Genomic DNA, 56,214 nt, shown 5'->3' on the forward strand with positions numbered 1-56,214 from the left:
CGTCCCCTAGGGGACTCGAACCCCTGTTACCGCCGTGAAAGGGCGGTGTCCTAGGCCACTAGACGAAGGGGACACGCTACCCGGAACACATGGTGTGTGTTTCGGTGTCCAGATCCTCATCCGAAGAATTCGGTTCTGGTTTCACTCGACCCCGCCCTAAAGCAGTGCCGTTTAAAATTGGAGCGGGAAACGAGACTCGAACTCGCGACCCCGACCTTGGCAAGGTCGTGCTCTACCAACTGAGCTATTCCCGCAAATGGCGTCCCCTAGGGGACTCGAACCCCTGTTACCGCCGTGAAAGGGCGGTGTCCTAGGCCACTAGACGAAGGGGACACGCTACCCGGAACACATGGTGTGTGTTTCGGTGTCCAGATCCTCATCCGAAGACTTGGTTCTGGTTTCACTCGACCCCGCCCGAAAGCAGTGCCGTTTAAAATTGGAGCGGGAAACGAGACTCGAACTCGCGACCCCGACCTTGGCAAGGTCGTGCTCTACCAACTGAGCTATTCCCGCATTGGCGTCCCCTAGGGGACTCGAACCCCTGTTACCGCCGTGAAAGGGCGGTGTCCTAGGCCACTAGACGAAGGGGACACGCTACAACATTCACTACCTTCAACGTTTCGCGCTTTGCTTTCCGTTGAAAGTGGCGCGCATTCTATGGATGCTTTGGGAGGCCGTCAACCCCCAGATATAATTTTATTTAAATCAATGACTTCGGAGTGGTTTTAGGCTCACTTCGAGCTTTTCTGCCGTCCGCGCTTTGACGCCTATATTCTGGCACTCGACAAGACGCTATAGTCCCCCGCAGCCGGTGATGGCAATTTGAACCTGGGGCTCACCCTGGTGGTTCTATACCTATATAAGCAGCACAACTCATGCCCGGCTCGTCGAGCGGCGCTATGCGTCTAAATGCCAAGCCACTACACTCGCACGCGAATCCTATAACGAGGTTTTAACGGTGACACCACTCATGATCACCCTGCTGGTAATAGCCGGGATCGCACTATTGATCGCCATTGGCTACATGAACCATGTGGTGGAAAACAACAAACTGGAAAAGGCCCGCACCAAAGTCGAACTCAATGATCGCCTGCGTCGCTGCGGCGAGATCACCGAAACCTTCCCCGGCCAGTTCATGACACCGGCCCTCAAGCTGCTGCTGACACGACTGGAACTCAACGTTGTGCAGCGCATGCTCAACCTCGACAAGACAGACACCGCCCTCAAGGCACGTCAGGCCGAGCTCAATACCTTGATCGGTCAGGGCGAATCGATTCCGGTGAACAATCCACCGTCGCCGATCCAGACCGAAGCCAAGGCCAAGGATGTTCGCTTCCTGCTGGAGGCCATGCACGGCCAGGTCACCCGTGCCGCCCACGATGGCTTCCTGCAACCCAATGAAGCCAAGCGCTGGATCAAGGAGATCCGCCATATCCTGGTGCTGCTGCATATCGAGTTCTTCAACAACCTGGGGCAATACGCCCTGCAACAGAACCAGCCGGGCCAGGCCCGCCTGGCCTTCGAGCGCGGCGTGCAATACCTGCGCAAGCAACCGGACCCGGCGGTCTACAAGGAACAGCTGGAATACCTGGACAAACTCCTGGCCCGTGCCAACGCCATGGTGCTATCGACCCTGGAGCCCGCGCCAGACGAGGACAACGAGCTGACCCAAGGCCTGAAGACCGTGGAAGCCGACGCCGACTGGAAGAAGAAAGCCATCTACGACTGATATGAAAAACCCCTGCCTGGTGCATCCAGCGCCAGGCAGGGGTTCGATGCAACAGCGCCCTCTTCGCCGCTACAAGCGGAAATGCCCCACCATCCCCTTCAACTCCACACCCAACTGCGCCAGCTCGATGCTCGACGCAGCATTGCCTTGCATGGCCAGGGAAGACTGATCGGCACTGGCACGAATGCTGGTGACACTGCGATTGATCTCTTCAGCCACCGAACTCTGCTGTTCGGCGGCAGCGGCAATCTGCTGGTTCATCTGCTGAATCAACGACACCGCCGCGGCAATACTGCCCAGGGCACTTTCAGTCTGCAGGGCATCGCTGACCGCCAGCTTCACCAGCTCGCCGCTGCTCTGGATCTGCTGCACGGAAGAATCGGCAGCCGCATGCAATGCCGTCACCAGACGCGCGATCTCCTCGGTGGACTGCTGGGTACGTTTGGCCAAGGCCCGCACTTCATCGGCCACCACCGCAAAGCCCCTGCCCTGCTCCCCCGCCCTTGCCGCCTCGATGGCGGCATTGAGGGCCAGCAGGTTGGTCTGCTCGGCAACGCTCTTGATGACATCCAGCACGCTGCCGATGTTGTCGATCTCTGCGCTCAGGCTCTCGATGCCGCTGCTGGCCCGGGTCGCGGAATCCGCCAACTGCTCGATGCGCTGCATGCTCTGGCGCACGACCTGCTGGCCACTCTCCACCTTGTCATCCGCCGCCTGGGCGGCCTGGGCCGCTTGCTCGGCATTGCGCGCCACATCGTGCACCGTGGCGGTCATCTGATTCATGGCGGTGGCCACCTGCTCGGTTTCTTCCTTCTGGGTACTGACTTCAAGGTTGGTCTGCTCGGTCACCGAGGACAGTGACTGCGCCGAACTGGCCAGTTGTTCGATCCCGGCCTGCAGGCCACTGACGATACCGCTCAGGCCACTGCCCATCTGCTGCATCGCCTGCATCAACTGGCCGATCTCGTCACGCCGGGTGACCACCACCGTGGCACTCAGGTCCCCCGCCGCGATCTGCTGGGCCACATGCATCACACTGCGTAGCGGACGAACGATCAGGCGAGTGATGCTCAAGGCCGCCAGCAGCCCCACCAGCAATGCCAAGGCCGAGGAGCCGATGATCAGCAGGGTGTTTTTCTCCAGCTCCCCCTGCATCGACAGATCTTCAGCGCCATAAGCCTGGTCGACCCGTGCCATCACCTGGGCGGCGCGCTCATGCAACGTCTGATAGACCTGTTGCTCCCGAGCCAACAGGCCGGTGTATTCGTTGAGTTTTTCGCTGAAGTTGCCGATGTGCCCAGCGACCTCGTTGAGCACCGTCTGGTAGCCCGCATCCTTGACTGCGCTCTTCAACTGCTCGGCTTGAGCCAGGGCCTGCTCGGCCTGCTCGATATTGCCCTGCTCGGCACTGCCTTGCTCATCCCCCTTGCGATTCTGGTCCAGGCGCACCCGAGCTTCGTTCATGGCTTGCAGCATCAGGCGCGAAACCTGGCTGATCTGATTGGCCTGTTCGATGAACTCCGCGCCCTCCTTGCCCAGGGAATCCTTGAGCGTATAGGCGCCGTCATCCGCCAGACCGGCCTGCAGCACATCAAGGTTGTTGGCCACACTGGACACCGACCAACTGGCCATTTCCAGGGCCAGGTCCTTGGCCTGGGTCAGCTCGACGAATTCATCGAAGGCCTTGCGGTAGTCCGCCAGCGCCAGTTCGACCTCCCCCATCACTGACTGGTTGGCGGTCGACTGCCCCTTGAGCTGCTGGGCCAGGAGCAACAATGCATCCAGGCTTTCATGCAGGCTGTCCACCGTCTTGCTGTCGCCGTGCAAGGCATAGTCCTGCTCCAGCAATCGCACCTTGAGCACGCCACTGTTGAGCTGGGACATCTGCTTGAGGCCATCGAAACGCTGGCTGACGGTTTGCAGGGACCAAACACCGATGCCGGCCACCAGGGCCGTCAAGAGCAACACCAGGGCAAAACCGATACCCAGTTTCTTTGCCATGCCCAGGTTGGCAAAACGTCCACTCGCGGCCGAAGTCATGGTGCGCAGTCCCCTTACTATCCCCAATGGCAATAAGGCCATTTTGTCTTTGCGAAGGGTCGCAACGGCGTGCACCGGCGCACAAGTCTCTGACGTCGGAATAATGGCAAAAAGCTACGCCGAGGTCGTTTTCAGGATACTGGAGGTCGATTCCATCGGGCCCCGGCGGGCTGTCGCACCAAGGCCCGAGCCTGCATTCAGATGGCCGTGGCGCCGCCGTCGACAGTCAAGGCGTGTCCAGTGGTGAAAGCGGCACCATCACTGCACAGATAGAGCACCGCACTGGCAATCTCCTCGACTTTGCCGATACGCCCCACCGGGTGCATCGCCGCGGCAAATTCGGCCTTCTTCGGGTCAGCCTCATAGGCCCGGCGGAACATGTCGGTGTCGATCACTGCCGGGCAGACGGCATTCACCCGAATCTTCTTTTTGGCGTACTCGATGGCCGCTGACTTGGTCAGGCCGATCACGGCATGCTTGGACGCCGCATAGATGCTCATCTTCGGAGCGGCGCCCAGGCCAGCCACCGAAGCGGTGTTGACGATCGCGCCGCCGCCCTGGGCAAGCAGCAGCGGCAGCTGGTATTTCATGCACAACCAGACCCCTTTGACGTTGACCCCCATGATGGCGTCGAACTCATCCAGGGAGCCTTCCGCCAAGCGCCCCTTCTCGATCTCGATCCCGGCATTGTTGAAGGCATAGTCCAGACGGCCATAAGCCTCGATTGTCCGGGCCATGAGGTTCTGCACATCCGCCTCCCGGGTGACGTTGCAAGACACGAACAGCGCCTCGCCTCCAGCCGCCTGGATAAGCGCCACCGTCTCTTCGCCTCCGAGCACATCCAGATCCGCCACCACCACTTTCAAACCTTCTGCGGCGAATGCCTGGGCAGTCGCCCGGCCGATACCGTTGGCCGCGCCGGTCACCAGGGCCACCTGGCCGGAAAACGTCATGCTCATTGCAAAGATCCTCGATCAAGTACGGGTCAGCTACCCAATCCAATCTAGCCACAGCCGGCCATGGTCGCGTCAGCACTATCAAAAGGCCGGTTGAGGTCTTATGCCTGCTGGTGATGAACGCCCCCCTCTCTACATCACTACACTGGATTGGCTCCCATTCGCTGGACTGGCAAACCTTGCGACAACGTCCTTGAGGGTCTATCAACTATAGCTTCATTCACCCCTTGAGTGCCTGTCATGACCACCCTGACCAATCGCCAGTTCCTGCTCGCCAAACGTCCCGTCGGGGCAGCCACCCGCGAGACCTTTACCTACCAGCAGGTCGCCGTCGGCGAACCGGCAGCGGGGCAGATTCTGGTGAAGAACCAATACCTGTCCCTGGACCCGGCGATGCGCGGCTGGATGAATGAAGGCAAGTCCTATATCCCGCCGGTGGCGATTGGCGAGGTCATGCGCGCCCTTGGGGTGGGCCAGGTGATTGCCTCGAACAACCCGGGATTCGCAGTCGGCGATTACGTCAATGGTGCCCTGGGTGTGCAGGACTATTTCCTGGGCGAGCCCCGGGGCTTCTACAAGGTCGACCCCAAGCTGGCCCCTCTGCCGCGCTACCTTTCAGCCCTGGGCATGACCGGTATGACGGCCTATTTCGCCCTGCTGGATGTCGGCGCGCCCAAGGCCGGTGACACCGTGGTACTGTCCGGTGCGGCAGGCGCGGTGGGCAGCATCGCCGGGCAGATCGCCAAGATCAAAGGCTGCCGGGTGGTGGGCATCGCCGGCGGCCAGGACAAGTGCAAATTCCTCATCGACGAACTGGGTTTTGACGGCGCCATCGACTACAAGAGCGAAGACGTGCACGCCGGGCTCAAGCGTGAGTGCCCCAAAGGCGTCGATGTGTATTTCGACAACGTTGGCGGCGACATTCTCGATGCCGTGCTCAGCCGCCTGAACCTCAAGGCCCGGGTGGTGATCTGTGGCGCCATCAGCCAGTACAACAACAAGGAAGCGATCAAGGGACCGGCCAACTACCTGTCGCTGCTGGTCAACCGTGCGCGCATGGAGGGGTTCGTGGTGATGGACTACGCCTCGCAGTTCGCCGCCGCCGGACAGGAAATGGCCGGCTGGATGGCCAAGGGGCAACTCAAGAGCAAGGAGGATATTGTCGAAGGCCTGGAGACCTTTCCGGAAACGCTGACCAAGCTGTTCAGCGGTGAGAACTTCGGCAAGCTGGTACTGAAGGTCTGACCTGCAGGAGCCGGCAAGCCGGCTCCTGCAAGAGGAGGCGTGTTACAGGGCCAGTTCGGCCACTACGTCGGCCAGGGCCTTGGCCGGATCGGCCGCCTGGCTGATGGGACGACCAATCACCAGGTAATCGGAGCCTGCGTCCAGAGCCTGACGCGGGGTGAGAATCCGCCGCTGGTCGTCCTGGGCGCTGCCCGCCGGACGAATCCCCGGGGTCACCAGTTGCAGGGTCGGATGGGCGCTCTTCAGTGCCTGGGCTTCCAGGGCCGAGCACACCAGGCCGTCCATGCCGGCCTTCTGCGCCAGGGCGGCCAGGCGCAGGACCTGTTCCTGGGGCTCGATGTCCAGGCCGATACCGGCCAGGTCTTCACGCTCCATGCTGGTGAGCACGGTGACGCCGATCAACAGCGGTTTGGGACCTGTGCGCTGATCCAGCACCTCGCGGCAGGCAGCCATCATGCGCAGGCCGCCGGAGCAATGCACGTTGACCATCCACACGCCCATTTCCGCAGCAGCCTTGACCGCCATGGCGGTGGTGTTGGGAATGTCGTGGAACTTCAGGTCCAGGAACACTTCGAAACCCTTGTCACGCAAGGTCCCGACAATCTCGGCGGCACAGCTGGTGAACAGTTCCTTGCCGACTTTGACCCGGCACAGTTTCGGGTCCAGTTGATCGGCCAGTTTCAGTGCGGCGTCACGGGTGGGGAAATCCAGGGCGACGATGATAGGAGTCTGGCAGGCGGACATGAAGGGGCTCTCAGGCAAGTCGAAATCGGCGCGAATTGTAGCGCAAGCCGCGGCGGTCCGGGACCCGATGAAAGGTAAAACATCCTCAACGGTGGTCGCGAATGCCGATCCGGCCGACAAATCCCCCGGGAGGCGCGGACTTTGTATCAAGCCGGATACACTGACGACACGTCAGCAACAACCCCCGACGCTACCCTCCCCAGCCGCAATACCCTCGAACAGCACTTCCAGCCCTCGGGCCGGACGCCTATGCTGAAGCCACAACCCCGCCGTCACCTTCTAGTGGCGGCAAGCCTACCTGGCAGATGAACGCCCCATGCACAACACTCCAGCCCCTCTCAACGACTCCAAAGCTGCAGTCAATGCCGATGACAAGCGCTGGAACACCCGGGCCCTGATCGTCGACGACGACGTACCGATCCGCGAACTGCTGATCGACTACCTGGCGCGCTTCAACATCCATGCCAGTGGCGTCACCGACGGAACAGCAATGCGCCAGGCCCTGCTGGCCGAACACTTTGATGTGGTGGTACTGGATCTGATGCTGCCCGGGGAGGACGGCCTGTCCCTGTGCCGCTGGCTGCGCACCGAATCGGATATTCCGATCCTCATGCTCACCGCCCGCTGCGAACCCACCGACCGCATCATCGGCCTGGAACTGGGGGCTGACGACTACATGGCCAAGCCCTTCGAACCCCGAGAGCTGGTGGCGCGAATCCAGACCATCCTGCGTCGGGTCCGTGATGATCGCAGCGAACAGCGAGCCAATATCCGCTTCGACAGCTGGCGCCTGAACAGCGTCCTGCGCCAGCTGATCTCGGCCGATGGGCTGGTGGTGCCGCTGTCCAATGCCGAGTTCCGCCTGCTGTGGGTATTCATCGAGCGCCCGCGCCGGGTGTTGAGCCGCGAACAACTGCTGGACGCCGCCCGCGGACGCTCCATCGAAGCCTTTGATCGCAGCATCGACCTGCTGGTCTCGCGTCTGCGGCAGAAGCTCGGGGATGATCCGAAATCGCCGCAGTTGATCAAGACCGTGCGCGGAGAGGGCTACCTGTTCGACGCCCGAGATATCGGCTGATGCGTGGGCGTTTCGATACGCTGTTCGGCCGCCTGTTCGGCGTCCTGCTGATCGCGATCGTACTCGCCCACCTGCTGGCGTTCTTCTGGTTTCACCATTACGGGCCGCCGCCCCCACCGCCGCCGCCCCCTGAGTCGGCGACGCTCGGCAATGGCCAGCCTCCAGCTCAGCCGCAGCATTTCCCGAGACGCCCGCCACGGCCCTGGTTCGGTGGCCCGCTGGTGCCCCTGACTTTCCAGTTCATTTCCTTGATCATCGCCGCCTGGTACGGTGCCAAGCTGCTATCGCGCCCCATCCAGCGCCTCAGCGATGCCGCGGAACGCCTGAGTGAAAACCTCGACAGCCCGCCCCTGGAAGAAGTCGGCCCCCGGGAAGCGCGACAAGCGGCCAGCGCCTTCAACCAGATGCAAAAACGCATACAGGAACAGGTTCAGCAACGGGGGCGCATGCTCGGCGCCGTGTCCCATGACCTGCGCACGCCACTGTCACGCCTCAAGCTGCGCCTGGAACAGATCGAGGACAGCAAGCTGCAAGGGCAAATGCGCCAGGACCTGGACGACATGATCAAGATGCTCGATGCCACCCTCAGCTATCTGCATGAACAGCGCACCAGCGAGGCGGCGCAATGGATGGATGTGCAGGCACTGGTGGAGTCGCTGTGCGAGAACGCCCAGGACCAGGGCGCCGACGTCCAGGCCCAAGGCCATTGCGCGCCCCTGCTGGTACAGCCGATGGCCCTGCAGTCCTGCCTCAACAACCTGCTGGACAACGCCTTGCGCTATGCCGGGCAGGCCACCCTGACCCTGGAAGACAACCGTGAGCAGTTGCTGATCCGGGTCATCGATCACGGGCCGGGGATTGCCGCCGACAAGCGTGAGGCCGTGTTCGAGCCCTTCTTCCGCCTCGAAGGCTCGCGCAACCGCAACTCCGGCGGCGTTGGCCTGGGCATGACCATTGCCCGCGAGGCGGCGGAGCGCATGGGGGGACAATTGCTGCTGGACGAAACCCCGGGCGGCGGCCTGACTGCAGTATTGCACCTGCCCCGCCCCTGAGCGCCTTGTGTAGCGACGGGTACAAAACTCAAGTACCCAGGACAGCGACGCCCAAACCCAGCAGGCCAACATCGCCAAAGCCCTGGGCAAGATGATCGCCAACCTCAGCAAGCAGCATCAGTTGACCCCCGACAGCAGCGTCAACGTCGCCGTCTGTTGGCCCCTTGCGCTCCCTCGGGTAGCGGCAATCCGCACGTCAGCGCGGTTCCTGGGCCCGGGCCTGGCTGGCACTCCAGTCCAGCAGCAGGCTGTAGGCCACCGCCAGCAGAGTCGGCCCGATAAACAGGCCGATAAAGCCAAAGGCAATCAGGCCGCCGAACACGCCCAGCAGCACGATCACCAGGGGCAGATTGCCACCGCGACTGATCAGATACGGCTTGAGCACGTTGTCGACGCCGCTGATGATGAAGGTGCCCCAGATTCCCAGGAACACCGCCATGCCGTATTCGCCCTTCCAGGCCAGCCAGGCCGTAGCCGGAATCCATACCAGGGGCGGCCCCATGGGAATCAGGCTGAGCAGGAAGGTGACGATACCCAGCACCAGCGCCCCGGGAACGCCGGCAATCAGGAAGCCGATCAGCGCCAGCACGCCTTGGGCCGCGGCGGTGCCTATGACTCCGTTGACCACCCGCTGCACAGTGCCGGCCACCAGTTCGATGTAATACCCGGCCCGGTCGCCGATCAGGCGCTCCAGCAGCTTGTGCACGAACAGCGCCAGGCGCGGACCGTCGCGGTAGAAGAAAAACACGAAGACAATACTCAGGGTCAGCTCAAGAATGCCCCCGCCAATCTGCGCACTGCGGGCCAGCAACCAGTTGCCCACCTGCCCCAGGTACGGCTTGACCGCCAGCATCAGGGCCGCGCCCTGCTGGTCGATGCTGTCCCACAGTGCCACCAAGCGCTCTCCGACCAATGGCAAGCCACCGAGCCAGGCGGGAGCCTCGGGCAGCCCGTCCACCTGCACGTCCTTGATAAAGGCCGTGGCATCGCGCACATGATCCGCCAGGTTGAGGCCCAGCCAGACCAGGGGCGCCGCCACCAGGACCATCCAACCCAGGGTCAGCAACGCTGCGGCCAGGGATTCGCGGCCATTGAGCCAACGGGTCAGCAATCGCATCAGAGGCCAGCTGGCAAAGGCCAGCACCGCGCCCCAGAACAGCGCCGACCAGAAAGGCGCCATCACCCAGAAGCTGGCACCGAACAACACCAGGAGCAGGATCTGCACCAGCAGGCGATCGTTATTGGGCATGAAATGTCTCGCGCAAGAAGAATCAGAGAAGAGTAGGCGAACCCGCGAATGCGGGCCGCCTGAAACAGCTTAACGCAGCCGCTCGACGTGCAAGCCGCTCACTTCGGTGTTGCCGGTCTCCATGCGCGTGGCCAACACGCCCTGGCTGATCAGGGCCTGGCGCCAGGCTTCAGCCTGCTTGCCGGACAGGCTGATCCGCATCGTGGTGTCCAGATTCAAGCCCCGAGAGAGCAGATTGAGCCAGACGGGCTGGGGGTCCGTCAGTTTTGGCAGATCCAGTTTTCCCGTGTCCTTCAGTTGCCGTAGCAAGGTCGCCGAGGTGGGCAGCAGGTCGCCCAGAGGCGCTGCAGCATCAAACTGTTCCACATGGAGGTAGGCCCGGCGATTACCCCGGGTGATGCTATACAAGGCCACCAGGGTGTTCTCCTGGGGCTCCGCCAGGCGCAACAGCAGATAGGCCTGCTGCTCATCGGCGCCGTACAGCTTGGCGTTGCCGAACACTTGATTGGCCCACAGGCTGCTCTCGCCGCAATCCCTGGCCTGGCACCAGAACAACAGCTCGGCCCCCTGCTTCTGCAGGGCCTCCCGGGCCAGGGTGAAGGCCTCGTTGGAGGTGCGCTCGGCGGGTAATTGGTAGGTAATGGCGGTGAGTTTGCCCCTGGCATTGACCTGTCCGTCAAAACGCAGCTGGCCGCTGATCCTGCGGACCGACCCCAAGGGGTAGACGCGCTCCTGCTCCACTTCGGGGCGGTAGTCGACGATTTGTGCGTCGGTCAGACGGGGAACCAAAGGCAGGTCATGACTGCCCGGCAGATCGGCGGCAAGCGCCAGCGAGCTTAACAAGGCCAAGCTCAAAGCACTGATTGAACGCATGAACACTCTCATCGGATAAGCATGGCCTGGGCGCCTTTGATGACGCTGGCGTCATCATTGCGCTGCGGAACCTGCAAGCCGCGCTGGACCGCAGGCCGCACCTCCAGGACCGCCATCCAGCGCTGCAGGGCCGGCAATCCCTGTACCGAGACACCGGACCATTCATGACCGCGCACCCAGGGGAAGGTGGCGATGTCGGCAATGCTGTAGTCCCCGGCCAGGTATTCGACCTGCTGCAGACGAGTATCGAGCACCTCGTACAGGCGCCGGGTTTCATGCTGGTAGCGGTCGATGGCGCCCTGGAGCTTTTCCGGGAAATAACGGAAGAATACGTTGGCCTGGCCCTGCATGGGCCCCACCCCGCCCATCTGGAACATCAGCCATTGCATGACGATGGAGCGGCCCTTGGGGTCGGCGGGCAGCAACTGGCCACTGCGCTCGGCCAGGTACACGAGGATCGCGCCGGATTCGAACACGGGGAAATCACCATTGTCGCGGTCGACGATGGCTGGAATACGCCCATTGGGATTGATCTTCAGAAACGCTGGCGCCTTTTGCTCCCGCTTGTCGAAACTCAGGGCGTGCACGGTATAGGGCAGGCCGAGCTCTTCGAGCAGGATGGAAACCTTGTGGCCATTGGGGGTCGCAGCGGTGTACAGATCTATCATGGTTGTCTCCCATTTCAACCCGCCCAGCCTCGACAGTTGACCCCGTCAAGTCAAGGAACGGCGAAAAACCGATTGAAACAGTCTGCGACAAAGCTGGCACCGGTCTCATCGTTGAGATGCAGATGGTGGCCGCCTGGCAGCTGCTCACGGCTAAAGGGTAGACGCTGCAACAGCGCTTCATGCCTGGCCAACATGCCATCGGCCGCTACCACCAATTGAGTTGGACAACTGACACGCTGGACGAAGGACATGGCCTGCTCCTCGGTCAGCCGCAGCGGCGAGGCTAGGGTCAGGCGACTGTCACTGCGCCAAGTGTAGCCACCGGCAACCGGCATCAGGCCACGCTGGGCCAACAGTTCGGCAGCCTCGCGACTGACCGCGACCAATCCCTTCATCCGTGCTTCGATGGCCCGCTCCAGGGTGCTGTAGACCGGTTTGCTCTTGTCCTGCAGGTTGATTTGCGCCTGCAGGGCCATGCCCAGGCGTTCGGCGGCGTCCTCGCCCTTGGCGGTCGGTGGAATGACCCCGTCGATCAAGGCCAGATGGCTGACCCGCTCCGGCAGCGCGGCCGCCAGCACCAGGGATACGATCGCCCCCAGGGAATGGCCCATCAGGGCGAAACGCTTCCAGCCCAGCTGTTCAGCGACTTGCAGCACATCGTACACGTAGTCCCACAAGGCATAGCCGGCCCCCAGGGGGCGATGCCCGGAATGACCATGGCCGGCCAGGTCCAGGGCAACGATACGCAGACCTTTGAGCTTGGGCGCCAGCCGGGCAAAGCTGTTGGCGTTGTCCAGCCAGCCGTGCAGGGCGATGACCGGTAAACCGTCCTCGGGCCCGAACAGATGAGCCGCCAGTTCGATGTGGGGCAGACTCAGGCGCACTTCCTCGACGGTATGGCTCATGCACAACTCCGTTGCTGGCGATCGTCCCAGCGGCTGAACAGCTCCTTGAGCAAGGCCGCCGTGGCAGTGGGCCGCTCAAGAGGAAACATGTGGCCGCCGGGCATGGTCAGCGACTCCCCATGGGGCATGCGCCCCACTGCACTGGTGTGATGACGCATCACCACCCGGCTCTGCTGCCCCCGCACCACCGCCAGGGGCACCTTTAGCTGGCGGGCGCTGCCAGGGCTGGTGTGGGGCACGCCGCGATAGATGCTGATCTCGGTAGCCGGATCGAAGCGCAACCGCAGGCGGTCGCCCACTTGCTGCAGGCCATGCTGCAAATAAGCGTCCAGACAGTCCGGATCGAACGCGCGAAACAGGGTCTTGCGCGAAAAGTAGCTGCGGGCCGCTTCGATATCGGCAAATTCCTCACGACGTCCCAGGGTGCGCCCGGCGGGAGTCAAGCGGTCGATGAAACCAAACCGCTTGGCGGCGCGGATCACCCATTGATCGGCCCGGGTCAGCACCGGGGAATCGAGCATGACCACGCCCCGATACAGTTCCGGACAACGCAAGGCCGCATGCAAGTGCAACACCCCGCCCAATGAATGGCCGACGCCCCATACCGGCTGGGCCTGCTGTTGCAGGTGGTGAATCAATTCGTCCACCAGGCTGCGCCAGTTATCGTCCACCGGAAAACGCGGGTCATGGGCGTGCTGCTGCAAATGGCTGACCTGGAACTCAGGCGCCAGGGCAGCGAACAACTTGCCGTAAGTCCCGGAGGGAAACCCATTGGCGTGAGCGAAAAACACCTGTTGCGACATACCGACTCATCCATCCACCAAACCAACAACGATTGTCCGCAAGGCCCCGTACCAGGGCAATGACCGTAACGGACAGGAATGCTGACACCCGGGCTCAGCCTATGACCCGTTGCCTCAAGCCACCGGCGGTTTCTGTCCCAGCGGCACCACGGCCATGGTCAGGCGCGAGACGCAACTGGCCTTGCCTTCATCACTGCTCAAGCGGATGTCCCAGACATGGGTAGTGCGCCCGATATGAATGGCCCTGGCTACCGCTGTCACCCGACCGCTGCGCAAGCCCCGCAGGTGGTTGGCGTTGATCTCCAGGCCCACGCAATAGAACTGGCTGGCATCGATGCACAGATAGCTGGCCATGGAGCCGACACTTTCCGCCAGCACCACCGACGCGCCGCCATGCAACAGGCCATAGGGCTGGTGGGTGCGATGGTCGATGACCATGCTCGCCGTCAACGACTCCTCATCGTAGGACTCGAAGCGAATATCCAGCACTTCGCCGATGGTGTTCTTCTGGATTGCGTTCAGTTGTTCGATGTTCGGAGTGGTACGCCACAGACTCATCGCCGCTTCCTTCTCTCGGGTTGTTCTTGTCGATCAATCCTGCCACAGCACGGCTTCGCCACGCTCGCTCCAGGTTTGAAAACTGGCGCCATAGGTGGCTTCGATCACATTGCGCTTGATCTTCAGGGTCGGGGTCAGAAAGCCGTTCTCCACGGCCCAGTTGTCCTTGACCACCACTAGCCGATGCAAACGCTCGTGTTTGTCCAGACTGCCGTTGACCTGAACCAGGAGACTTTCCAGGCTGCTGTGCAGCCCTTCCCGGGAGCTGCCGCCAGCAGCCTGCAAGCCGGCCGCCGAAAGCACACACAACCCCAGGGGCGCGCTCAAGCCATCGCCCACCACACACACCTGCTCGATATGGGCATGCACCGCCAGGCGATTCTCGATGGGGGCCGGGGCCACATACTTGCCCTTGCTGGTCTTGAAGATTTCCTTGAGCCGGCCAGTCAGGCGCAAATTGCCGGCAGCATCCTGCTCCCCCTTGTCCCCCGTGCGCAAAAAACCATCCTCGGTGATGGTTTCCGCCGTTTTCTGCGGGTCCTTGTAGTACCCCAGCATGGTGGCCCCGCTGCGCACCTGGACCTCCCCCGCCTCATCGATACGCACTTCGACCTCCGGACAGGGCCGGCCGATCCAGCCCGGAACATGCTCCCCGGACCGCCCGATATGGGAATAACCGCAGCTTTCGGTCATGCCGTAGACCTCCAGCACGTCCAGGCCCAGGCGGCGATACCAATGCAACAGGGTCTGAGGTACCGGCGCCGCGCCCGACAAGGCCACGCGCAATGCGTCGAGCCCCAATCCGGCCAGCACCTTGTGACCGACGCGCCTGCCGATAAAAGGCAGGCCCAAAAGAAAATCCAGACGCTTGGCCGGCACCTTGCTGTACACCCCCATCTGGAACTTGGTCCAGATCCGCGGCACGCCAAACAGTGCAGTGGGCCGGGCCCGCTGCAGGTCAACCAGGAAAGTGTCGAGGCTTTCGGCAAAGAACACGGTCTGCCCGGTGTAGATCGCCGCCATCTCGACGAACATGCGTTCGGCCACATGACACAACGGCAGGTAGGACAGCAACCGATCCTCGGGGCCCAGGCCGAAAAGCCCGACGCCGTGGCTGGCGGCAAAGCCCAGGTTGCCGAAACTGTGCATCACGCCCTTGGGCAGGCCGGTGGTGCCAGAGGTGTAGATGATGGTGGCCAGTTGATCCGCAGGCGGGCAAGGACTATCCGCCAGGGGCTGGCTACGCTGCACCTGTTCCCAGTCGAAATCGAAATGCCCCTCGGGACCCAGCGGCAGACGGATGGTGGGCAACCCGGGTTTCAATCCCAGGGCCATGCCCGGCCAGTCATCGAGCTTGCCGATGAAGGCCAGGGCCGACTCGGAATGCTCCAGCACCTGGGCCACCGAATCGGCTGTGAGGTTGGGATACAGCGGCACCGACACATGCCCGGCCATCCAGATCGCCAGGTCGCTGATGATCCAGTGCGCAGAGTTCTTGCCAATGATTGCAATGTGGCTGCCAGGAGCCAGCTGCCGTTCCCGCAGCCACTGGGCGGCACGACGGGCCTGCTGGCCGACGTCGAACCAGCTCAACGCCTGCACCTGCCCTCCGGCGCTGGGCTGCACCAGGAAACGTTGCTGGGGATGACGAGCTTCGCGCTCGTAGAACACTTGCAGCGGCAAACGAAAAGCAGCAGCCATGACTCGCTCCTTTGTTTTTATTCTGTTCGCGACACCAACCAAGCACTTGCTTGGCTGACTATTCCACGCACAAAGGAGCGCTGCAAGTTAAGAAATGTAGCGGATCACGACCCGATACCGAGCGGGGGCAAAAGGTCATGACGGCCAGGGGATTCCCTGGCCGCCGCCAGCATCAAGGGTGCTTGACGCCGTTGAGGGTCATCAGCCCCGCCAGAGGCCAGTCGCCTTCCAGCTCCGCCAGGCTGGCGGTGTTCATGGGCTGGGGATCACGCAGATGGCCATGCTGCAACAGGCCGATCAGGCTACCCACCAGGGGTTGATGGCTGACCAGCAGCAGATTGTCCGCACCGTCCAGTTGCTGCAGCACCTGCAGCGGATTGGCCTCCGGCGTCAGCCAGGACACGGTGCGGATCTCTGCTTCGAACCCCAGGGCCTCGCGTACCAGCTGGGCCGTTTGCTGGGCTCGTACATAAGGGCTGGCGATGATTGCGCTGATGGGCTGGCCAATCAGTTGCGCGGCGCTGCCCAGCACTTCCTCACGGCCGTGGGCGGTGAGATTGCGTTGGGCATCGGTGGGCGCGTGGGATTCGGCCTGGCCATGGCGCAGGACCCACAGTTTCACAGCTTGGGCTCCTCATCGCGCACCGGATGGGGCGCTGGCGGCACGCTATGGGGAGCCTCCCCTTCAGGTGCTCGTGGGGTTGGCCAATCCGAGAACGGCCAGGGCTTCTGTTCGGTATGGAAGCTGCCGAAACGGCCGATCTGAGCCAGGAACTGACTCAGGCTGTCACCGAAGTTCATCAGGCCGGCATTGGGTGCGCCGTAGATCAACCGATAAACAAGCTGCACCAGGACCAGGGCGCCAAGGAGGAACTGCGCTACCTGCCACACCATCACGAACACCAGCATCCACAGCACGCGCAGGAGGATGGATTCGTATTTGGCTTCGGAATTCGTATCGTTCATGTCTGGCTCCTGTGCTACTCAGTTGAATCCGCTGGTGGAGATAAAATCGACGTCGGTTTTCGGCTCGCCGCGCATCAAGAGCTCGATCACCTGATTCAGCGTACGCCCTTCGAACAGGATCGCGTGCAGCCCGGCTACCAGCGGCATGTAGACCCCCAACTCCTGAGCCTTGACCTTGAGCACCTTGAGGGTATTGACGCCCTCCGCCACTTCGCCAAGACGCGTCACCGCCTCTTCCAGGCTCAGGCCCTGGCCCAGGGCAAAGCCCACCTGATAGTTGCGGCTCTTGGGCGAGGAACAGGTGACGATCAAGTCACCGACACCCGCCAGACCGAGAAAGGTCATGGGGTTGGCACCCTGGCTCACGGCAAAGCGGGTCATTTCCGCCAGCGCGCGAGTAATCAGCATGCTCTTGGTGTTTTCCCCCATGCCCAGGGCCACCGCCATGCCGGCGATGATCGCGTAGACGTTCTTCAGCGCTCCGCCCAGCTCCACGCCAAAACGATCGGCACTGGCATAGACGCGGAACGTCCGGCCATGCAACACCGCCTGGACCCGCTGGCACAGTTCTTCGTCTTCGCTGGCGACCACGGTGGCGGTCAGGGCGTGCTCGGCCACTTCGCGGGCCAGATTAGGCCCAGAGAGCACGCCGATCCGCGCTTGCGGGGCGATATCCTCGAGGATCTCGCTCATCAGCTTGAAGGTCTGGGCCTCAATGCCCTTGGTCAGGCTGACCAGCATCTTGCCGCTCAACAGTTGTGCGTGGGGGGCCAGTACCGAGCGCAGGGCGCTGGAAGGCAAGGCGACAAAGCACAGGTCACTGTCATTCAGGGTGGCCAGCAGATCGGTGACCGGCTCCACCGCCGGATGAATCTTGATGCCCTTGAGATAGCGCGGATTCTCGCGATTGACCCGAATGGCCTCGGCCTGTTCGGGGTCTCGCATCCACTGCCGCACCGGGTGACCGTTCTCGGCCAGCAGATTGGCCACGGCGGTACCAAAACTTCCGCCTCCCAGGACCGCAATAGGGCGCTGTTGTGTCATATGCAATCCGTTTATCCATAGCAGTGGCGATGGCGGCATTATACGGGGCGGTTTTCCCACCACCAGCCCCAGCGGCCATTCAGACGATCTGTCGGGAACGGGTGGACTCATTCGGGGAATGTCGGGCTTATCGACTGGAAAACTCGACTTTCTCGGTTAACATGCGCGCCATCTTTCAAGATTCAAGGCTGTGCCGTGTCCATTGGCCCCTCACCTCTTCGTCTGTCACTGCTGCTGGGCATGTTGTTCGGCTATCCAGCGCTGGCCGACGATTTGTTCATGGATGGCAGCGCCCTGCCCGAGGTCCTCACCGCCACGCGCCTTAAGCAATCCCCAGCCGCAGTGCCCGGCAGCATGACGGTGCTCGACAATGAACTGATCAAGGCCAGCGGCGCTCGGGACATCAGCGAACTGCTGCGCCTGGTGCCGGGGATGATGGTCGGCGCCATCAGCGGCAATCAGGCCACGGTCAACTACCACGGCACCAACGCCAGCGAAGCCCGGCGCATGCAGGTACTGATCGATGGGCGCTCGGTGTATCGCGCGGGCCTGGCCACGGTGGACTGGAGCGATATTCCGGTAGCCATGGAAGACATCGAGCGCATCGAAGTGTTTCGCGGCCCCAACACCGTCAGCTACGGCGCCAACGCGCTGATGGCGGTGGTCAACATCATTACCCGCTCACCCGCCAACAGCCACGGCACGCGCTTCAAGGTGACCAGGGGCCAGCGCGGCATCAACGACTGGTACGCCAGCCAGGGCACTGGCTGGGAAAGCGGCGACCTGCGGCTTTCGTTGTCGGGGCAGGAAGACGATGGCTTCGACAGCCGCCTCGACGGTTCGGACTACCGCGACAGCAGGCGCTTGAATCGTGTCAGTCTGTCGGTGAGCCAGATGCTCAATGAACAGCAGAGCATCGATTGGCAATTGAACGCCAAGGAAGGGACTAATCAGCGGCCTTATACCTACAAGCCGGTGTTCTATGGCGTGTCCCAACAGGGCAACAACTCCGATGTGGTGGCCAAGGACTACGCCGGGTCACTGCGCTGGAACCTGGAACTCAATCCGCAGCACAGCCTTTATGTCCAGGGCTCGGCCCAGCACTGGGATCGCCAGCAGACTTGGCGCGCCTGTGACGCGGCGATTTCCTTCAGCCCCGAGCTGACTCGCCTGTGGCAAATCAATCCGAATTACGCCGAGCGCCTGGCGCGCGGCATCAAAGGTTTCAGCGATGCCGGTACCCCGCCCCCGGGATCTCCCGCCGAGCAGGCCATAGCCCAGCAGGTCCTCACCCAGTGGAGCGCCGGCGGCAAGCAAACCGTCTGCGGCAATATCGACCAGAGCGCCCGGGAGACCCGCTACGACCTGGAGTTGCAGGACACCCTGAGCCTCAGCGATAACCTGCGGCTGGTCAGCGGCATGAACTATCGTTACGACCGGGCCGACTCCGAAACCTACTTCAACGGCACCCTCGACGACACCACCTGGCGCCTGTTCGGCCAGTTGGAGTGGCGGGCCAGCGAACACTGGCTGATCCAGGGCGGGGCTATGTACGAAGACACCCAGCTGACCGGCAACTCGCTGACGCCACGGATCGCCGTCAACTACCTGATCAACCCGCGCCACGGGCTGCGCGCGGTGTATTCGGAAGCCATCCGCTCTGCGGACATGTTCGAGAACAACGTCAACTGGAGCTACCGGGTCACCGGCCTGAGCGCTCCGGTCTATGGCCAGAACAGCGCCCAGTACTTCGTCAGGACCCGTGGCCCCGGCAATCTTGACCAAGAGCACATGCGCTCTCGGGAGCTGGGCTACAACGGCTATTTCAGCGACCAGGCACTGAATCTGGACATCAAGCTGTTCTACGACGAAATCAGCGGAATGATCAGCGAACCGCTGCGCAACAACCAGTACATCGCCAGCAACAACAACTCGGCGCGCTTCTCCGGCACCGAGGGCCAGCTGGACTGGCAACTGAGCCGCGCCGACCGCCTGCGCCTGACCTACGCCTATGTCCACGCGCAAGCCAGCAATCGCCTGGACCAGCACCTGACCGCCAGCAACAGCGGTTCTGCCGGCTGGCTGCGCAATTGGGGCCAGGGCTGGTCCAGCGCCCTCTTCTACTATGGTGACAACGCCCTCAACGGCTACCGCTTCCAGCGCATCGACACCCGCATCGCCAAGCGCCTGGCCCTGGGCAAGGCCAGCCTGGAACTGGCAGGCACGCTGCAACAGCGGCTTGACCATGAGCCCACCACCTTCGCCGACAACCTCTACGACTCACGGCACGTGGCCTACCTCAGTGCCGAGCTGGAGTTCTAGCATGGGCCAGCGCGGGCCCTGGAAGGCCCTGGGCATTCATCGCTGTCTCGGTATCTGCCTGATCCTCCTGGGCATGCTGCTGGCGACTCCGCTGCGAGCAGCCGACGTGTTGCTGACCGCCAGTGAAGGCAGCGACAGCGTGCACACCTTCACCGAGGAACTGGCCACCCAGCGGCCTCAGGATCAGGTGCGCTTCGTGCCCTTGGCACAACTGCCGGCACCGAGCCAACTGCCCGCAGCCACGCGCCTGATCCTGCTGGACCTGCAAAGCCTCGACTGGCGCCTGCAAGACCCGCAAGGGCCGGCCACCCTGGTCCTGCGGATCAGCCGCCTGCAGGCCCAGCAGCGCCTGCAAGGCGCGCCTCACCCCAAACTCAGCCTGCTCTGGAGCGACCCGCCCTTGAGCCGCCAACTGCGGCTGATCCACAAGGTGCTGCCCCAGGTGCGCCGGATCGGCGTGCTGTACAGCGAGGACAGCCAGTTCCTGCTCAGGGAACTGCGCGACGCAGCGCAATCCATGGACATGGAAATCGTCGCCGAACCCTGGGACAGCACCAATGACAGCCGCCCGCTGCAGAACCTGTTGCGCAACAGCCAGGTGCTGCTGGGCCTGGACGACCCCAAGCTGTACAACCCGAAAACCGTGAAGAACCTGCTGCTGAGCAGCTACGCCCGGCAACAGGCGCTGATCGGGCCCAATGCCGGCTTCGTCAGGGCCGGCAGCCTGGCCAGCACCTACAGCGACCAGCAGGACTGGCTGCAGACCCTGGACAGCCTGCTGGATCAAGCACCAGCCCACTGGCCCAGGGAGCTGTACCCGGCAGCCTTCAAAGTACTGAGCAATCCACAGGTGGCACGCTCCCTGGGCATCGAGGAAATCGACCCGCAAGCCGTCGCGCACCAGTTGAGTGAAGGAGAGAAACGCCCATGACATTGCGTCGCCGGTGGGATATCCAGACCCGCACTCAGCTCATCAGCCTGGGCCCGGCCCTGCTCCTGACTCTGCTGCTGATCAGTTTTTTCACCTTCGTGCGTCTCCAGGATCTGCGCCAGGAGTTGAACCATACCGGCCAACTGATCGCCAACCAATTGGCCCCGGCCACTGAGTACGGGGTGATCTCCGGCAACAACGAGGGCCTGGAAAGCCTGTTGCAAGCCACTCTGGCCACGCCTCATGTGCACTTTCTGGAAGTCCAGGACAGTGCCAACAACATCCTGGTGTATGTCGAGCAGCCGTCCGCCAGTCACAACCATGCCCAGCAGATCAAGGTCTTCCAGGCGCCGGTGCGCTTGCAGCGCATTCAGGTGCACAACGACTTTCTGCAGAATGATCCCGCCAGCCTGAGCCCCCAGGGCGACGGTTACCTGGGGCGGGTCATTGTCGGCATGTCCAATGACGCCTTCAGCCAGCGTCAACAGGAAATCCTCCTCAAGGCCGGGATTCTCGCCCTGTTCGCCCTGCTCTTCACCTTCTTCCTGGCCCGACGCCTGGCAGCCGGCCTGGCGCAACCCATCAGCGCCATGGGCCACGCGGTGAAGGCGATTCAGGAGGGCGACTTCAAGACGCCGCTGCCGATTGTCGACGACGGCGAGCTGGGCAATCTGGCGCGACATATCAACAACCTCGCCGCCGGCCTGGAACTGGCCAGCCGTGAGCAGCAACAGGCAATGTCACAACTGATCCAGACCCGGGAAGATGCCGAGCGGGCGAACAAGGCCAAATCGGACTTCCTGGCGATGATGAGCCATGAGCTGCGTACCCCGATGAACGGCGTACTGGGGATGCTGCAATTGCTGGAAACCACCGAGATGACCCAGGAGCAGAGCGAGTACGCGGCATTGGCCTCGGAGTCCACCGAGCACCTGCTGAAGGTGATCAATGACATCCTCGACTTCTCGCGCATCGAACGCTCGGCCCTGGAGCTGGAACACATTCCGTTCAACCTCGCCGAGTTGATCAGCAGCTGCGCCCAGGCCTTCCAGCACAGCGCATTGCAACGAGGCCTGGACCTGCAACTGCAGCTGCCGCCGGGCATGGAGTCGCTGCAGGTCAAGGGCGACCCGACGCGAATCCGCCAGATCCTGGTCAACCTGATCGGCAACGCGCTGAAGTTCACCGAACAAGGCAGCGTCACCATCGAGCCCCAGTGGCAGACCCTGGATCACGAACTCCTGTGGTTCACCTGCTCAGTGCGCGACAGCGGGATTGGCATCAGCCCGGCCAGCCTGGAACTGATGTTCGATGCATTCCAGCAGGCCGACAGCTCGATTTCCCGACGCTACGGCGGCACGGGCCTGGGCCTGCCGATCGCCCGGACCCTGGCTGAACGCATGGGCGGCACCCTGCGGGCCCAGAGCGAGGAAGGCCAGGGCTCGGTGTTCACCCTGGAAATCCCCCTGGCGCTGTTTCAGCAAAGCCTGCCCGTGCTGGCGCCGCGAGTGAACACAGCCGCTCACCAGGGCGAAGGCCGCAACGTGCTACTGGTGGAGGACAACCCGGTGAACCAGACCGTGATCCAGGCCATGTTGCGCAGCCTGGGCTTCACCGTCAGCATCGTCACCGACGGCGCCCAGGCGGTACGCAGCGCCGAAAGCCTGATTTTCGAGGCCATTCTGATGGACTGCCGACTGCCACTGGTCGACGGCTACGAAGCCACCCGGCAGATCCGCCAACTGCCCGGCTGCGCTGATTTACCGATCATCGCCCTGACCGCCAACGCCTTGCAGGGCGACCGCGAAGCCTGCCTGGCGGCGGGCATGAACGACTACCTGGCCAAGCCGTTCAAGCGGGCTGATCTGCAGCAAATTCTCCAACGTTGGGTGCAGTAACAGGCTATTTTCCAACAGGTGCGACTGGCGTGACGGGCGAAAGTGCGGCAGTCTTAGGCACCCGACGGGCCCCGAAAAGGCCCTCAAAAAAAATTTCAGTGCACAAGTGTACATTCATGCCCTTTGCGCTGTGACTTTCACTACAACGCAATAGTCTATGAGTAGGCTGCCGGCTCGAGGCATGAACGCTTCGATCGGCCGGGAAGATTGCCCAACCCTGCCGCACGGGACTATTGAGGAGCTCGCATGACCAAACAAAACGCCTTTACTCGGGAAGACCTGCTGCGCTGCAGTCGCGGTGAGCTGTTCGGCCCAGGTAACGCGCAACTGCCCGCCCCCAACATGCTGATGGTGGATCGCATCACCCATATCAGCGAAGAGGGTGGCAAGTACGGTAAAGGTGAATTGGTCGCTGAGCTGGATATCACTCCAGACCTGTGGTTCTTCGCTTGCCACTTCGAGGGCGATCCGGTGATGCCGGGCTGCCTGGGCCTGGATGCCATGTGGCAACTGGTCGGTTTTTTCCTCGGCTGGCAAGGCCTGCCGGGCCGCGGCCGCGCCCTGGGTTCGGGGGAAGTGAAATTCTTCGGCCAGGTACTGCCGACCGCGAAAAAAGTCACCTATAACATTCACATCAAGCGCGTGCTCAAGGGCAAGCTGAACATGGCCATCGCCGATGGTTCGGTCAGCGTTGACGGCCGCGAAATCTATACCGCCGAAGGCCTCCGGGTCGGCGTGTTTACCTCAACTGACAACTTCTAAGGGTTATCCGCATGCGCCGCGTCGTTATCACTGGTCTGGGCATTGTTTCGTGCCTGGGCAATGACAAAGAGACCGTCTCCGCTAACCTGCGTGCAAGTCGCCCTGGCATCCGCTTCAACCCGGAATATGCCGAAATGGGTCTGCGTAGCCAGGTTTCCGGCTCCATTGACCTGAATCTTGAAGAACTGATCGATCGCAAGATCTATCGCTTCGTCGGCCACGCAGCGGCTTACGCCTACCTGGCCATGAAAGACGCCATCGCCGACTCCGGCCTGAGCGAAGAGCAAGTGTCCAACCCCCGCACCGGCCTGATCGCCGGCTCCGGCGGCGCTTCGACCCTGAACCAGATGGAAGCACTGGACATCCTGCGCGAGAAAGGCGTCAAGCGCGTTGGCCCGTACCGTGTAACGCGGACCATGAGCAGCACCGTTTCCGCCTGCCTGGCCACGCCGTTCAAGATCAAGGGCCTGAACTACTCCATCGCTTCTGCCTGCGCCACCAGTGCTCACTGCATCGGTACCGCCATGGAACAGATCCAGATGGGCAAGCAGGACATCGTCTTCGCCGGCGGCGGTGAAGAAGAGCACTGGACCCAGTCGTTCCTGTTCGACGCCATGGGCGCCCTGTCCACCCAGTACAACGAAACCCCGGAAAAAGCCTCCCGCGCCTACGACGCCAAGCGTGACGGTTTCGTCATCGCCGGCGGTGGCGGCATGGTGGTGGTCGAGGAACTGGAACACGCTCTGGCCCGTGGCGCGAAGATCTACGCGGAAATCGTCGGCTACGGCGCCACTTCCGATGGCTACGACATGGTGGCTCCAAGCGGCGAAGGCGCAATCCGCTGCATGCAGATGGCCATGTCCACCGTCGACGCACCGATCGACTACCTGAACACCCACGGCACCTCGACTCCGGTCGGCGACGTTGCCGAGATGAAGGGTGTGCGTGAAGTGTTCGGCGACAAAGCTCCAGCCATCAGCTCCACCAAGAGCCTGTCGGGTCACTCCCTGGGCGCCGCCGGCGTTCACGAAGCGATCTACTGCATGCTGATGATGGAAGGCAACTTCATGGCCGGTTCGGCCAACATCGACGAGCTGGACCCGGAAGTGGCCGACATGCCGATCCTGACCAAGACTCGCGAAGACGCCACCATCAACACCGTGATGAGCAACAGCTTCGGCTTCGGTGGCACCAACGCTACCCTGGTGCTGAAACGCTGGCAGGGCAAGTAAGCCCCGCCGCTTCGCCGAATGAAAAAGCCCCGACTGGTTCGGGGCTTTTTTTCGCCTGGCGTTCGCCGGTAAGCCGACGCCCAAGCAACCTGCACGAGCCTGCTTGCCAGCGAAAGCGCCTCACACCGAGAAGCGCGCCACCATGGTGTTCAGATCCACCGCCAGCCGCGACAGCTCCTGGCTGGCGGCGCTGGTCTGGTTGGCCCCCGCCGAGGTCTGCAACGCCAGATCGCGGATGTTCATCAGATTGCGATCCACTTCCCGCGCCACCGCGGCCTGCTGCTCCGAGGCACTGGCAATCACGATATTGCGCTCGTTGATCAGGGTGAAGGCCGAAGCGATTTCCTCCAGCGCCTGACCTGCCGCCTTGGCCACTTCCAGGGTCGAGCGGGCCCGGCTGTTGCTGTGCTGCATGGAACTGACCGCCTGGTCGGTGCCTTGCTGGATCCCGCCAATCATCTGCTCGATTTCCTGGGTCGACTGCTGAGTCCGATGGGCCAGGGCCCGCACTTCATCCGCCACCACGGCAAACCCGCGCCCGGCATCCCCGGCTCGCGCAGCCTCGATGGCCGCGTTCAGTGCCAGCAGGTTGGTCTGTTCGGCGATGGAGCGAATCACATCCAGCACCTTGCTGATGCCATAGACCTTCTGTGCCAGCTCTTCCACCTGGCTGGCATTGGTCGTCACATCCTCGGCCAGCAACTCGATGGAGAGCACCGTCTGATGCACCTGCTCACGCCCATGCTGGGCGATCCGGTCCGACTCCCGAGAGGCTTCGGAGGTGGCCACGGCATTGCTGGCCACCTCCTCCACCGCGGCGGTCATCTGATTCACCGCAGTGGCCGCCTGCTCGATTTCCAGGCTCTGCTGATGCAGGCCCCGGGTCGCATCCTCGGTCACGCAACTGAGCTCTTCCGAGGCGGAGGCCAACTGGCTGGAAGAGTCGGAAATGCGCCGGATGGTTTCCCGCAGGCTGTGCTGCATGGCCTTGAGCGCCTGCAACAGACGCGCCGGCTCATCCTTGCCAACCACCGTGATGTCACCCGTCAGGTCGCCGCCGGCCACCACCTCGGCGACACTCAGGGACTGGGCCAGGGGCAGGACGATGCTGCGGGTCAGCAACAATGCCAGGCCAATGGTCACCAGCGCCGCCACCGCGATCATGCCCACCACCCAGACCCGCGACTTGCTGAACACGGCCTGGGCCAGGTCCGTGGCCTGGGTCGCGCTCTGCTTGTTCAACTCGACCAGTTCATGCAGGGTCGCCGCCATTTCATCGGCCAATTGATTCATTTCGCCATTGACCACCTTGATCGCCTCTTCCAGCTGGTTCTGGCTGGAAAAGGCCATGACCTGGGCCTGGCGCTGCAGGTACTGCTTCTCAATGGCCTTGAAACGATCGAACAGGACCCGTTCCTGGGGCAGCACGATCAATGACTCATAGCGCCCCTGGGCAACCCCCAGGCCAGTCTTGATGTCGTTGATCTTCTTTTCGTTCTGGACAAGCGCTTGCGGGTCGCGATTGATCAGCAGACGCAGGGTCAGGGCACGGATGCGCAGCAGGTCCTGACTCATGTCACCGACGAACATGACGCTGGGCAGCCAGTTGCTTTCCACTTCATCGGACTGCTGGCGCATATTGGCCATCTGCATCAGGGCGAATGCCCCGAGGGCAAACACCATCAGCGCCAGCAAGCCGAAACCCAGGCCTGCGCGCGGCGCGATATTGAGACTTCTAAGGCTCATTCCTCTGGCTCCTTCCTAGAGCGCTGCAAGAACTTGCAGCAGGGTGCTCTTAGACGGTATCGGGCCGTTGGAAAATTGCGTAAGACAAAAACGTGATATCAAAACGCCCTAGCACTCCAATACTTGGGCGTAAAACGATTCAGCGCACAGAAAATCGCTGTTCTGCCAACAAACGGTCGCCCTGAAAGACCATGAAGTGCCATTCGCCGGGCACCACTTCATGGTTCTCCGTGAATTCGTAGGCCATCACATCCTGAGGTGCATTGGGTACCAGTTTCTGGGTGATCTCGAACTTGTCGTGGCGCGCCCCGTCCGGGGTACGGATGCCCGGAGTCAGGTAGAGCAGAGTCAGGGGCTGATCCTCGGCCACCTTGCCCAGCAACTGGTAACGCATACCGAACTTGGTCCCCAGCTTGGCGGGCACCACCGAGGTTTGCTGGATCTTCTCGTTGCTGCGGCGCAGCACCCGCTCCCCCGATTGCAGCTCGGCCTTGGGCCCTTCGAACACGCCGTATTCCACCGGTCCTTCAACACGGACTTCGGCACTGGCCAGGCCAGTGAAGATCATCAGCGCCGCCAATGCGCTTAAACGAGTGAGGTGCATATCGCGCTCCTTGATTGAGATGGCGCGAGCTTATGAAGCAGGCGTGACAGGCTGATGACAGACTGGGGCCTGCCAAGGGCGACTTTTGGCGGGAAGGATGGCGAGGAAATTGTCATGGGCCACCTTGCGCGCCACCTCCTCCGGCAAGGCATCGAGGAAGACATCGAAGCTGTGCAGCTCGCGCCCCAGCTTGTTGAAGCGCCCGACCACATCCGAACCGAGCATGAAGCGCTCCGGGAAGCGCTCCACCAACTGCAGCCAGGCCTGGCTGGGGTTGCCCTGCTCATCCAGCAGATAGGGCGTGAGCAGGCTCCAGGACAGGTCGATGTACAGATTGGGGTAGCTCTCCAGCAGCCGCGTCAGGGTCGGCAGCAGGAATTCCAGGCGGGTCTGGTGACGATGGATCTCGGCGCTGGTGCCAGCGTGGGCCCAGATAAAGCGCGTATGGGGGTGATTGCGCAGCGGCGCTTCGATTTCTGCCAGGTACAGCGGGTTGCGTTCGCGCTTGGAGGTGATGTTGGAATGCAGCATGACCGGCAGGTCGTTCTCCGCCGCCAGGTGATAGACCTTGGTCATCGCCTCGTTGTTGGCCCGTGGCGTGTCTCCGGCAGTCAAGGCCGTGAGGTCGTCATGGCGGGTGAAGACCTCACCGATGCCCTGCCACAGCCCCGGATCAAGGTCGAGCATGCGCTGGATATGCGCCGCGGAGTTCTTGTCATTGGGATTGAAACCGGACAGGAAGGGATGAAAACGCTGACGCTGCTCAGGGGGCAGTTGCTTAACCGCAGCCGCCACCAGCACGTCGGTGGCGCTGTACCAGTAGGCATCAGCATCATCACCGGCGTAATAGCGTGGACGCTTGGGTTCATCCTCGTGCCATTTCTTGGCCACCGGAATTCCGGAAATCATCACCTGTTCAATACGGTTGTCAGCCATGGCCTCGAGCAACGCATCCATGCCCGCGGATTCCTGGAAGAAGTCCACGTAATGCAAGTGAGCATCGCTGTAGCGGTAATCCCGTGCCTGGGCCGCCACGCCGGGCAGCAGCATCAGCAACGCTGCGAGGCAGGTTCCGTATAAATGATTCCAGTACACCGCAGCGTCTCCAAAGGGTTGCAGCCGGGTAGACCCTGCACCCCAGCAGCAGGTTCAGAAAAAAGGGGAACGCCTGTGGCTCCCCATGCTCTATAACTTCAGCACCTTTACAGCCTGATCCGATATTCATCACTGCCTGAGGTTTGCCATGACCATTACCGTCAATACCGAGTCCAGCGAAGGTTTCCGCCACAGCATCCAGGTGGATGACCACCAGTTGTTCACCGACCTGCCCCAGTACGCCGGTGGCGAAGGCACCGCCCCCGAGCCCCATGACTACTTCGATGCCGCCCTGGGGGCCTGCAAGGCCCTGACCCTGAAGCTCTATGCGCAGAAGAAGAACATCCCGCTGACCGGGGTCACGGTGGAGCTCAAGCACGACAACAGCCAGGAGCCGCAAGGCAAATACGCCCTGCATGTAAAGCTGACCCTCAAGGGCGTGCTCACCGACGCCCAGCGTGAGGAGTTGCACCGGGTGGCCGACCGTTGCCCGATCCACAAGCTGATGACCACCAGCGAAGTCAGCATCGAGACTCACCTGTCCGAAGGCGCCTTCAGCCAATAGCGGCAAGGCTGGCACACGCGGGTTATGCTCCCGGGCATAACCCCATCAGCCTGGAATCCGCCATGAACTCACCCCTCGTGATCCGTCCCCGTGCCGAGGACGTTGAAGGCCAGCCCATCCTGCGCCCCCTGCCTTCGGCCCAGTGCCGCAGTGTCGGGCCTTTCGTGTTCTTCGACCATATGCTGGAAACCCGCTACCCGCCGGGCAAGGGCATGAATATCCGCCAACATCCGCATATCGGCCTGTCCACCTTGACCTACCTGTTCGCCGGGCAGATCCAGCACAAGGACAGCCTGGGCTCCGACCAGATCGTGGAGGCCGGAGACGTCAGCTGGATGACCGCCGGCAGCGCCATCGCCCATGTCGAACGCACGCCAGCCCCCTTGCTGGCCCAGGGGTTCGCCATGCACGGCCTGCAGGTCTGGCTGGCCTCGCCCCAAGAGCAGGAGCAAGGCCCGGGGCATTACAGCCATCACCCGGCCAGCAGCCTGCCGGTGAGCGACAACCTGGGGGTGAGCATCCGCATGATCGCCGGCAGCGGCTTCTGCCTGGAATCGCCGGTGCCGGTACTCTCCCCCACCCTGTACGCCGAACTGCGACTGCAGACCGCCACCAGCCTGCTGATTCCCACCGAGCACCCGCAGCGCGCGCTGTATGTACTGGGCGGCGCGGCACAACTGGACGGCGAGCCTTTGCCCGTGCACGCGCTAGTGGTATTGCCGGAGGGGGAGAACGCCACGCTGTTCGCCGAAAGCGATTGTCACGCAGTGCTGATCGGCGGCGCGCCCCTGGACGGTCCGCGCCGGATCAATTGGAACTTCGTGGCCAGCAATCCGGCGCGTATCGAGGAGGCGCGCCAACGCTGGGCGGCCGGTGATTGGCCGCAGGTGCCGGGAGAAAGCGAGCGCATCGAATTGCCACCCGCCCGCCACTGATCGCTAGGAGTCGGCTTGCCGGCGAACAGGCCCGTGAGTCTGGCGTTGCTCTCACTGACGCCTTCGCTGGCAAGCCAGCTCCGGAATCAGGGGCGACAGGTCAGCCGCGGAAAACTTCGTCCAGCAGGTAATGCATGGTGGCGAAGGCCCGCGCCGAGGTCTTGGCGTCGTACATCATCTTGCCCGGTACATTGGCGTGGGTATCGGTGAAGGAATGCACCGCACCGCCATAGCTGACCAGTTGCCAGTCCACACCCGCCGCATCCATTTCCGCCTCGAAGGCCGGCAGTTGCTCCTTGGCCACTAACGGGTCCGCCGCACCGTGCAGTACCAGTACCGAACCCTTGATATTGTTCGCGTCGCTAGGGTTGGGGGTGTCCAGGGTGCCGTGAAACGACACCGCCGCCTTCACTGGCGCGCCACTGCGGGCCAGCTCCAGGGCACAGCAGCCACCAAAGCAGAAGCCGAAGGTGGCCAGCCTGGAAGTGTCCACCGCTGCTTCGCCCTGACTCTGCAAGGCCGCAAAGGCCGCCTGCATGCGCTTGCGCAACAACGCCCGGTCATCCTTGAGCGGCATCATCGCGGCCCCGGCCTCACTGGCATCGCTGGGACGCAGCGACTGGCCATACAGATCAGCGATCAGTACCACGTAGCCCTTGGCCGCCACCGCCTCGGCGATCTTCTCCGCGCCGGCGCTGACGCCCATCCAGTTCGGCGCCATCAGCAACCCCGGGCGCGCGCCTTGATGGGCGGCATCGAAGGCCAGTCGACCTTCATAGGACTGGCCATCGATCTGATAGACCACGGAACGCACTGTGATTTGACTCATGACTCAGCTTCTCCAGTAGAGGGACACCAGAATGAAAAAACCCGCCGAAGCGGGTTTTTCTTGCAACGTGGTTAAACCGACAGTTCAACCAGCAGCTTGTTCAGTCGGCGCACATAGGCCGCCGGGTCTTTCAAGCTGTCACCGGCCGCCAGGGCCGCCTGATCGAAGAGGATGTGCGACAGGTCGCCAAAGCGCTCTTCGCTCTGCTCACCGTCGAGTTTCTCGATCAGCGGGTGAGTCGGGTTGAACTCGAAGATCGGCTTGGAATCCGGAACCTTCTGCCCGCTGGCTTCAAGGATCTGGCGCATTTGCAGCCCCAGGTCCTGCTCGCCGATGGCCAGGATCGCCGGGGAGTCGGTCAGGCGGTGGGAAACCCGAACTTCGCTGACGCTCTCGCCCAGGGCGGTCTTGATCCGCTCCACCAGGCCTTCCTTGGTCTTGGCGACTTCCTCGGCAGCCTTCTTGTCCTCTTCCGAGTCCAGGTTGCCCAGGTCCAGGTCACCACGCGCCACATCGACAAAGCTCTTGCCGTCGAATTCGTTGAGGTAGCTCATCAGCCACTCGTCGATACGGTCGGTGAGCAGCAGCACTTCGATGCCTTTCTTGCGGAAGACTTCCAGATGCGGGCTGTTCTTCACCTGAGCGTAGGATTCGCCGGTGAGGAAGTAGATCTTGTCCTGACCTTCCTTGGCGCGAGCCAGGTAGTCGGCCAGGGACACGTTCTGCTCGCCGTCGTCGCCCTGAGTGGACGCGAAGCGCAGCAGGCCGGCGATCTTTTCCTTGTTGGCGAAGTCTTCGGCCGGGCCTTCCTTCATCACCTGGCCAAAGTTCTTCCAGAAGCCCTTGTATTGCTCTGGCTCGTTCTTCGCCAGTTTTTCCAGCATGTCGAGGACGCGCTTGGTCAGTGCCGATTTCATCGAGTCGATGATCGGGTCTTTCTGCAGGATTTCCCGCGAGACGTTCAGCGACAGGTCGTTGGAATCCACCACGCCCTTGATGAAGCGCAGGTACAGCGGCAGGAAGGACTCAGCCTGATCCATGACGAACACGCGCTGTACGTACAGCTTGAGGCCCTTCGGCGCTTCACGCTGGTACAGATCGAACGGTGCACGGGCCGGCACGTAGAGCAGCGAGCTGTACTCCAGCTTGCCTTCGACCTTGTTGTGGCTCCAGCTCAGCGGGTTCTCGAAGTCATGGGCGATGTGCTTGTAGAACTCCTGGTATTCCTCGTCCTTGATCTCGGTACGCGGACGGGTCCACAGGGCACTGGCGCGGTTGACGGTTTCCCACTCCAACGCCGGTTTCTCTTCGCCTTCGGCGGCAGCGGCTTCTTTGGGCAACTCGATCGGCAGCGCGATGTGGTCGGAGTACTTCTTGATGATGTTGCGCAGGCGCCAGCCATCGGCGAACTCGTCTTCACCGGATTTGAGGTGCAGGACGATGCGGGTACCGCGCTCGGCCTTGTCGAGGGTCGCCACTTCGAACTCGCCTTCGCCCTTGGACGACCAGTGCACGCCTTCGCTGGCCGGCAGGCCGGCACGACGGCTGAACACTTCAACCTGGTCGGCAACGATGAACGCGGAGTAGAAACCCACGCCGAACTGACCGATCAGGTGCGAGTCCTTCTTCTGGTCGCCGGTGAGGTTCTTCATAAAATCAGCAGTGCCGGACTTGGCGATGGTCCCCAGGTGAGTGATGACATCTTCACGGCTCATGCCGATACCGTTGTCTTCGAGGGTGACGGTTTTCGCGTCCTTGTCGAAGCTCACACGGATTTTCAGTTCGGCGCCACCTTCCAGCAACTCGGGCTTGGACAGGGCTTCGAAACGCAATTTGTCGACGGCGTCAGAGGCGTTCGAGATCAATTCGCGAAGGAAGATTTCCTTGTTGGAATACAACGAATGGATCATGAGGTGCAGCAGTTGCTTCACCTCGGTCTGGAAGCCCAGGGTTTCCTTTTGAGTTTCCACACTCATGGTCATCAAACTCCAATCAGATGGCTGTGGTCGCGCTCCGGAAGCGGAGAGCGGCGGGATGACATGGAAGTGGGGGTAGCTGACTGGATTTCAAGGGGCGAGACTCTCTTCAATCTTGAAATGTGCCCGGGCGGTAGCAATTGGCTCGTCGGCGGTGCTCTGCCAGGCCGTGATGGCGACGTTGGCCACCCTCCTCCCCTGCCGCCACACCTGGCAGCGAGCGAAGGTGTCACGAAACTGTCCGGCACGCAGGTAGTCGAGGGAAAAATCGATGATCTTCGGCACGCCGGGCGAGCCGGTGAGAATCAACAAATGCAAGGCTGCCGCCAGCTCCATAAAACCGGCAATCACCCCACCGTGCAGGGCCGGCAGCAGAGGATTGCCGATATTGTCCTTATTGGCCGGCAGGCGAAACAGCAGCTCATCCCCCAGCGGCGTGCACTCGATGCCGATCAGTCTGGCGTAGGGAATCTGCTCCAGCAACGCAGCGTAATCGCCCTGCTGACGAGCCTGCTCCAACAACCCTGCAAGACCCGCGCTCATGCCCGCTCTCCCTTGATGGAGCCGGCGAACCCACGACTGCCCTTGAGCCCCTTGCCCATGCGCATGAAGGTTCCGACCACGTGGGCCACGGGGCGTTCGGGATCGTCCTGATAGGCAAAGCCACGGGTGAAGATCACGTCAGTGGTGACCCGGTAACACTGGGCAAAGCCGTGCACGTCGTGATGAGGCATCGCCGGATGCATATAGTCTATGCGCAGGTCCAGGGTCGGACACACTTCGAACTCCGGCAGCACACAAAGCGTGGCCATGCCGCAGGCGCTGTCCATCAGCGTGGTCAAGGCGCCGCCATGAATGATCCCGGTTTGCGGGTCACCGACAATCTGCGGGCTGTAGGGCAAGGTCAGAGTCATGCCTTCCACCGAGGCGCTGTGTACCCTGATATCCAGCACCTGACAGTGGCGCAGAGCGGAAAGAAAGCGCGTCGCACGCTCGAAAATTGGGTTCTGCACCATGGCTTATGCCTCTTGTTATTGTCAGGAATGTGCATTGAATGAAGCAGACAAAAGTTCCGTGAAACGAATACTTAATATATCTGTGAGCCTCAAGGAACTTAAATCACAAGGCCATGATCGAAAGGCCAGTAGATATCTTCACTAAGGAGAAACACCCCATGCGTAAGACTTTAGCTATTGCCCTGATGCTGACCGCTTCCCTCGGTCTGGCTGCCTGCGACAAAAAATCCGAGGACAAAGCTCAAGATGCCAACCAACATGCTGAGCAAGCTCAACAAAAAATGAACGAAGCTCAGGATAAAGTGAACGAGGCAGCGAAAGAAAACGCCGAAGCCGCCAAAGATCAGGCTGAATCCAACAAGGCCGCTGCTGAAGAAAGCGCCAAGGAAGCAGCACCTAAAACCAACTAAGTCGGTTTTAGCGCAACACCAAAAAGCCCGCCAAGTGCGGGCTTTTTCATGTCTGCAAAACAACAGCTCAATACAACGGTATTTAGTTGTCGAATAGATAACTAAGCACTGACGCTCAATACCCTGAATCCAGGAACAACTCATTCTGGAGCGGCTCTGCCTGCAACGGGTGTCCAGACACTCCCCTGGCTGAAGTCTCCAACCCATAGCGCAAGGAACTGGATACGGGCAATAGCCTGATGGGAAAGTCGTAGTGGGCGGTAAAGGGTGCCAACCACTGGCGAGTCTGGTAATCGACCGCGGTGATACTCATGTAGCAAGGGTGCGGGGTGTCCTGGGGCGCGCGGCCGGCCAGCACCATCACCAGCTCCCAGTCGGTTGCCTGCTCGACCTGGAAGCGTCCGTCCTCGCCAGTCAGGAACTGCGCCCCACACAAGGTGCCCCTGGCCCCGGCGATCGGCATGCCGCTCAATGCATCCACCACCTGGCCACGGGCGTCGCCATTCAGATATAGGGTTTGCACCCGGCAACCGGACAACAAAATGAATGAAAGGCACAGGCACATCAGGGCACGCAGCTTACTCATTGGCCAACTCCTTTTAACCGGGCAACAGATCAATCGATCAGCCCTCCCCGCTCAGACTGCGTCTTTGGAGCTATCGGCCAAAGGCTGTTCAGTCGGGGTATAGACCATGACGTCAAGTACGTCGGAATGAAACTCCCGCCGGTACAGGACGAACACCACGCCTGCACTCATCAGCATGAACAACCAGGGGCTGACGAACCAGGCCAGCATGGTCATGCCGAAATAGTAGGAACGCAGCCCGAAGTTGAACTGGTTGGCCGCCATGGAAATCACCCGGGCTGCCCGCAAAGCAAACGCCTTGCGCTCCTGTTCGGAGACATGTCGCTCGCCGATCATCGGCGCCGACCCCACCAGCACCGCCGCAAAGTTGTACTGGCGCATGCACCAGCTGAAGGTGAAAAAGGCATATACGAACACCAGCGCCAGGCACAGCAACTTGATCTCCGACATGCCCTGGGACGCCTGCTGCACCAGCGGAATGTCCGCCAGCAGCGACACCGCGCGCTCCGATGCACCGAGCACTGTGAGGATGCCTGCCAGGATGATCAGGGTACTGGAAGCGAAGAACGAAGCGTTGCGCTCCAGGTTGCCGATCACACTGGCGTCGGCGATACGGTTGTCCCGCAGCAGCATGCGACGCATCCAATCCTCGCGGTAAAGGTGCAGGACACTGGCCAGGCATGCCGTGTCCCGGCCCTTCCAGGTGGCATAGCGGGTATAGCCGCCCCAGCAGACGACGAACCACAGAGCGGCCAGTAGATGAATCAGGTTGGCTTGGACAAACGACATGCAAATTCCTGTAAGGCGTTGGCAAAAGACAAGGACACTGCTTCGACGCCACGCCGAGGAAAAAGACACCGCCCAAGCCCCATAAAAAATGCCCCGTATCGATGGATACGAGGCATTTTCCTTGGCGCTCATGGATCGCTTGTGGCGATCCAGAGCCATCAGCGGCAGATCAAGCCAGGGCTTGGGCCGGCTTGCCCAGAATACGGTCGAAAATCACCGCAACCGCCAGGACGATCACCGAAGGCACCAGCCAGGCCAGGCCTTGCTCGCTCAACGGCAAGTGGGCCAGCTGGCTAGGCAAACCATCGGCCAGGCCGGCCCCCTTGAGCGCATCGATCAGACCGAACACGAAAGACACCAGCATCACCGGGCCAACGATACGCCGCTGGTCCCGCCAGAAGTCCTTGCAGAAGCTCAGGGCCACCAGGGCAATGCACGGTGGATAAATGGCGGTCAGTACCGGGATCGAGAAGGCGATCAGCTTGGTCAGGCCAAGGTTCGACACCAACAGCGAGAAGACCGCGAGGATCACCACCAGAGTCTTATAGGACAACGGTGTTACGCGGCTGAAATACTCGGCGCAGGCACAGGTCAGGCCCACAGCGGTCACCAGGCAAGCCAGGGAGATCAGTACCGCGAGGAAGCCGCTGCCCAGGGAGCCAAAGGTGTGTTGGACATAGGCATGCAGCACCGCCGCGCCATTGGTGGCACCGGCGGCCACTTCATGGCTGCCCGAACCGAGACGGAACAGGCTGATATAAACCAGGGCCAGACCAACCCCGGCGATCAGACCGGCGATCACCGCGTAACGGGTGATAAGTCGAGGCGACTCGACTCCTCGCGAGCGAATGGCGTTGACGATAACGATACCGAACACCAGAGCGCCCAAGGTATCCATGGTCAGGTAACCATTGATGAAACCTTGAGAAAACGGCGCTGCCACATATTCGGGCGTGGCCTCGCCAACAGTACCCGCTGGCAGCGCGACCGCTGCAATACCCAGAACCGCCAGCGCGATGATCTTCAACGGCGCCAGGAAACGGCCAACGGTATCCAACAAGCGGCCCGGATACAGGGAGATGAAGAACACCAGCAGGAAGTAGGCCGAGCTGTAGAGGAACAGCGCCAGCGGGCTCTCGCCAGTCAGTGGCGCCAGGCCCACTTCAAAGGACACAGTGGCCGTGCGCGGCGTGGCGAACAGCGGGCCAACCGCCAGGTAGCAGACCGCCGCCAACAGACCGCCAGCGACTTTACCGATGGGGCTGCTCAGGGCATCCATGGCGCCACCGACCTTGGCCAGGGCAACCACGGTGATCACTGGCAGGCCGACCGCCGTGATCAGAAAACCTAGCGCCGCCATCCAGACATGGGGTCCGGACTGCAAACCGACGATAGGAGGAAAGATGATGTTGCCAGCCCCAACGAACAGGGCAAAAGTCATGAAGCCGAGTGCCAGAATGTCCTGGCCTTTCAACACTTTCATTAAGGAAATACCACACTACTGAATCGGAATTTAGAGAGGGATTTCCCTTATGGGTGAGGGAAATGCTGTCAATCCGTATAAGACTGACCCGTTTAGCGCGCAGTTACCTTGTGGGCAGCAGACGCAAAAAGAGGCAGCTAGCCTACCGAATCTGCAAGACGAACGCACCGGCGCAATGAGAATTTTCTGATATGCGACATTGGGATGTCGCATTTTCGAAATTATATTTCCATCGGGCTTAATCCCATCCCCGCACACCAGCCAGCATGCTGGGAGCCGAAGCCTATAGAAGCCGAATTAGGTAAGCGCGGCTTGTATAGGAGCTGGCTTGCCAGCGAAGCCCTCCCCCAAGGCAGCAACTGAACTGAAGGCCTCTTCCCAGCAAGCCGGCTCCTACGGCAGAAAGCACAAAGGCCACCCGAAGGTGGCCTTTGTGGTTGAAGCGTCAGTTAAGCGCGAGGCTTACTTGACAGCCCAACCGGTCAGCTCGGCCAGGGCCTTGCCGATGTCTGCCAGCGAACGCACGGTTTTCACGCCTGCGTCTTGCAGCGCAGCGAATTTCTCGTCTGCAGTGCCTTTGCCGCCAGAGATGATTGCGCCAGCATGGCCCATGCGCTTGCCCGGAGGAGCAGTCACACCAGCGATGTAGGAAACAACCGGCTTGGTCACGTGAGCCTTGATGTAGGCAGCCGCTTCTTCTTCAGCCGAACCGCCGATCTCGCCGATCATCACGATCGCTTCGGTCTTCGGGTCTTCCTGGAACAGCTTCAGGATGTCGATGAAGTTGGAGCCTGGGATCGGGTCACCACCGATGCCGACGCAGGTGGACTGACCGAAACCGGCGTCAGTGGTCTGCTTGACGGCTTCGTAAGTCAGGGTGCCGGAACGGGAAACGATACCGACCTTGCCTGGCAAGTGAATGTGACCTGGCATGATGCCGATCTTGCATTCGCCTGGAGTGATCACGCCTGGGCAGTTAGGGCCGATCAGGGTAACACCCAGCTCGTCGCACTTAACTTTAGCGTCCAGCATGTCCAGGGTAGGAATGCCTTCGGTGATGCAGACGATCAGCTTGATGCCGCCGAAAGCTGCTTCCAGGATCGAGTCCTTGCAGAAAGGAGCCGGAACGTAGATCACGCTGGCGGTGGCGCCAGTGGCAGCTACAGCGTCTTTCACGGTGTTGAACACTGGCAGGCCCAGGTGCTCGGTGCCGCCTTTGCCAGGAGTTACGCCACCCACCATCTGGGTGCCGTATTCGATGGCTTGCTGGGTGTGGAAACTACCTTGCGAACCGGTAATACCCTGGCAGATAACTTTGGTGTCTTTATTGATCAGGACGCTCATTATTTGCCCTCCGCAGCTTTGACAACTTGTTGAGCAGCGTCGGTCAGGCTGGTAGCAGCGATGATGTTCAAGCCGCTTTCTGCCAGTACTTTAGCGCCCAGTTCAGCGTTGTTGCCTTCAAGGCGAACAACAACCGGGATTTTCACGCCGACTTCTTTCACAGCGCCGATGATGCCTTCGGCAATCATGTCGCAGCGAACGATGCCGCCGAAGATGTTGACCAGTACTGCTGCGACGTTGGTGTCGGACAGGATGATCTTGAAAGCTTCGGTCACGCGCTCTTTGGTAGCACCGCCGCCCACGTCGAGGAAGTTGGCTGGCTTACCGCCGTGCAGGTTGACGATGTCCATGGTACCCATGGCCAGGCCGGCACCGTTGACCATGCAGCCGATGTTGCCTTCCAGGGCTACGTAGTTCAGTTCGAACTTGGCAGCGTGCGCTTCGCGCGGATCGTCCTGCGACGGATCGTGGAAGGTCTTCAGCTTAGGCTGACGGTACATGGCGTTGGCGTCGATGTTGATCTTGGCGTCCAGGCAGTGCAGATCGCCGTCAGCCTTGATCACCAGCGGGTTCACTTCCAGCAGGGCCAGATCGTGATCCTGGAACAGTTTGGCCAGACCCACGAAGATCTTAGCGAACTGGGCAACTTGCTTGCCTTCCAGACCCAGCTGGAAAGCCAGCTCGCGACCCTGGAATGGCTGAGCGCCAACCAGTGGGTCGATAGTGGCTTTCAGAATTTTTTCTGGAGTGTCGTGAGCGATTTTCTCGATGTCCACGCCACCTTCGGTGGAAGCCATGAACACGATGCGACGGCTCGAACGGTCAACGACAGCGCCCAGGTACAGCTCTTTAGCGATATCAGTGCACGATTCAACCAGGATCTTGGTGACAGGCTGGCCGTTGGCGTCAGTCTGATAGGTCACCAGACGCTTGCCCAACCACTGCTGAGCGAATGCCTTAGCGTCTTCTTTGCTGCGAACCAGCTTAACGCCGCCCGCTTTACCGCGACCACCGGCGTGAACCTGGGCTTTGACAACCCACTCGGAGCCGCCGATTTTGTCGCAAGCTTCTGCTGCTTCTTCCGGGGTGTCTACCGCGTAGCCTTTGGATACTGGCAGGCCGTATTCAGCGAACAGCTGCTTACCCTGATACTCGTGAAGATTCATGCTTTTTACCGTCTTCGTTAGGTACTGCGCATTCGGCGCTGCGCTCAAGATTGAGTGCCGCACCACCTGTGACCGCTACTCTCAAACCAGCGCCACACCTGAACCCGGAGCCTGGGCCCCGATCCAGTGTGTGGCGCTACCTCAAGAGGTCGAGTCCAGCGGATATTCCGCGGTGAGTCTTGCGCACAAGGCTCACGACGGGCCAACCGCCGTGGTTTCTTATTATTGCTTAGCGTTTCTTGCGGTTGGCAATGTGGATGGCAGTGCCATTCACAGCCAGAGCTGCTTCGTGCAGGGCTTCGGACAGGGTCGGATGAGAGAAAACCATCATGCCCAGGTCTTCGGCGCTGGTGCCGAATTCCATGCCGATTGCACCTTGCTGAACCAGTTCCGCAGCGCTTGGGCCAATCACGTGGACGCCCAATACGCGGTCAGTCTTGGCATCGGCGATGACTTTGACGAAACCACCGGTGTCGTTGGCTGCCATGGCACGGCCGCTGGCGGCAAACGGAAAGGTGCCGACGTTAACTTCAACGCCTTCAGCTTTCAAGGCCTGCTCGGTTTTACCGACCCATGCAATTTCCGGGTGAGTATAAATAACCGAAGGGATCAGGTCATAGTTCATCTGGGCCTTGTGGCCCTTGATGCGCTCGGCAACCATGATGCCCTCTTCCGAGGCCTTGTGAGCCAGCATCATGCCGCGCACCACGTCACCAATGGCGTAGACGCCCGGTACGGTAGTAGCGCAGTGATCGTCAACGTGCACGAAACCGCGCTCGTCGAGGGTTACGCCGCAGTCGGCAGCCAGCAGATCGGTGGTCACCGGACGGCGACCAACGGCGACAATCAGCTTGTCGAAAGTGATGGTCTGTTCGCCGTTGGCGTCGGTGTAGGTCACCACGACTTCTTCGCCGTTGACCTTGGAGCCGGTCACGCGAGCGCCCAGCTTGATGTCCAGACCCTGCTTGGTCAGGGTTTTCAGCGCTTCCTTGGAAACAGCGGTGTCAGCTGCCATCAGGAAGGTGTCCAGGGCTTCCAGGACAGTCACTTGCGCGCCCAGACGCGACCAGACCGAGCCCAGTTCCAGACCAATAACGCCAGCGCCGATCACGCCCAGACGTTTTGGTACGGCCTGGAATTCCAGGGCGCCGGTGGAGTCGACGATGACATTCTGATCGACCGGGGCTGGTGGAATGTCGATTGGACGCGAACCTGGAGCCAGGATCACGTTTTCAGCTTCGATGACTTCAACCGAACCGTCCGGCTTGGTGACTTCGACTTTCTTGCCGGCCAGCAGTTTGCCGTGGCCTTGGATCGAAGTGACGCCGTTGGCTTTGAACAGGGTGGCAACACCGCTGGTCAGGCCTTTGACGATGTTGGCCTTGCGACCGACCATGGCCGGTACGTCCATGGTCACGCCAGCGTGGCTGATACCGTGGATGGCGAAACCGTCCTGGGCCTCATGGAATTTCCAGGAGCTGTCCAGCAGCGCCTTGGAAGGAATGCAACCGACGTTCAGGCAAGTACCGCCGAGGGCCAGCTTGCCCTCTTTATCGGTGTACTTCTCGATGCAAGCAGTCGTCAGACCAAGCTGTGCTGCCTTGATTGCAGCTACATAACCGCCTGGGCCCGCGCCAATCACTACTACGTCGAATTTCTGAGTCATAAAAAGGTTCCTTTTAACGGCAAGCTAGAAGCCGCAAGCCGCAAGCTTGAAGTCCCTTGCCTTAAGGGCTCGGAACTTGTCGCTTGCAGCTTGCAACTGCTTTTTAGATGTCCAGGAGCAGACGCGCCGGGTCTTCCAGCAGGTTCTTGATGGTCACCAGGAACGTCACAGCTTCTTTACCGTCGATCAGACGGTGATCGTAGGACAGCGCCAGGTACATCATCGGACGGATTACTACCTGGCCGTTGATCGCCATAGGACGTTGCAGGATGTTGTGCATGCCCAGGATAGCGGCTTGCGGTGGGTTGACGATCGGGGTCGACATCATCGAACCGAAAGTACCACCGTTGGTGATGGTGAAAGTACCACCGGTCATCTCTTCCATCGACAGCTTGCCGTCGCGGGCCTTCTTGCCGAAGGTGGCGATGCCGCCTTCGATTTCGGCCAGGCTCATCAGCTCGGCGTTACGCAGAACCGGAACCACCAGGCCACGGTCGCTGGACACCGCAACACCGATGTCGGCGTAGCCGTGGTAGACGATGTCGGAACCGTCGATCGAAGCGTTGACCGCAGGGAAGCGCTTCAGCGCTTCGGTGGCGGCCTTGACGAAGAACGACATGAAGCCCAGGCGCACGCCATTGTGGGACTTCTCGAACAGGTCTTTGTACTTCGAACGCAGAGCCATGACTTCGGTCATGTCGACTTCGTTGAAGGTGGTCAGCATGGCCATGTTCGACTGGGCTTCAACCAGACGCTCGGCAACCTTGGCCCGCAGACGGGTCATAGGTACGCGCTTCTCGACGCGATCGCCGGCAGCGAAGACTGGAGCAGCAGCGGCTGGAGCCGGAGCCTTGGCAGGCGCGGCAGCCGGAGCGGCTTTCTTGGCGGCAACGGCAGCCACCACGTCTTCCTTGGTCACACGACCGCCTTTGCCGGTACCGGCAACGGAAGCGATGTTGATGCCGTTTTCTTCAGCCAGCTTGCGCGCGGCAGGAGCGGCGATTGGATCGTCTTCGCCGTCAGCGGCAGCCGGGGCAGCAGCGGCAGCGGCCGGAGCGGCGGCAGGAGCAGCGGTAGCGGCACCGCCTTCAACGATGGAGCCCAGAACTTCGTCGGACAGAACGGTGTCGCCTTCGTTCTTGACGATAGCGCCCAGCACGCCGTCAGCGGTGGCCAGCACTTCCAGCACAACCTTGTCGGTCTCGATGTCGACGATCAGCTCGTCGCGCTTGACGGCTTCGCCCGGTTGCTTGTGCCAGGTGGCAACGGTGCCATCGGCAACCGATTCCGGGAAAGTGGGGGCTTTGATCTCGATAGCCATTATCAGTGGTTCCTTAAATTCGGTTTCAGGTGCGCGAAGGCGTTAAACAGTGAAGGCATCTTGCAGCAGTTTTTCCTGCTGCTCGGCGTGCATCGACGCGTAGCCACAAGCAGGCGCAGCAGAGGCGTCACGGCCCGCGTACTCGAGTACGAGCGACTTGTCGTGATTGCCTACGATGCGACGCATATGGTGCTGGCTGCAGTACCAGGCGCCCTGGTTCATCGGCTCTTCCTGACACCAAACCACATGCTTGAGGTTGGTATACGGAGCCAGGACTTCGTTCAGATCGTCCTCAGGGAACGGGTACAGCTGCTCAATACGCACGACGGCGATGTCTTCACGACCTTCGGCACGGCGTTTTTCCAACAGGTCGTAGTAGACCTTGCCGCTACACAGAATCAGGCGCTCGACCTTTTTCGGGTCCAGTACGTCGATTTCCGGAATCACGGTCTGGAACGAACCTTCGGCCAGATCTTCCAGAGTCGATATGGCCAGCTTGTGGCGCAGCAGCGACTTCGGAGTCAGAACCACCAGTGGCTTGCGCAGAGGGCGGATCACCTGACGGCGCAGCAAGTGGTAGATCTGTGCCGGAGTGGTCGGCATGCACACCTGAATGTTGTGCTCGGCACACAGTTGCAGGTAACGCTCCAGACGCGCCGAGGAGTGCTCAGGGCCCTGACCTTCGTAACCGTGAGGCAGCAGCATGGTCAGACCGCAGAGACGGCCCCACTTGTGCTCGCCGCTGGTGATGAACTGGTCGATCACCACTTGCGCACCGTTGGCGAAGTCGCCGAACTGGGCTTCCCAGATCACCAGCGCGTTCGGCGTGGTGGTCGAGTAGCCGTATTCGAATGCCAGTACCGCCTCTTCCGACAGGAAGGAGTCGTACAGGTCAAAGCGCGGCTGCCCTTCGAACAGATGCTTGAGCGGCACATAAGTGCTGGCATCTTTCTGGTTGTGCAGAACGGCGTGGCGGTGCGAGAAGGTGCCGCGGCCGATGTCCTGGCCGGTCATGCGGATCGGGTGACCTTCGAACGCCAGGGTCGCGTACGCCATGGTTTCAGCGTAACCCCAGTTGATCGGCAGGCCGCCGGCTTGCATCTTCTGACGGTCTTCGTAGATCTTCGCAACCTGACGCTGAACCACGAAGCCTTCCGGCAGCTCCAGCAACTTGGCGGACAGTTCCTGCAGGGTCTTGAGATCGAAGGTGGTGTCGTGACGTGCGGTCCAGGTGTGGCCCAGGTATGGACGCCAGTCCACGAACAACTCTTTGTTCGGTTCCTTGACCAGGCTCTTCACTACGTGCAGACCGTTGTCCAGCGCATTGCGGTACTCATCGACTTTCGCCTGAACACGCTCTGCGTCGAGCACACCGCTCTGGATCAGGCGATCGGCATACAGCTCACGGGTGGTGCGCTGCTTGGTGATCTGCTGATACATCAGTGGCTGGGTGCCGCTTGGCTCGTCGGCCTCGTTGTGGCCGCGACGACGGTAGCAGACCAGGTCGATCACCACGTCGCGCTTGTACTGCATGCGGTAGTCAATGGCCAGCTGGGTCACGAACAACACGGCTTCCGGATCATCACCATTCACATGGAGAATCGGCGCCTGGATCATCTTCGCAACGTCGGTAGCGTACTCGGTGGAGCGCGAGTCCAGCGGGTTGCTGATGGTGAAACCTACCTGGTTGTTGATCACGATGTGCACAGTGCCGCCGGTGCGGAAACCGCGGGTCTGGGACATCTGGAAGGTTTCCATCACCACGCCCTGACCGGCAAACGCCGCGTCACCGTGGATCGAGATCGGCAGAACCTTGTCGCCGGTCTGGTCGTTGCGACGATCCTGACGGGCGCGCACCGAACCCTCGACCACTGGAGAAACGATTTCCAGGTGGGACGGGTTGAACGCCATGGCCAGGTGAACTTCGCCGCCGGCGGTCATCACGTTGGACGAGAAGCCCTGGTGATACTTAACGTCACCGGAGCCCAGCTCGACCTTCTTCTTGCCTTCGAACTCGTCGAACAGCTCGCGCGGGTTCTTGCCGAAGGTGTTGACCAGCACGTTGAGACGGCCACGGTGAGCCATGCCGATCACGACTTCCTTGGTGCCGTAGGAACCGGAACGCTGGATCAGCTCGTCGAGCATTGGAATCAGGCTTTCACCACCTTCCAGACCGAAACGCTTGGTGCCCGGGTATTTGGTACCCAGGTATTTTTCCAGGCCTTCGCCGGCGGTGACGCGCTCGAGCAAGTGGCTCTTGATGTCGGCGGAATAGGTCGGACGGCCGCGTACGCTTTCCAGACGCTGCTGGAACCACTGACGCTGTTCGGAATCGGTGATGTGCGTGAATTCAGCGCCGATGGTGCGGCAATATGTCTGCTGCAACGCTTCGTGAATTTCGCGTAGGCTCGCTTCCTCTTTGCCGATGAACAGGTCGCCGGCACGGAAGGTCGTATCAAGATCGGCATTGGTCAAGCCGTAATGATTGATCGACAGGTCTGCAGGTGCAGGACGCTGCCACAGCCCCAGCGGGTCCAGCTGGGCTGCCTGGTGGCCACGCATCCGATAGGCCTGGATCAATCGCAGCACTTCAACTTGCTTCTTCTCGTGCTCACTGCTCACGCTGCCGGCGGATACCGGTTGGGCGCGGCGCTGGTTCTTTGCCAGCAAGACGAAATGATCGCGGATTGTCGAGTGCGAAACATCGATGGCAGTGCTGCCGTCGGTAGGCAACTTCTGAAAGTAAGTGCGCCACTCTTCTGGCACAGCGTTAGGGTCGTGCAGGTAGAGCTCGTAGAGCTCTTCCACATAGGCAGCGTTACTACCGGATAGGTAGGCGCTGTTCCACATGCGCTGCATCACGCTTTCTTGCATGCTTGGTCACCCTCGGTTAGGGGAACACCACCGGCGAAGACACCGAGCAAGCTTGCAGAAGTCCGAATGCAGCGACCAAAACAAGCCACTTAGGATCACGCTGATAGTCCGGGTACCAGCCCGGATGCCCCTGCTTGTCTCATTTCTTCAAAAATAAAAGCAGCCACTTTGTGAGCTGCTGCTCAGGTTAGAGCCATGACGCGGGTTGAAGCCCGCGCCTTGGCTTTTACGGGTACAGCGGTCCTACGGGTACAACAGCTGAATCACACGCCACTCTGCAGCAACATGTTACGAATGTGACCGATGGCCTTAGTCGGGTTCAGGCCCTTCGGACAAACGTTGACGCAGTTCATGATCCCCCGGCAGCGGAATACGCTGAACGGGTCGTCCAGGGAAGCCAGACGCTCGGATGTCTTGGTGTCACGGCTGTCTGCCAGGAAGCGATAGGCTTGCAGCAGAGCAGCCGGACCCAGGAACTTGTCCGGGTTCCACCAGAAGGACGGGCAAGAGGTCGAGCAGCAAGCGCACAGGATGCACTCGTACAGACCGTCGAGCTTTTCGCGCTCTTCCGGGGACTGCAGACGCTCGATGGCCGGAGCCGGCGTGTCGTTCTGCAGGAATGGCTTCACCTTCTCGTATTGCTTGTAGAAGATGCTCATATCGACGACCAGGTCACGGATAACCGGCAGACCTGGCAGCGGACGAACAACCAGCTTGTTCTTCTTGACCACGGCGGACAGTGGCGTGATGCACGCCAGGCCGTTCTTGCCGTTGATGTTCATACCATCGGAACCGCAAACGCCTTCACGGCAGGAACGACGATAGGAGAAACCCTCGTCCTGCTCTTTGATCAGCGCCAGCACGTCCAGCACCATCAAGTCCTTGCCACCGGTGTCGACCTGGAAAACCTGGGTTTTCGGAGCCGAGTCGGTGTCAGGGTTGTAACGATAAACTTCAACTTGCAACATATCGATCACCCTTTAGTAAGTCCGGACTTTTGGTTCAAAAGTCGGAACAGTCTTCGGCGAGAAGTTGACCGCACGCTTGGCAACGCGCTTCTCACCCGGGAAGTACAGGGTGTGGCACAGCCAGTTTTCGTCGTCACGGTCTTCGAAGTCTTCACGGGCGTGAGCGCCGCGGGACTCTTTACGCACTTCGGCAGCGATGGCAGTGGCTTCAGCCACTTCCAGCAGGTTCTGCAGCTCAAGTGCTTCGATACGCGCAGTGTTGAAAGCTTGAGACTTGTCGTTGATCTTGACGTTGGCGATACGCTCGCGCAGCTCAGCCAGCTGAGCAATACCCTTCTGCATGTACTCGCCGGTACGGAATACACCGAAGTAGTTCTGCATGCAGTTCTGCAGCTCGCGGCGCAGGGTTGCAACGTCTTCACCGGTGGCGCGCTCGTTGAGCTTGGCCAGGCGGTTCAGGGCAACGTCGACGTCGGTGTCGCTGGCATCGCGGTATTCGATACCGTCGGTCAGCGCTTTTTCCAGGTGCAGGCCAGCTGCACGACCGAACACCACCAGGTCCAGCAGCGAGTTGCCGCCCAGACGGTTGGCGCCGTGTACCGATACGCAAGCCACTTCACCCACTGCGAACAGACCAGGGATGATGGTGTCTTCGCCAGCAGCGTTCTGAGTGATCGCCTGACCATGAATGTTGGTGGCAACGCCGCCCATCATGTAATGGCAGGTTGGAACGACCGGAACCGGAGCAACCACCGGGTCAACGTGGGCAAAGGTCTTGGACAGCTCGCAGATGCCAGGCAGGCGGCTGTGCAGCACTTCCTCGCCCAGGTGATCGAGCTTGAGCATCACGTGGTCGCCATTCGGGCCACAGCCGTTGCCGGCGATGATTTCCTTGACCATGGAGCGTGCAACAACGTCACGACCTGCCAGGTCTTTGGCGTTCGGAGCATAACGCTCCATGAAACGCTCGCCGTGCTTGTTGATCAGGTAACCGCCTTCACCGCGGCAGCCTTCAGTCACCAGTACACCAGCGCCGGCGATACCGGTCGGGTGGAACTGCCACATTTCGATGTCTTGCACCGGAACGCCGGCACGCAGCGCCATGCCTACACCGTCACCGGTGTTGATCAGGGCGTTGGTGGTGGAAGCATAGATACGACCTGCACCGCCGGTAGCCAGAACGGTGGCCTTGGAGCGGATGTAGGTGGTTTCGCCGGTTTCGATGCAGATCGCGATCACGCCGACAAAGGCGCCGTCCTGGTTCTTCACCAGATCGACCGCGTACCACTCGTTGAGGAAGGTGGTGCCGGCTTTCAGGTTGCCTTGATAGAGGGTGTGCAGCAGCGCGTGACCGGTACGGTCGGACGCAGCACAGGTACGAGCAGCCTGGCCGCCCTTACCGTAATCCTTGGATTGACCACCGAAAGGACGCTGATAGATACGACCGGTTTCAGTACGAGAGAACGGCAGACCCATGTGGTCCAGCTCGAAGACCGCAGCCGGACCTTCCTGACACATGTATTCGATAGCGTCCTGGTCACCGATGTAGTCGGAACCCTTGACGGTATCGTACATGTGCCAGCGCCAGTCATCGTTCGGGTCCGCCGAGGCGATCGCGCAAGTGATGCCGCCTTGGGCAGACACAGTGTGCGAACGGGTCGGGAACACCTTGGTGATCACAGCAGTCTTGTGGCCGCCCTGGGCCAGCTGCAGTGCGGCACGCATGCCGGCGCCGCCGCCGCCAATGATGATGGCGTCGAAAGAAATGGTTGGAATGTTAGCCATGAATCAGATACCCCAGAGAATCTGCACACCCCAGACGAAGTAAGCGAACATTGCAACGCCGCATACTGCCTGGAAAAGGAAACGCACTGCTGTCGCCGACTTGCCCAGCGCCATCGGCGTCAGGTAGTCAGTCGAGATGGTCCACATGCCGACCCAGGCGTGAGCGCCCAGGGCCACCATGGCCAGCAGACTGAAGATACGCATCCAGTTGTTTGCGAACAGGCCATGCCACTGGGTGTAGTCAATGCCCGGATTCGCTACGAGGTATCCGATCAGGAAAATGAAATAAGCCGCGAGAACGACCGCAGACACACGCTGTGCCATCCAGTCATAAAGGCCCGAACGCGACAGGTTCGTAACGCTGGTTACCATATCCAAACTCCCGCCAGAACGATTACCACCACGGATACGGCGATAACGATTTTCGAGCCCAGCTTGCCGCCTTCCAGCGTCTCACCGATGCCCATGTCCATAATCAGATGGCGTACACCGGCCACCAAGTGATACAGCAAGGCGGACAGGAGGCCCCACGCAACGAATTTGGCCAGCGGACTGGTCAAGCACGCCTTCACCTCGGCATAGCCTTCCTCGGAGCCCAGGGATTTGCTCAATGCATAAAGCATGATGCCGATGCCCAGGAAGAGGATGATGCCGGAAACACGGTGAAGAAACGACGTAACGCCGGTGATGGGGAGTTTGATGGTCCTTAGGTCTAGGTTTACAGGTCGTTGGCTATTCACGGCTTTTTTCACACTGAAGAGCCCCTAACAATCAGGGCAAAGTTGTTGGGGAGTGCACTGGTCAGGTAACCACTACCCAGGGAGTGCGACCCCCAATAAAGCGGGCCCAGAAGCCTACGGAGGTCGGTGGCCGAGTATAGACAGTTAGGCTACTAATGACAACGCAAACACCTTCCCCTAATAGCTGATTGCGTTAGCCTTATAAAAGGCGTAAATGGCGCTGAATTTCGCTAAAAAATCCCTCCCAAAGCCTTCTGGGACAAGACTTTAGGCAAATTGACATTCAGATTTATCTCACTATAGTGGTGCGGGCCCTGCGTGGGGGGTCTGTCTGATGATTTCAAGCATAAATAGGAGGCCACATGGCTGACAAAAAAGCGCAGTTGATCATCGAGGGCGCAGCCCCCGTCGAGCTGCCCATTTTAACCGGCACCGTTGGTCCCGATGTAATTGATGTTCGGGGCCTGACGGCCACGGGCCGCTTCACTTTTGACCCGGGTTTCATGTCGACCGCCTCCTGCGAGTCGAAAATCACCTATATCGACGGCGACAACGGCATTCTGCTGCACCGCGGCTACCCGATCGAACAGCTGGCTGAAAAGTCGGACTACCTGGAAACCTGCTACCTGCTGCTCAACGGTGAATTGCCCACCGCCGAACAGAAGGCCCAGTTCGTCAGCACCGTGAAAAACCACACCATGGTTCACGAGCAGCTGAAGAGCTTCTTCAACGGTTTCCGCCGCGACGCCCACCCAATGGCGGTAATGTGCGGCGTAGTGGGCGCACTCTCGGCGTTCTACCACGACTCCCTGGACATCAATAACCCGCAGCACCGCGAAATTTCCGCCGTGCGCCTGGTCGCCAAGATGCCGACCCTGGCAGCGATGGTTTACAAGTACTCCATGGGCCAGCCGATGATGTATCCGCGCAACGACCTGTCGTACGCGGAAAACTTCCTGCACATGATGTTCAACACCCCGTGCGAGATCAAACCGATCAGCCCGGTACTGGCCAAGGCGATGGACCGGATCTTCATCCTCCACGCCGACCACGAACAGAACGCCTCGACTTCCACCGTACGCCTTGCCGGCTCCTCGGGCGCCAACCCGTTCGCCTGTATCGCTGCCGGTATCGCCGCGCTCTGGGGCCCTGCCCACGGCGGTGCCAACGAAGCCGTACTGACCATGCTCGACGAAATTGGCGATGTCTCGAACATCGACAAGTTCATCGCCAAGGCCAAGGACAAGAACGATCCGTTCAAACTCATGGGCTTCGGTCACCGCGTGTATAAAAACCGCGACCCGCGCGCCACCGTAATGAAGCAGACCTGCGACGAAGTCCTGAAAGAACTGGGCATCAACAACGATCCTCAGCTCGAACTGGCCATGCGCCTGGAAGAGATCGCCCTGACCGATCCGTACTTCATCGAACGCTCCTTGTACCCGAACGTCGACTTCTACTCGGGGATCATCCTCAAGGCGATCGGCATTCCAACCAGCATGTTCACCGTGATCTTCGCCCTGGCGCGGACCGTCGGCTGGATCTCCCACTGGAAGGAAATGCTCTCCAGTCCTTACAAGATCGGCCGTCCTCGTCAGCTGTACACCGGCTACGAATCGCGCGACATCACCAAGCTGGAAGACCGCAAGTAAGACCTGCCTTGCGCACACGTCTTAGCTGCACCGGATACGGCCTCTAACAGAGGTCGTATTTGTTTCTGCCCCCCTCCCCTCACCTACCCCCTGTCGGAACCGGCTTGCCGGCGAAGAACTCCGCAGCCCTGCATCCCCCTCGAATAAGCCTTCGCTGGCACGCCAGCTCCTTGTATCTCGACCATCGCTGCGCCCGCAGCCGAGGGTATCTGAACAGGGCGTGCAGACAAAAAAATGCCCCGATCTTTCGAACGAGGCATTTTGCTATTACACAGCTTCTATATAGAAGCCGATACACAGGCCGAGCTTAGTGCGACACCGCCCCACTGGCGCCCAGGCCGGTCTGCGAACGCACGAACTGCGGGAAGAACAAGGCCCGCTCATTGGCCGCCGAGGCCGATTTGTCAGTGATGGAGAAGAACCAGATACTGACAAAGGCAATGATCATCGAGAACAGCGCCGGGTACTCGTACGGGAAGATTGCCTTCTCGTGGTGCAGGATCTGCACCCAGATGGTCGGACCGAGAACCATCAATGCCACCGCACTGACCAGGCCCAACCAGCCGCCAATCATGGCGCCACGCGTGGTGAGCTTCTTCCAGTACATGGAAAGCAGCAGCACCGGGAAGTTGCAACTGGCAGCGATGGAGAACGCCAGGCCCACCATGAACGCAATGTTCTGACTCTCGAAGAGAATGCCCAGGCCGATGGCCAGCACGCCCAAGGCCACGGTAGTGATCTTGGAAACGCGAATCTCATCCTTCTCGTTGGCCTTGCCCTTCTTGATCACACTGGCATAGAGGTCGTGGGACACCGCCGAAGCACCTGCCAGGGTCAGGCCCGCCACTACCGCCAGAATGGTGGCGAAAGCCACCGCCGAGATGAAGCCGAGGAACACGCTGCCGCCCACCGCATTGGCCAGGTGCACCGCCGCCATGTTGTTGCCACCCAGCAAGGCGCCTGCGGCATCCTTGAAGGCCGGATTGGTGCTCACCAGCAGGATCGCGCCAAAGCCGATGATGAAGGTCAGGATGTAGAAGTAACCGATGAAGCCAGTGGCGTAGAGCACGCTCTTACGAGCTTCCTTGGCATCGCTCACGGTGAAGAAGCGCATCAGGATATGCGGCAGGCCGGCAGTACCGAACATCAGCGCAAGCCCCAGGGAGAATGCCGAGATCGGGTCCTTCACCAGACCGCCAGGGCTCATGATCGCCTCACCTTTGGGGTGAACCTTGATCGCCTCGGAGAACAGGGTGTTGAAATCGAAGTTGACGTGCTTCATCACCATCAGCGCCATGAAGGACGCACCGGACAGCAGCAGCACTGCCTTGATGATCTGTACCCAAGTGGTGGCCAGCATGCCGCCAAACAGCACATACAGGCACATCAGGATCCCCACCAGGATCACCGCCACATGGTAGTCGAGGCCGAACAGCAGCTGGATCAGCTTGCCGGCACCCACCATCTGCGCGATCAGGTAGAACGCCACCACCACCAGCGAACCACAGGCCGACAGAGTGCGGATCTGAGTCTGCCCGAGGCGATAGGACGCCACGTCGGCAAAGGTGTACTTGCCCAGGTTGCGCAGGCGCTCGGCGATCAGGAACAGAATGATCGGCCAGCCCACCAGGAAGCCAATGGAGTAGATCAGGCCGTCATAGCCGGAAGTGAACACCAGCGCGGAAATCCCCAGGAAGGACGCCGCCGACATGTAGTCACCGGCAATCGCCAGGCCGTTCTGGAAGCCGGTGATCTTGCCACCCGCGGCGTAATAGTCGGCAGCCGACTTGTTACGCTTGGAGGCCCAGTAAGTGATGCACAGGGTGGCCCCGACGAAGACCACGAACATCACGATCGCCGAGACGTTGAGGGGTTGCTTGTGGACTTCGCCAGTCAAAGCGTCAGCGGCCCACAGGGCAGGAGCGAAAGCGGCAAGACCGAGTGCTGCGAATAGACGTCGGATCATTGCTGAGCCTCCTTCAGGATCGCATTGTTCAGGTCATCGAACTCGCCGTTGGCGCGTCGCACATAGATACCGGTCAGGATGAAGGCCGAGACAATCAAGCCGACACCAATGGGAATGCCCCAGGTGATGGATGAAGTTGGACTGAGTTTGGCGCCCAGGATCTGCGGACCGTAAGCGATCAACAGAATGAAGCCCGAGTAAAGCCCAAGCATGATCGCCGAGAGAATCCAGGCGAACCGCTCTCGCTTACTGACCAGCTCCTTGAAACGCGGGCTGTTTTGAATCGAGAGGTAAATGCTGTCGTTCATTGTTTTTATCCTCGCAGCACAGATTTTAGGTAGAACCTAATCCACTCTATGCGGCTGTGAGGCAGGTTCCAGACGACCTTAGTATTAGAACGACATTAGCCACCTCGCCAACTTCCCCCCCAAAAAAACACAAGGCCGGCCGCTGATTTCAGCGGCCGGCCTCACAACCCTCGTTCTAGACGCCTGACGGCTATTTAGCAGTCCACTCGGCAACCCGCTCCGGGTGCTTGCTCACCCAGTCCTTGGCTGCCACATCCGGTTTTGCGCCATCTTGAATGGCCAGCATGACCTCGCCGATTTCATCCTTCGACGCCCACTGGAACTTCTTCAGGAACGCTGCCACCTCTGGCGCCTTCTTCTCCAGGCCCTTGCTGCCGATGCTGTTGACGGTTTCAGCGGCGCCATACACCCCTTTCGGATCTTCGAGGAAGCGCAGTTTCCACTTGGCGAACATCCAGTGCGGTACCCAGCCGGTCACGGCGATGGATTCCTGCTTATCCTCGGCCCGGGTCAGTTCGGCGATCATCGCCGCACCGGAACTGGCCTGCAGCTTGTAGTCCAGGCCGTAGTCCTTGATCGCCTGGTCGGTCTTGAGCATCACCCCTGAACCGGCGTCGATGCCGACAATCTTGTTCTTGAAGCTGGTATCGGTCTTGAGGTCCTCAATGGTCTTGGCCTTGACGTACTCCGGCACGATCAGACCGATCTTGGCGTCCTTGAAGTTGGGACCGTAGTCGACAACCTTGTCCTTGTTCTTGGTCCAGTATTCGCCGTGAGTCACCGGCAACCAGGCCGAGAGCATGGCATCGAGCTTGCCGGTGGCCACGCCCTGCCACATGATCCCGGTCGCCACCGCTTGCAGTTTGACGTCGTAACCGAGCTTCTGCTTGATCACCTCCGCCGCCACATAGGTAGTCGCCACGCTGTCGGACCAGCCGTCGACGTAGCCGATGCTCAGGGTTTTGCTGTCGGCACTGGCCAGAGTGGAGCTGATGGCAAGTACCAGTGCGGCACCTGCGCCTAAGAGTCGTCGCATCTTCATCGTTACTTCCCCGAAAAGTGCAGTGCCAGGCGACTGCCGGGCACGTCAACGTATGGTTATGGTGCTCAGCGCCCCCATCACGCCTCACCGCGAACGCGTTCGATCATCAGCGGAGTACTGATGCTTCGATCATCAACCCGCCACCGCCCGCGACCTGCTCTGCCTGCGACCTCAAGGCAACCAGCAACGACATCAGATAGCCAGTAACCAGGTGCTGCGACCTCCCCGACTGAGGGCCCGCCCAAACTTTGCATGTCAAAATCATGCAGGCCACCAAGCTATGGACAAATGCGGGTAAGATGCCCCGCTTTGTTCCACTACGGCCTGACCATGTCCGCCACAGCCCGCTTCCCCACCCTCGCTTATCTGTTCGCCTGCCTGCTCGGCCTGCTGGCCCTTGGTAGTTACTGGTACGGCCTTGGCCGGCCGGTGTCGCTGCCGGACGTCGCCAGCGCCAGCCACAAACTGCAATGCGCCTCCTATACGCCGTTCGACAAGGACCAATCGCCCTTCGACCAGCCGTTCAAACTGCGCCCCGAACGCATGGACGCCGACCTGGCATTGCTGGCCACCCGCTTCGAATGCATCCGCACCTATTCCATGACCGGCCTCGAAGCCCTGCCCGAGCTGGCGCGCAAGCACGGCCTGAAGCTGATGATCGGCGCGTGGGTCAATAGCAACCCGGTAGACACCGAGAAAGAAGTCGACCTGCTGATCGCCTCGGCCAATGCCAACCCGGATGTCGTCAGCGCGGTGATCGTCGGCAACGAGGCGCTGCTGCGCAAGGAAGTCACCGGGCCGCAACTGTCGCGGCTGATCCTCAAGGTCAAGGCCGGGGTCAAGCAGCCGGTCACCTATGCCGATGTCTGGGAATTCTGGCTCAAGCACCCGGAGATCGCGCCAGCGGTGGACTTCCTCACCATTCACCTGTTGCCGTACTGGGAAGACGACCCCTCGAACATCGACGCGGCCCTGAACCACGTGGCCGAGGTACGCCAGGTATTCGGCAACCGCTTTGCCCCAAAGGACGTGATGATCGGTGAAACCGGCTGGCCCAGCGAAGGCCGCCAGCGGGAAACGGCGCTGCCGAGCCGAGTCAACGAGGCCAAGTTCATTCGTGGCTTCGTTGCCCTGGCGGAACACAACGGCTGGCACTACAACCTGATCGAAGCCTTCGATCAGCCCTGGAAACGCGCCAGCGAAGGCGCAGTCGGCGGTTACTGGGGGTTGTTCGATGCCGATCGCCAGGACAAGGGCATCCTCGCAGGCCCGGTGTCCAACCTGCCTTACTGGCCACAATGGCTGGGGGCGGGCGCAGTGATATTCCTCGGCACCCTGATCCTGGGTGGCCGGGTTCGCAGCCGACGCGCTGCGCTGCTCTTGCCGCTGCTGGGCGCATTGGCGGCGTGCACCATCGGTACCTGGGGCGAACTGGCGCGGGTCACCAGCCGCTTCACTGGCGAATGGTGCTGGGCCGGACTGCTACTGGGCCTGAACCTGCTGATTCTGGCCCATGCCACCCTGGCCTTGAGCCCTCGCGAAGGCTGGCGTCTGCGGGCCTTCAATGCCCTGGAAAAGCGTGCAGGCTGGTTGCTGGCAACGGCAGGATTCGCCGCCGCGGTGATGATGCTGGAGCTGGTGTTCGACCCGCGCTACCGCAGCTTCCCGAGCGCGGCCCTGCTGCTGCCGGCGCTGGTCTACCTGTGCCGCCCGGTGCGCGTGCCACGCCGCGAAATCGCCTTGCTGACCTTTATCCTGGGTGCCGGCATCGCTCCGCAGCTGTATCAGGAAGGCCTGGCCAACCAGCAGGCCTGGGGCTGGGCTCTGGTCAGCCTGCTGATGGTGGCCGCGCTGTGGCGCAGCCTGCGGGCCCGCATCGCCTGAACTACAGCCCTAGCCGCAGGTTTCGCCTGCGGCTAGGGCTTGGCGGCGCGCACCAGGCGCAAGGCCGCAATCACCACCGCAAACACCGCCAGCGTAGTGTTATACAAGGCCAGGGCCGGAATGCCCGCCAGCAAGGCCAGCACCGCCAGCCACCAGCCCGCCCGACCGGGCACGACAAACCCCAGCAGCGCTGCGCCCAAGGCACTCCAGCCCAGCACCTTGAAGTGGATCATCCAGCCCAGGCTGGAACGTAGCGAACACTCCCAGCGACCGGCCTCATCGACACAGACGCCCACCCACCGAGCATCCTCCATAAAGCCATAGCGCAGGCCATAACTGGCGGCCAGCCACAGCGGCAGGACAACGAGCAGCACAATCACGGGAAGGCGGCGGGACATGAAACACTCCGAACAATCAAAACGGCGCCCAGCATAATCGCCCACGGACGCTTGGCAAGCACGACGCACAGATAACTGTTCAGCAAATAGCGGCAAAGTGTATCGTCCGACTACTATCAGCCCCCAACAGGCCTGTGGCCGGGGTTATTTGTGCCCACCCATGGCACTTCGGCAGCAGCGCGGTGGTCATAGCCTGCGAACCTCATTCGGTACCTTCCTTCTAGGGATACAGTCATGCTTCGTTCCTTGCGCCTCGCTGCCCTGTTCGGCGGCCTTATCCTGAGTGCGTCCGCACTGGCGGTGGATGTCG

At 61.0% G+C, this 56,214-nt stretch carries 51 protein-coding genes and 5 tRNA genes (1 of these 56 running past the window's edge); 15 read left to right on the forward strand and 41 right to left on the reverse strand.

Features of this window, described 5'->3' with window-relative positions; all coding sequences use genetic code 11:
• From J5M73_RS12140 to J5M73_RS12160, 5 genes are all read right to left on the reverse strand, one after another.
• Nucleotides 1-73: transfer RNA gene (locus J5M73_RS12140), tRNA-Glu, on the reverse strand.
• Between the two features lie 105 nt (nt 74-178).
• Nucleotides 179-254: transfer RNA gene (locus tag J5M73_RS12145), tRNA-Gly, on the reverse strand.
• 3 nt (nt 255-257) lie between these two features.
• Nucleotides 258-333, reverse strand: a tRNA-Glu gene (locus tag J5M73_RS12150).
• 104 nt (nt 334-437) lie between these two features.
• Nucleotides 438-513, reverse strand: a tRNA-Gly gene (locus tag J5M73_RS12155).
• 2 nt (nt 514-515) lie between these two features.
• A tRNA-Glu gene (locus tag J5M73_RS12160) sits at nt 516-591 on the reverse strand.
• Nucleotides 592-970: 379 nt separating this feature from the next.
• On the opposite strand from J5M73_RS12160, the gene J5M73_RS12165 reads away from it, so the two are divergent.
• Nucleotides 971-1,729 carry a hypothetical protein gene (locus tag J5M73_RS12165; protein ID WP_180988587.1) on the forward strand — a complete coding sequence of 253 codons (759 nt, stop codon included), beginning with the start codon at nt 971-973 and terminating at the stop codon, nt 1,727-1,729.
• A 69-nt stretch (nt 1,730-1,798) separates the two neighbouring features.
• Here J5M73_RS12165 and J5M73_RS12170 read toward each other — a convergent pair whose 3' ends face one another.
• Nucleotides 1,799-3,769: a methyl-accepting chemotaxis protein gene (locus J5M73_RS12170; protein WP_102863939.1), complete on the reverse strand. Its 1,971-nt coding sequence runs from the start codon at nt 3,767-3,769 to the stop codon at nt 1,799-1,801.
• 197 nt (nt 3,770-3,966) lie between these two features.
• Entirely contained in the window at nt 3,967-4,728 is a 762-nt protein-coding gene (locus J5M73_RS12175) for an SDR family oxidoreductase (RefSeq protein ID WP_102863940.1), read from the reverse strand.
• 237 nt (nt 4,729-4,965) lie between these two features.
• On the opposite strand from J5M73_RS12175, the gene J5M73_RS12180 reads away from it, so the two are divergent.
• A complete protein-coding gene (locus tag J5M73_RS12180) occupies nt 4,966-5,970 on the forward strand; it encodes an NADP-dependent oxidoreductase (protein WP_102863941.1) in 1,005 nt (334 codons plus the stop codon).
• A 42-nt stretch (nt 5,971-6,012) separates the two neighbouring features.
• Here the strand turns inward: J5M73_RS12180 and pyrF are convergent, their stop codons facing one another.
• Complete coding sequence (gene pyrF / locus J5M73_RS12185) at nt 6,013-6,714, reverse strand: orotidine-5'-phosphate decarboxylase (RefSeq protein WP_162884117.1); 702 nt, start codon at nt 6,712-6,714, stop codon at nt 6,013-6,015.
• 316 nt (nt 6,715-7,030) lie between these two features.
• On the opposite strand from pyrF, the gene J5M73_RS12190 reads away from it, so the two are divergent.
• On the forward strand, nt 7,031-7,792 hold the full coding sequence (locus J5M73_RS12190) for a response regulator (protein WP_102863942.1): 762 nt from the start codon (nt 7,031-7,033) through the stop codon (nt 7,790-7,792).
• Nucleotides 7,792-8,844, forward strand: a complete 1,053-nt coding sequence (locus tag J5M73_RS12195) for a HAMP domain-containing sensor histidine kinase (RefSeq protein ID WP_102863943.1) — start codon at nt 7,792-7,794, stop codon at nt 8,842-8,844. The genes J5M73_RS12190 and J5M73_RS12195 overlap by 1 nt, the downstream gene beginning before the upstream one ends.
• Before the next feature lie 196 nt (nt 8,845-9,040).
• Here the strand turns inward: J5M73_RS12195 and J5M73_RS12200 are convergent, their stop codons facing one another.
• The 10 genes from J5M73_RS12200 to J5M73_RS12245 all read right to left on the reverse strand — a co-directional run bounded on the left by J5M73_RS12200 (nt 9,041) and on the right by J5M73_RS12245 (nt 17,611).
• Complete coding sequence (locus J5M73_RS12200; protein WP_102863944.1) at nt 9,041-10,093, reverse strand: AI-2E family transporter; 1,053 nt, start codon at nt 10,091-10,093, stop codon at nt 9,041-9,043.
• Between the two features lie 69 nt (nt 10,094-10,162).
• Nucleotides 10,163-10,966, reverse strand: a complete 804-nt coding sequence (locus J5M73_RS12205; RefSeq protein WP_180988588.1) for a DUF4892 domain-containing protein — start codon at nt 10,964-10,966, stop codon at nt 10,163-10,165.
• Nucleotides 10,967-10,974: 8 nt separating this feature from the next.
• Nucleotides 10,975-11,634: a glutathione S-transferase N-terminal domain-containing protein gene (locus J5M73_RS12210; protein WP_102863946.1), complete on the reverse strand. Its 660-nt coding sequence runs from the start codon at nt 11,632-11,634 to the stop codon at nt 10,975-10,977.
• Between the two features lie 50 nt (nt 11,635-11,684).
• The gene (locus tag J5M73_RS12215; RefSeq protein ID WP_102863947.1) at nt 11,685-12,539 is read right to left on the reverse strand and encodes an alpha/beta hydrolase; all 855 of its coding nucleotides are present in this window, start codon (nt 12,537-12,539) and stop codon (nt 11,685-11,687) included.
• Nucleotides 12,536-13,342 (reverse strand): alpha/beta hydrolase, encoded by an 807-nt coding sequence (locus J5M73_RS12220; RefSeq protein ID WP_102863948.1) that lies wholly within the window; start codon nt 13,340-13,342, stop codon nt 12,536-12,538. Before J5M73_RS12220 ends, J5M73_RS12215 begins: the two co-directional genes overlap by 4 nt.
• A 114-nt stretch (nt 13,343-13,456) precedes the next feature.
• On the reverse strand, nt 13,457-13,900 hold the full coding sequence (locus J5M73_RS12225; protein WP_102863949.1) for a hotdog fold thioesterase: 444 nt from the start codon (nt 13,898-13,900) through the stop codon (nt 13,457-13,459).
• Nucleotides 13,901-13,933: 33 nt separating this feature from the next.
• Nucleotides 13,934-15,601: an AMP-binding protein gene (locus tag J5M73_RS12230; RefSeq protein ID WP_102863950.1), complete on the reverse strand. Its 1,668-nt coding sequence runs from the start codon at nt 15,599-15,601 to the stop codon at nt 13,934-13,936.
• Between the two features lie 172 nt (nt 15,602-15,773).
• Nucleotides 15,774-16,223 (reverse strand): phosphohistidine phosphatase SixA, encoded by a 450-nt coding sequence (gene sixA, locus J5M73_RS12235; RefSeq protein WP_102863951.1) that lies wholly within the window; start codon nt 16,221-16,223, stop codon nt 15,774-15,776.
• Nucleotides 16,220-16,567, reverse strand: coding sequence for a DUF4389 domain-containing protein (locus J5M73_RS12240; RefSeq protein ID WP_102863952.1), 348 nt, complete (start codon nt 16,565-16,567; stop codon nt 16,220-16,222). The genes sixA and J5M73_RS12240 overlap by 4 nt, the downstream gene beginning before the upstream one ends.
• Before the next feature lie 18 nt (nt 16,568-16,585).
• Nucleotides 16,586-17,611, reverse strand: a complete 1,026-nt coding sequence (locus J5M73_RS12245) for an NAD(P)H-dependent glycerol-3-phosphate dehydrogenase (protein WP_102863953.1) — start codon at nt 17,609-17,611, stop codon at nt 16,586-16,588.
• A 195-nt stretch (nt 17,612-17,806) separates the two neighbouring features.
• Here J5M73_RS12245 and J5M73_RS12250 point away from each other — a divergent pair, with 195 nt between their 5' ends.
• The 5 genes from J5M73_RS12250 to fabB all read left to right on the forward strand — a co-directional run bounded on the left by J5M73_RS12250 (nt 17,807) and on the right by fabB (nt 24,756).
• Nucleotides 17,807-19,933, forward strand: coding sequence for a TonB-dependent receptor (locus tag J5M73_RS12250; RefSeq protein ID WP_102863954.1), 2,127 nt, complete (start codon nt 17,807-17,809; stop codon nt 19,931-19,933).
• Nucleotide 19,934: 1 nt separating this feature from the next.
• A complete protein-coding gene (locus tag J5M73_RS12255) occupies nt 19,935-20,864 on the forward strand; it encodes an ABC transporter substrate-binding protein (RefSeq protein ID WP_102863955.1) in 930 nt (309 codons plus the stop codon).
• Nucleotides 20,861-22,762, forward strand: coding sequence for an ATP-binding protein (locus tag J5M73_RS12260; RefSeq protein ID WP_102863956.1), 1,902 nt, complete (start codon nt 20,861-20,863; stop codon nt 22,760-22,762). The genes J5M73_RS12255 and J5M73_RS12260 overlap by 4 nt, the downstream gene beginning before the upstream one ends.
• A 246-nt stretch (nt 22,763-23,008) precedes the next feature.
• Nucleotides 23,009-23,524, forward strand: coding sequence for a 3-hydroxyacyl-[acyl-carrier-protein] dehydratase FabA (fabA, locus tag J5M73_RS12265; RefSeq protein WP_011060067.1), 516 nt, complete (start codon nt 23,009-23,011; stop codon nt 23,522-23,524).
• An 11-nt stretch (nt 23,525-23,535) separates the two neighbouring features.
• Nucleotides 23,536-24,756 (forward strand): beta-ketoacyl-ACP synthase I, encoded by a 1,221-nt coding sequence (gene fabB, locus J5M73_RS12270; protein ID WP_047302756.1) that lies wholly within the window; start codon nt 23,536-23,538, stop codon nt 24,754-24,756.
• A 120-nt stretch (nt 24,757-24,876) separates the two neighbouring features.
• Here the strand turns inward: fabB and J5M73_RS12275 are convergent, their stop codons facing one another.
• From J5M73_RS12275 to J5M73_RS12285, 3 genes are all read right to left on the reverse strand, one after another.
• Nucleotides 24,877-26,502 carry a methyl-accepting chemotaxis protein gene (locus J5M73_RS12275; protein ID WP_102863957.1) on the reverse strand — a complete coding sequence of 542 codons (1,626 nt, stop codon included), beginning with the start codon at nt 26,500-26,502 and terminating at the stop codon, nt 24,877-24,879.
• Between the two features lie 139 nt (nt 26,503-26,641).
• A complete protein-coding gene (locus J5M73_RS12280; RefSeq protein WP_102863958.1) occupies nt 26,642-27,106 on the reverse strand; it encodes a DUF3859 domain-containing protein in 465 nt (154 codons plus the stop codon).
• Nucleotides 27,107-27,136: 30 nt separating this feature from the next.
• Nucleotides 27,137-28,156, reverse strand: a complete 1,020-nt coding sequence (locus tag J5M73_RS12285) for an amidohydrolase family protein (RefSeq protein WP_102863959.1) — start codon at nt 28,154-28,156, stop codon at nt 27,137-27,139.
• Nucleotides 28,157-28,349: 193 nt separating this feature from the next.
• Here J5M73_RS12285 and J5M73_RS12290 point away from each other — a divergent pair, with 193 nt between their 5' ends.
• Complete coding sequence (locus J5M73_RS12290) at nt 28,350-28,766, forward strand: OsmC family protein (protein ID WP_102863960.1); 417 nt, start codon at nt 28,350-28,352, stop codon at nt 28,764-28,766.
• A 62-nt stretch (nt 28,767-28,828) separates the two neighbouring features.
• The gene (locus J5M73_RS12295; protein WP_102863961.1) at nt 28,829-29,701 is read left to right on the forward strand and encodes a pirin family protein; all 873 of its coding nucleotides are present in this window, start codon (nt 28,829-28,831) and stop codon (nt 29,699-29,701) included.
• A 100-nt stretch (nt 29,702-29,801) separates the two neighbouring features.
• Here the strand turns inward: J5M73_RS12295 and J5M73_RS12300 are convergent, their stop codons facing one another.
• From J5M73_RS12300 to J5M73_RS12315, 4 genes are all read right to left on the reverse strand, one after another.
• A complete protein-coding gene (locus tag J5M73_RS12300) occupies nt 29,802-30,530 on the reverse strand; it encodes a dienelactone hydrolase family protein (RefSeq protein ID WP_102863962.1) in 729 nt (242 codons plus the stop codon).
• Between the two features lie 71 nt (nt 30,531-30,601).
• Nucleotides 30,602-32,506, reverse strand: coding sequence for a molecular chaperone HtpG (htpG, locus tag J5M73_RS12305; protein ID WP_102864108.1), 1,905 nt, complete (start codon nt 32,504-32,506; stop codon nt 30,602-30,604).
• A 90-nt stretch (nt 32,507-32,596) separates the two neighbouring features.
• Nucleotides 32,597-33,049 carry a PaaI family thioesterase gene (locus tag J5M73_RS12310; protein WP_102863963.1) on the reverse strand — a complete coding sequence of 151 codons (453 nt, stop codon included), beginning with the start codon at nt 33,047-33,049 and terminating at the stop codon, nt 32,597-32,599.
• Nucleotides 33,046-33,522, reverse strand: a complete 477-nt coding sequence (locus J5M73_RS12315; RefSeq protein ID WP_102863964.1) for a PaaI family thioesterase — start codon at nt 33,520-33,522, stop codon at nt 33,046-33,048. The genes J5M73_RS12310 and J5M73_RS12315 overlap by 4 nt, the downstream gene beginning before the upstream one ends.
• A gap of 158 nt (nt 33,523-33,680) precedes the next feature.
• Here J5M73_RS12315 and J5M73_RS12320 point away from each other — a divergent pair, with 158 nt between their 5' ends.
• Complete coding sequence (locus J5M73_RS12320) at nt 33,681-33,932, forward strand: hypothetical protein (protein ID WP_016968094.1); 252 nt, start codon at nt 33,681-33,683, stop codon at nt 33,930-33,932.
• 115 nt (nt 33,933-34,047) lie between these two features.
• Here the strand turns inward: J5M73_RS12320 and J5M73_RS12325 are convergent, their stop codons facing one another.
• The 12 genes from J5M73_RS12325 to sdhC all read right to left on the reverse strand — a co-directional run bounded on the left by J5M73_RS12325 (nt 34,048) and on the right by sdhC (nt 48,666).
• Nucleotides 34,048-34,518 carry a hypothetical protein gene (locus J5M73_RS12325; protein ID WP_102863965.1) on the reverse strand — a complete coding sequence of 157 codons (471 nt, stop codon included), beginning with the start codon at nt 34,516-34,518 and terminating at the stop codon, nt 34,048-34,050.
• A gap of 51 nt (nt 34,519-34,569) precedes the next feature.
• Entirely contained in the window at nt 34,570-35,307 is a 738-nt protein-coding gene (locus J5M73_RS12330) for a DUF599 family protein (protein WP_102863966.1), read from the reverse strand.
• A gap of 169 nt (nt 35,308-35,476) precedes the next feature.
• Entirely contained in the window at nt 35,477-36,790 is a 1,314-nt protein-coding gene (brnQ, locus tag J5M73_RS12335; RefSeq protein ID WP_102863967.1) for a branched-chain amino acid transport system II carrier protein, read from the reverse strand.
• Nucleotides 36,791-37,252: 462 nt separating this feature from the next.
• The gene (gene sucD, locus J5M73_RS12340) at nt 37,253-38,134 is read right to left on the reverse strand and encodes a succinate--CoA ligase subunit alpha (RefSeq protein WP_068587916.1); all 882 of its coding nucleotides are present in this window, start codon (nt 38,132-38,134) and stop codon (nt 37,253-37,255) included.
• Nucleotides 38,134-39,300 (reverse strand): ADP-forming succinate--CoA ligase subunit beta, encoded by a 1,167-nt coding sequence (gene sucC, locus J5M73_RS12345; RefSeq protein WP_009047768.1) that lies wholly within the window; start codon nt 39,298-39,300, stop codon nt 38,134-38,136. The genes sucD and sucC overlap by 1 nt, the downstream gene beginning before the upstream one ends.
• A 229-nt stretch (nt 39,301-39,529) precedes the next feature.
• Nucleotides 39,530-40,966 carry a dihydrolipoyl dehydrogenase gene (gene lpdA / locus J5M73_RS12350; protein ID WP_102863968.1) on the reverse strand — a complete coding sequence of 479 codons (1,437 nt, stop codon included), beginning with the start codon at nt 40,964-40,966 and terminating at the stop codon, nt 39,530-39,532.
• A 103-nt stretch (nt 40,967-41,069) separates the two neighbouring features.
• On the reverse strand, nt 41,070-42,287 hold the full coding sequence (gene odhB / locus J5M73_RS12355; protein WP_102863969.1) for a 2-oxoglutarate dehydrogenase complex dihydrolipoyllysine-residue succinyltransferase: 1,218 nt from the start codon (nt 42,285-42,287) through the stop codon (nt 41,070-41,072).
• A 42-nt stretch (nt 42,288-42,329) separates the two neighbouring features.
• Nucleotides 42,330-45,161 (reverse strand): 2-oxoglutarate dehydrogenase E1 component, encoded by a 2,832-nt coding sequence (locus tag J5M73_RS12360; protein ID WP_102863970.1) that lies wholly within the window; start codon nt 45,159-45,161, stop codon nt 42,330-42,332.
• A gap of 263 nt (nt 45,162-45,424) precedes the next feature.
• A complete protein-coding gene (locus tag J5M73_RS12365) occupies nt 45,425-46,129 on the reverse strand; it encodes a succinate dehydrogenase iron-sulfur subunit (protein ID WP_011060051.1) in 705 nt (234 codons plus the stop codon).
• A 12-nt stretch (nt 46,130-46,141) separates the two neighbouring features.
• On the reverse strand, nt 46,142-47,914 hold the full coding sequence (sdhA, locus tag J5M73_RS12370) for a succinate dehydrogenase flavoprotein subunit (protein WP_102863971.1): 1,773 nt from the start codon (nt 47,912-47,914) through the stop codon (nt 46,142-46,144).
• Nucleotides 47,915-47,917: 3 nt separating this feature from the next.
• Nucleotides 47,918-48,286, reverse strand: coding sequence for a succinate dehydrogenase, hydrophobic membrane anchor protein (gene sdhD, locus J5M73_RS12375; protein ID WP_011060049.1), 369 nt, complete (start codon nt 48,284-48,286; stop codon nt 47,918-47,920).
• The gene (gene sdhC / locus J5M73_RS12380; RefSeq protein WP_015634665.1) at nt 48,280-48,666 is read right to left on the reverse strand and encodes a succinate dehydrogenase, cytochrome b556 subunit; all 387 of its coding nucleotides are present in this window, start codon (nt 48,664-48,666) and stop codon (nt 48,280-48,282) included. The genes sdhD and sdhC overlap by 7 nt, the downstream gene beginning before the upstream one ends.
• Nucleotides 48,667-49,016: 350 nt before the next feature.
• On the opposite strand from sdhC, the gene gltA reads away from it, so the two are divergent.
• On the forward strand, nt 49,017-50,306 hold the full coding sequence (gene gltA / locus J5M73_RS12385) for a citrate synthase (protein WP_011060047.1): 1,290 nt from the start codon (nt 49,017-49,019) through the stop codon (nt 50,304-50,306).
• Nucleotides 50,307-50,613: 307 nt separating this feature from the next.
• Here gltA and J5M73_RS12390 read toward each other — a convergent pair whose 3' ends face one another.
• The 3 genes from J5M73_RS12390 to J5M73_RS12400 all read right to left on the reverse strand — a co-directional run bounded on the left by J5M73_RS12390 (nt 50,614) and on the right by J5M73_RS12400 (nt 53,622).
• Nucleotides 50,614-52,272, reverse strand: coding sequence for a cation acetate symporter (locus tag J5M73_RS12390; RefSeq protein ID WP_102863972.1), 1,659 nt, complete (start codon nt 52,270-52,272; stop codon nt 50,614-50,616).
• Nucleotides 52,269-52,580 carry a DUF485 domain-containing protein gene (locus J5M73_RS12395; RefSeq protein ID WP_102863973.1) on the reverse strand — a complete coding sequence of 104 codons (312 nt, stop codon included), beginning with the start codon at nt 52,578-52,580 and terminating at the stop codon, nt 52,269-52,271. The genes J5M73_RS12390 and J5M73_RS12395 overlap by 4 nt, the downstream gene beginning before the upstream one ends.
• Nucleotides 52,581-52,770: 190 nt before the next feature.
• Nucleotides 52,771-53,622, reverse strand: coding sequence for a glycine betaine ABC transporter substrate-binding protein (locus J5M73_RS12400; RefSeq protein WP_102863974.1), 852 nt, complete (start codon nt 53,620-53,622; stop codon nt 52,771-52,773).
• Nucleotides 53,623-53,952: 330 nt separating this feature from the next.
• On the opposite strand from J5M73_RS12400, the gene J5M73_RS12405 reads away from it, so the two are divergent.
• Nucleotides 53,953-55,506 (forward strand): beta (1-6) glucans synthase, encoded by a 1,554-nt coding sequence (locus J5M73_RS12405; protein WP_102864109.1) that lies wholly within the window; start codon nt 53,953-53,955, stop codon nt 55,504-55,506.
• Nucleotides 55,507-55,538: 32 nt separating this feature from the next.
• Here the strand turns inward: J5M73_RS12405 and J5M73_RS12410 are convergent, their stop codons facing one another.
• A complete protein-coding gene (locus J5M73_RS12410) occupies nt 55,539-55,904 on the reverse strand; it encodes a hypothetical protein (protein WP_102863975.1) in 366 nt (121 codons plus the stop codon).
• 234 nt (nt 55,905-56,138) lie between these two features.
• Between J5M73_RS12410 and J5M73_RS12415 the strand changes: the two genes are divergently transcribed.
• Nucleotides 56,139-56,214, forward strand: partial view of a serine/threonine protein kinase gene (locus J5M73_RS12415; RefSeq protein WP_102863976.1) — the start only. It continues 1,223 nt past the right edge of the window; 76 of the gene's 1,299 nt are visible here — the first part of the coding sequence; it begins with the start codon at nt 56,139-56,141; its stop codon lies off the right edge, out of view.

Origin of the sequence: Pseudomonas sp. 50_B, assembly GCF_017491625.1 — a bacterium.
GTDB classification, from domain to species: Bacteria; Pseudomonadota; Gammaproteobacteria; order Pseudomonadales; family Pseudomonadaceae; genus Aquipseudomonas; species Aquipseudomonas danubii.

Excerpts from the sequence above, each read along its gene's own strand:
- htpG (WP_102864108.1), bottom strand. The coding sequence starts at position 32,506 with ATGAGTGTGGAAACTCAAAAGGAAACCCTGGGCTTCCAGACCGAGGTG.
- J5M73_RS12310 (WP_102863963.1), bottom strand. The coding sequence starts at position 33,049 with ATGAGCGCGGGTCTTGCAGGGTTGTTGGAGCAGGCTCGTCAGCAGGGC.
- sucC (WP_009047768.1), bottom strand. The coding sequence starts at position 39,300 with ATGAATCTTCACGAGTATCAGGGTAAGCAGCTGTTCGCTGAATACGGC.
- J5M73_RS12260 (WP_102863956.1), top strand. The coding sequence starts at position 20,861 with ATGACATTGCGTCGCCGGTGGGATATCCAGACCCGCACTCAGCTCATC.
- J5M73_RS12225 (WP_102863949.1), bottom strand. The coding sequence starts at position 13,900 with ATGAGTCTGTGGCGTACCACTCCGAACATCGAACAACTGAACGCAATC.
- J5M73_RS12200 (WP_102863944.1), bottom strand. The coding sequence starts at position 10,093 with ATGCCCAATAACGATCGCCTGCTGGTGCAGATCCTGCTCCTGGTGTTG.
- odhB (WP_102863969.1), bottom strand. The coding sequence starts at position 42,287 with ATGGCTATCGAGATCAAAGCCCCCACTTTCCCGGAATCGGTTGCCGAT.
- J5M73_RS12365 (WP_011060051.1), bottom strand. The coding sequence starts at position 46,129 with ATGTTGCAAGTTGAAGTTTATCGTTACAACCCTGACACCGACTCGGCT.
- sucD (WP_068587916.1), bottom strand. The coding sequence starts at position 38,134 with ATGAGCGTCCTGATCAATAAAGACACCAAAGTTATCTGCCAGGGTATT.
- J5M73_RS12320 (WP_016968094.1), top strand. The coding sequence starts at position 33,681 with ATGCGTAAGACTTTAGCTATTGCCCTGATGCTGACCGCTTCCCTCGGT.
- J5M73_RS12220 (WP_102863948.1), bottom strand. The coding sequence starts at position 13,342 with ATGTCGCAACAGGTGTTTTTCGCTCACGCCAATGGGTTTCCCTCCGGG.
- J5M73_RS12195 (WP_102863943.1), top strand. The coding sequence starts at position 7,792 with ATGCGTGGGCGTTTCGATACGCTGTTCGGCCGCCTGTTCGGCGTCCTG.
- J5M73_RS12300 (WP_102863962.1), bottom strand. The coding sequence starts at position 30,530 with ATGAGTCAAATCACAGTGCGTTCCGTGGTCTATCAGATCGATGGCCAG.
- J5M73_RS12395 (WP_102863973.1), bottom strand. The coding sequence starts at position 52,580 with ATGAACGACAGCATTTACCTCTCGATTCAAAACAGCCCGCGTTTCAAG.
- J5M73_RS12290 (WP_102863960.1), top strand. The coding sequence starts at position 28,350 with ATGACCATTACCGTCAATACCGAGTCCAGCGAAGGTTTCCGCCACAGC.
- sdhD (WP_011060049.1), bottom strand. The coding sequence starts at position 48,286 with ATGGTAACCAGCGTTACGAACCTGTCGCGTTCGGGCCTTTATGACTGG.
- J5M73_RS12215 (WP_102863947.1), bottom strand. The coding sequence starts at position 12,539 with ATGAGCCATACCGTCGAGGAAGTGCGCCTGAGTCTGCCCCACATCGAA.
- sdhA (WP_102863971.1), bottom strand. The coding sequence starts at position 47,914 with ATGGCTAACATTCCAACCATTTCTTTCGACGCCATCATCATTGGCGGC.
- brnQ (WP_102863967.1), bottom strand. The coding sequence starts at position 36,790 with ATGAAAGTGTTGAAAGGCCAGGACATTCTGGCACTCGGCTTCATGACT.
- fabB (WP_047302756.1), top strand. The coding sequence starts at position 23,536 with ATGCGCCGCGTCGTTATCACTGGTCTGGGCATTGTTTCGTGCCTGGGC.
- J5M73_RS12230 (WP_102863950.1), bottom strand. The coding sequence starts at position 15,601 with ATGGCTGCTGCTTTTCGTTTGCCGCTGCAAGTGTTCTACGAGCGCGAA.
- J5M73_RS12255 (WP_102863955.1), top strand. The coding sequence starts at position 19,935 with ATGGGCCAGCGCGGGCCCTGGAAGGCCCTGGGCATTCATCGCTGTCTC.
- J5M73_RS12315 (WP_102863964.1), bottom strand. The coding sequence starts at position 33,522 with ATGGTGCAGAACCCAATTTTCGAGCGTGCGACGCGCTTTCTTTCCGCT.
- pyrF (WP_162884117.1), bottom strand. The coding sequence starts at position 6,714 with ATGTCCGCCTGCCAGACTCCTATCATCGTCGCCCTGGATTTCCCCACC.
- J5M73_RS12325 (WP_102863965.1), bottom strand. The coding sequence starts at position 34,518 with ATGAGTAAGCTGCGTGCCCTGATGTGCCTGTGCCTTTCATTCATTTTG.
- J5M73_RS12170 (WP_102863939.1), bottom strand. The coding sequence starts at position 3,769 with ATGACTTCGGCCGCGAGTGGACGTTTTGCCAACCTGGGCATGGCAAAG.
- J5M73_RS12330 (WP_102863966.1), bottom strand. The coding sequence starts at position 35,307 with ATGTCGTTTGTCCAAGCCAACCTGATTCATCTACTGGCCGCTCTGTGG.
- J5M73_RS12190 (WP_102863942.1), top strand. The coding sequence starts at position 7,031 with ATGCACAACACTCCAGCCCCTCTCAACGACTCCAAAGCTGCAGTCAAT.
- J5M73_RS12405 (WP_102864109.1), top strand. The coding sequence starts at position 53,953 with ATGTCCGCCACAGCCCGCTTCCCCACCCTCGCTTATCTGTTCGCCTGC.
- J5M73_RS12295 (WP_102863961.1), top strand. The coding sequence starts at position 28,829 with ATGAACTCACCCCTCGTGATCCGTCCCCGTGCCGAGGACGTTGAAGGC.
- J5M73_RS12390 (WP_102863972.1), bottom strand. The coding sequence starts at position 52,272 with ATGATCCGACGTCTATTCGCAGCACTCGGTCTTGCCGCTTTCGCTCCT.
- lpdA (WP_102863968.1), bottom strand. The coding sequence starts at position 40,966 with ATGACTCAGAAATTCGACGTAGTAGTGATTGGCGCGGGCCCAGGCGGT.
- J5M73_RS12400 (WP_102863974.1), bottom strand. The coding sequence starts at position 53,622 with ATGAAGATGCGACGACTCTTAGGCGCAGGTGCCGCACTGGTACTTGCC.
- fabA (WP_011060067.1), top strand. The coding sequence starts at position 23,009 with ATGACCAAACAAAACGCCTTTACTCGGGAAGACCTGCTGCGCTGCAGT.
- J5M73_RS12285 (WP_102863959.1), bottom strand. The coding sequence starts at position 28,156 with ATGCTGCTGCCCGGCGTGGCGGCCCAGGCACGGGATTACCGCTACAGC.
- J5M73_RS12240 (WP_102863952.1), bottom strand. The coding sequence starts at position 16,567 with ATGAACGATACGAATTCCGAAGCCAAATACGAATCCATCCTCCTGCGC.
- J5M73_RS12245 (WP_102863953.1), bottom strand. The coding sequence starts at position 17,611 with ATGACACAACAGCGCCCTATTGCGGTCCTGGGAGGCGGAAGTTTTGGT.
- gltA (WP_011060047.1), top strand. The coding sequence starts at position 49,017 with ATGGCTGACAAAAAAGCGCAGTTGATCATCGAGGGCGCAGCCCCCGTC.
- J5M73_RS12205 (WP_180988588.1), bottom strand. The coding sequence starts at position 10,966 with ATGCGTTCAATCAGTGCTTTGAGCTTGGCCTTGTTAAGCTCGCTGGCG.
- J5M73_RS12210 (WP_102863946.1), bottom strand. The coding sequence starts at position 11,634 with ATGATAGATCTGTACACCGCTGCGACCCCCAATGGCCACAAGGTTTCC.
- J5M73_RS12360 (WP_102863970.1), bottom strand. The coding sequence starts at position 45,161 with ATGCAAGAAAGCGTGATGCAGCGCATGTGGAACAGCGCCTACCTATCC.
- J5M73_RS12180 (WP_102863941.1), top strand. The coding sequence starts at position 4,966 with ATGACCACCCTGACCAATCGCCAGTTCCTGCTCGCCAAACGTCCCGTC.
- J5M73_RS12165 (WP_180988587.1), top strand. The coding sequence starts at position 971 with ATGATCACCCTGCTGGTAATAGCCGGGATCGCACTATTGATCGCCATT.
- J5M73_RS12280 (WP_102863958.1), bottom strand. The coding sequence starts at position 27,106 with ATGCACCTCACTCGTTTAAGCGCATTGGCGGCGCTGATGATCTTCACT.
- J5M73_RS12275 (WP_102863957.1), bottom strand. The coding sequence starts at position 26,502 with ATGAGCCTTAGAAGTCTCAATATCGCGCCGCGCGCAGGCCTGGGTTTC.
- J5M73_RS12410 (WP_102863975.1), bottom strand. The coding sequence starts at position 55,904 with ATGTCCCGCCGCCTTCCCGTGATTGTGCTGCTCGTTGTCCTGCCGCTG.
- J5M73_RS12175 (WP_102863940.1), bottom strand. The coding sequence starts at position 4,728 with ATGAGCATGACGTTTTCCGGCCAGGTGGCCCTGGTGACCGGCGCGGCC.